48 protein-coding genes (1 of these 48 cut by a window edge) are annotated in these 49,780 nt (G+C 69.9%); 27 read left to right on the forward strand and 21 right to left on the reverse strand.

Going from position 1 to position 49,780, the window contains the following annotated elements:
* Positions 1–697, forward strand: the 3' end of a protein-coding gene (gene ligA, locus ACFWP7_RS24495) for an NAD-dependent DNA ligase LigA (protein WP_384384627.1). Its footprint begins 1,385 nt before the window's first position; only the last 697 of its 2,082 coding nucleotides appear in the window; its start codon lies off the left edge, out of view; the stop codon is at positions 695–697.
* A 103-nt stretch (positions 698–800) separates the two neighbouring features.
* Here ligA and ACFWP7_RS24500 read toward each other — a convergent pair whose 3' ends face one another.
* Complete coding sequence (locus ACFWP7_RS24500) at positions 801–1,223, reverse strand: hypothetical protein (protein WP_384384630.1); 423 nt, start codon at positions 1,221–1,223, stop codon at positions 801–803.
* Between the two features lie 30 nt (positions 1,224–1,253).
* On the reverse strand, positions 1,254–2,219 hold the full coding sequence (locus ACFWP7_RS24505) for an LLM class F420-dependent oxidoreductase (protein ID WP_384384633.1): 966 nt from the start codon (positions 2,217–2,219) through the stop codon (positions 1,254–1,256).
* Positions 2,220–2,376: 157 nt separating this feature from the next.
* Between ACFWP7_RS24505 and ACFWP7_RS24510 the strand changes: the two genes are divergently transcribed.
* Positions 2,377–3,396, forward strand: a complete 1,020-nt coding sequence (locus ACFWP7_RS24510) for an LLM class flavin-dependent oxidoreductase (protein WP_384384636.1) — start codon at positions 2,377–2,379, stop codon at positions 3,394–3,396.
* 5 nt (positions 3,397–3,401) lie between these two features.
* Here the strand turns inward: ACFWP7_RS24510 and ACFWP7_RS24515 are convergent, their stop codons facing one another.
* The 3 genes from ACFWP7_RS24515 to ACFWP7_RS24525 are packed head-to-tail and all read right to left on the reverse strand — an operon-like array spanning position 3,402 to position 5,933.
* On the reverse strand, positions 3,402–4,028 hold the full coding sequence (locus ACFWP7_RS24515; protein WP_384384639.1) for a TetR/AcrR family transcriptional regulator: 627 nt from the start codon (positions 4,026–4,028) through the stop codon (positions 3,402–3,404).
* Positions 4,018–4,962, reverse strand: a complete 945-nt coding sequence (locus ACFWP7_RS24520) for an NAD(P)-dependent oxidoreductase (protein WP_384384642.1) — start codon at positions 4,960–4,962, stop codon at positions 4,018–4,020. Before ACFWP7_RS24520 ends, ACFWP7_RS24515 begins: the two co-directional genes overlap by 11 nt.
* 5 nt (positions 4,963–4,967) lie before the next feature.
* On the reverse strand, positions 4,968–5,933 hold the full coding sequence (locus tag ACFWP7_RS24525) for an aldo/keto reductase (protein WP_384384645.1): 966 nt from the start codon (positions 5,931–5,933) through the stop codon (positions 4,968–4,970).
* Between the two features lie 243 nt (positions 5,934–6,176).
* Here ACFWP7_RS24525 and ACFWP7_RS24530 point away from each other — a divergent pair, with 243 nt between their 5' ends.
* Positions 6,177–7,190, forward strand: coding sequence for an endonuclease/exonuclease/phosphatase family protein (locus tag ACFWP7_RS24530; RefSeq protein ID WP_384384648.1), 1,014 nt, complete (start codon positions 6,177–6,179; stop codon positions 7,188–7,190).
* Positions 7,191–7,281: 91 nt separating this feature from the next.
* Positions 7,282–7,929: a GntR family transcriptional regulator gene (locus tag ACFWP7_RS24535; RefSeq protein ID WP_384384651.1), complete on the forward strand. Its 648-nt coding sequence runs from the start codon at positions 7,282–7,284 to the stop codon at positions 7,927–7,929.
* A 54-nt stretch (positions 7,930–7,983) separates the two neighbouring features.
* On the opposite strand, the gene ACFWP7_RS24540 is transcribed toward ACFWP7_RS24535, so the two are convergent.
* The 3 genes from ACFWP7_RS24540 to ACFWP7_RS24550 are packed head-to-tail and all read right to left on the reverse strand — an operon-like array spanning position 7,984 to position 10,527.
* Positions 7,984–8,322, reverse strand: coding sequence for a cupin domain-containing protein (locus tag ACFWP7_RS24540; protein ID WP_384384654.1), 339 nt, complete (start codon positions 8,320–8,322; stop codon positions 7,984–7,986).
* On the reverse strand, positions 8,319–9,122 hold the full coding sequence (locus ACFWP7_RS24545) for a carbon-nitrogen hydrolase family protein (RefSeq protein ID WP_384384657.1): 804 nt from the start codon (positions 9,120–9,122) through the stop codon (positions 8,319–8,321). Before ACFWP7_RS24545 ends, ACFWP7_RS24540 begins: the two co-directional genes overlap by 4 nt.
* Before the next feature lie 49 nt (positions 9,123–9,171).
* Complete coding sequence (locus ACFWP7_RS24550; protein WP_384384660.1) at positions 9,172–10,527, reverse strand: MFS transporter; 1,356 nt, start codon at positions 10,525–10,527, stop codon at positions 9,172–9,174.
* 121 nt (positions 10,528–10,648) lie between these two features.
* Here ACFWP7_RS24550 and ACFWP7_RS24555 point away from each other — a divergent pair, with 121 nt between their 5' ends.
* Entirely contained in the window at positions 10,649–11,335 is a 687-nt protein-coding gene (locus ACFWP7_RS24555; RefSeq protein ID WP_384384663.1) for a DUF2848 domain-containing protein, read from the forward strand.
* A 36-nt stretch (positions 11,336–11,371) separates the two neighbouring features.
* Here ACFWP7_RS24555 and ACFWP7_RS24560 read toward each other — a convergent pair whose 3' ends face one another.
* Complete coding sequence (locus tag ACFWP7_RS24560; RefSeq protein ID WP_384384666.1) at positions 11,372–11,827, reverse strand: RpiB/LacA/LacB family sugar-phosphate isomerase; 456 nt, start codon at positions 11,825–11,827, stop codon at positions 11,372–11,374.
* 152 nt (positions 11,828–11,979) lie between these two features.
* Here ACFWP7_RS24560 and ACFWP7_RS24565 point away from each other — a divergent pair, with 152 nt between their 5' ends.
* The 7 genes from ACFWP7_RS24565 to ACFWP7_RS24595 all read left to right on the forward strand — a co-directional run bounded on the left by ACFWP7_RS24565 (position 11,980) and on the right by ACFWP7_RS24595 (position 19,596).
* Positions 11,980–12,789: an SAM-dependent methyltransferase gene (locus ACFWP7_RS24565; RefSeq protein ID WP_384384669.1), complete on the forward strand. Its 810-nt coding sequence runs from the start codon at positions 11,980–11,982 to the stop codon at positions 12,787–12,789.
* Between the two features lie 570 nt (positions 12,790–13,359).
* Positions 13,360–15,756, forward strand: a complete 2,397-nt coding sequence (locus ACFWP7_RS24570) for a nitrate- and nitrite sensing domain-containing protein (protein ID WP_384384672.1) — start codon at positions 13,360–13,362, stop codon at positions 15,754–15,756.
* Positions 15,753–16,223: a roadblock/LC7 domain-containing protein gene (locus ACFWP7_RS24575; protein WP_384384675.1), complete on the forward strand. Its 471-nt coding sequence runs from the start codon at positions 15,753–15,755 to the stop codon at positions 16,221–16,223. Before ACFWP7_RS24570 ends, ACFWP7_RS24575 begins: the two co-directional genes overlap by 4 nt.
* The gene (locus ACFWP7_RS24580) at positions 16,220–16,612 is read left to right on the forward strand and encodes a DUF742 domain-containing protein (RefSeq protein ID WP_384384677.1); all 393 of its coding nucleotides are present in this window, start codon (positions 16,220–16,222) and stop codon (positions 16,610–16,612) included. Before ACFWP7_RS24575 ends, ACFWP7_RS24580 begins: the two co-directional genes overlap by 4 nt.
* Positions 16,613–16,670: 58 nt before the next feature.
* Complete coding sequence (locus tag ACFWP7_RS24585; protein ID WP_384384768.1) at positions 16,671–17,219, forward strand: ATP/GTP-binding protein; 549 nt, start codon at positions 16,671–16,673, stop codon at positions 17,217–17,219.
* 426 nt (positions 17,220–17,645) lie between these two features.
* Positions 17,646–19,163: a hypothetical protein gene (locus ACFWP7_RS24590; RefSeq protein ID WP_384384680.1), complete on the forward strand. Its 1,518-nt coding sequence runs from the start codon at positions 17,646–17,648 to the stop codon at positions 19,161–19,163.
* A gap of 94 nt (positions 19,164–19,257) precedes the next feature.
* Entirely contained in the window at positions 19,258–19,596 is a 339-nt protein-coding gene (locus ACFWP7_RS24595; protein ID WP_384384683.1) for a deoxyxylulose-5-phosphate synthase, read from the forward strand.
* A gap of 170 nt (positions 19,597–19,766) precedes the next feature.
* Here the strand turns inward: ACFWP7_RS24595 and ACFWP7_RS24600 are convergent, their stop codons facing one another.
* On the reverse strand, positions 19,767–23,153 hold the full coding sequence (locus ACFWP7_RS24600; RefSeq protein WP_384384686.1) for a S8 family peptidase: 3,387 nt from the start codon (positions 23,151–23,153) through the stop codon (positions 19,767–19,769).
* Positions 23,154–23,422: 269 nt separating this feature from the next.
* Here ACFWP7_RS24600 and ACFWP7_RS24605 point away from each other — a divergent pair, with 269 nt between their 5' ends.
* Positions 23,423–23,896, forward strand: coding sequence for a DUF5990 family protein (locus tag ACFWP7_RS24605; RefSeq protein ID WP_384384689.1), 474 nt, complete (start codon positions 23,423–23,425; stop codon positions 23,894–23,896).
* A gap of 185 nt (positions 23,897–24,081) precedes the next feature.
* Here the strand turns inward: ACFWP7_RS24605 and ACFWP7_RS24610 are convergent, their stop codons facing one another.
* From ACFWP7_RS24610 to sthA, 3 genes are all read right to left on the reverse strand, one after another.
* Positions 24,082–24,522, reverse strand: a complete 441-nt coding sequence (locus ACFWP7_RS24610) for a hypothetical protein (RefSeq protein ID WP_384384691.1) — start codon at positions 24,520–24,522, stop codon at positions 24,082–24,084.
* Positions 24,523–25,101: 579 nt separating this feature from the next.
* The gene (locus tag ACFWP7_RS24615) at positions 25,102–25,857 is read right to left on the reverse strand and encodes an SDR family NAD(P)-dependent oxidoreductase (protein ID WP_384384694.1); all 756 of its coding nucleotides are present in this window, start codon (positions 25,855–25,857) and stop codon (positions 25,102–25,104) included.
* Between the two features lie 49 nt (positions 25,858–25,906).
* Positions 25,907–27,310 carry a Si-specific NAD(P)(+) transhydrogenase gene (sthA, locus tag ACFWP7_RS24620; protein ID WP_384384697.1) on the reverse strand — a complete coding sequence of 468 codons (1,404 nt, stop codon included), beginning with the start codon at positions 27,308–27,310 and terminating at the stop codon, positions 25,907–25,909.
* A gap of 378 nt (positions 27,311–27,688) precedes the next feature.
* On the opposite strand from sthA, the gene ACFWP7_RS24625 reads away from it, so the two are divergent.
* Complete coding sequence (locus ACFWP7_RS24625; protein WP_384384699.1) at positions 27,689–29,590, forward strand: AMP-dependent synthetase/ligase; 1,902 nt, start codon at positions 27,689–27,691, stop codon at positions 29,588–29,590.
* 298 nt (positions 29,591–29,888) lie between these two features.
* The gene (locus ACFWP7_RS24630; RefSeq protein ID WP_384384702.1) at positions 29,889–30,389 is read left to right on the forward strand and encodes a DUF6174 domain-containing protein; all 501 of its coding nucleotides are present in this window, start codon (positions 29,889–29,891) and stop codon (positions 30,387–30,389) included.
* Between the two features lie 46 nt (positions 30,390–30,435).
* Here ACFWP7_RS24630 and ACFWP7_RS24635 read toward each other — a convergent pair whose 3' ends face one another.
* From ACFWP7_RS24635 to ACFWP7_RS24655, 5 genes are all read right to left on the reverse strand, one after another.
* Entirely contained in the window at positions 30,436–31,374 is a 939-nt protein-coding gene (locus ACFWP7_RS24635) for an NADP-dependent oxidoreductase (protein ID WP_384384705.1), read from the reverse strand.
* 41 nt (positions 31,375–31,415) lie between these two features.
* A complete protein-coding gene (locus ACFWP7_RS24640) occupies positions 31,416–32,087 on the reverse strand; it encodes a GntR family transcriptional regulator (RefSeq protein WP_384384708.1) in 672 nt (223 codons plus the stop codon).
* An 89-nt stretch (positions 32,088–32,176) separates the two neighbouring features.
* The gene (locus ACFWP7_RS24645; protein ID WP_384384711.1) at positions 32,177–32,869 is read right to left on the reverse strand and encodes a LysR family substrate-binding domain-containing protein; all 693 of its coding nucleotides are present in this window, start codon (positions 32,867–32,869) and stop codon (positions 32,177–32,179) included.
* Positions 32,851–33,066 carry a LysR family transcriptional regulator gene (locus ACFWP7_RS24650; protein ID WP_384384715.1) on the reverse strand — a complete coding sequence of 72 codons (216 nt, stop codon included), beginning with the start codon at positions 33,064–33,066 and terminating at the stop codon, positions 32,851–32,853. Before ACFWP7_RS24650 ends, ACFWP7_RS24645 begins: the two co-directional genes overlap by 19 nt.
* A 208-nt stretch (positions 33,067–33,274) precedes the next feature.
* Entirely contained in the window at positions 33,275–33,928 is a 654-nt protein-coding gene (locus ACFWP7_RS24655) for a DUF6629 family protein (protein WP_384384771.1), read from the reverse strand.
* A gap of 220 nt (positions 33,929–34,148) precedes the next feature.
* On the opposite strand from ACFWP7_RS24655, the gene ACFWP7_RS24660 reads away from it, so the two are divergent.
* The 9 genes from ACFWP7_RS24660 to ACFWP7_RS24700 all read left to right on the forward strand — a co-directional run bounded on the left by ACFWP7_RS24660 (position 34,149) and on the right by ACFWP7_RS24700 (position 42,692).
* Positions 34,149–34,364, forward strand: a complete 216-nt coding sequence (locus tag ACFWP7_RS24660; protein WP_384384718.1) for a DUF4177 domain-containing protein — start codon at positions 34,149–34,151, stop codon at positions 34,362–34,364.
* Positions 34,365–34,519: 155 nt separating this feature from the next.
* Positions 34,520–35,320: a VOC family protein gene (locus ACFWP7_RS24665; protein WP_384384721.1), complete on the forward strand. Its 801-nt coding sequence runs from the start codon at positions 34,520–34,522 to the stop codon at positions 35,318–35,320.
* A gap of 214 nt (positions 35,321–35,534) precedes the next feature.
* Positions 35,535–35,987 (forward strand): cyclic nucleotide-binding domain-containing protein, encoded by a 453-nt coding sequence (locus tag ACFWP7_RS24670; RefSeq protein WP_384384723.1) that lies wholly within the window; start codon positions 35,535–35,537, stop codon positions 35,985–35,987.
* Between the two features lie 45 nt (positions 35,988–36,032).
* Complete coding sequence (locus ACFWP7_RS24675; RefSeq protein WP_384384726.1) at positions 36,033–36,830, forward strand: N-formylglutamate amidohydrolase; 798 nt, start codon at positions 36,033–36,035, stop codon at positions 36,828–36,830.
* A gap of 83 nt (positions 36,831–36,913) precedes the next feature.
* Positions 36,914–37,723: an amidohydrolase family protein gene (locus ACFWP7_RS24680; protein ID WP_384384729.1), complete on the forward strand. Its 810-nt coding sequence runs from the start codon at positions 36,914–36,916 to the stop codon at positions 37,721–37,723.
* A gap of 55 nt (positions 37,724–37,778) precedes the next feature.
* A complete protein-coding gene (locus ACFWP7_RS24685) occupies positions 37,779–39,029 on the forward strand; it encodes a DUF4032 domain-containing protein (protein WP_384384732.1) in 1,251 nt (416 codons plus the stop codon).
* A 126-nt stretch (positions 39,030–39,155) separates the two neighbouring features.
* On the forward strand, positions 39,156–40,832 hold the full coding sequence (locus tag ACFWP7_RS24690; RefSeq protein ID WP_384384735.1) for an FAD-dependent oxidoreductase: 1,677 nt from the start codon (positions 39,156–39,158) through the stop codon (positions 40,830–40,832).
* A 19-nt stretch (positions 40,833–40,851) separates the two neighbouring features.
* Positions 40,852–42,345 (forward strand): ATP-binding protein, encoded by a 1,494-nt coding sequence (locus ACFWP7_RS24695; protein ID WP_384384738.1) that lies wholly within the window; start codon positions 40,852–40,854, stop codon positions 42,343–42,345.
* Positions 42,342–42,692: a UBP-type zinc finger domain-containing protein gene (locus ACFWP7_RS24700; RefSeq protein ID WP_384384740.1), complete on the forward strand. Its 351-nt coding sequence runs from the start codon at positions 42,342–42,344 to the stop codon at positions 42,690–42,692. The genes ACFWP7_RS24695 and ACFWP7_RS24700 overlap by 4 nt, the downstream gene beginning before the upstream one ends.
* Before the next feature lie 421 nt (positions 42,693–43,113).
* Here the strand turns inward: ACFWP7_RS24700 and ACFWP7_RS24705 are convergent, their stop codons facing one another.
* Entirely contained in the window at positions 43,114–43,908 is a 795-nt protein-coding gene (locus tag ACFWP7_RS24705) for an SDR family NAD(P)-dependent oxidoreductase (protein WP_384384743.1), read from the reverse strand.
* Positions 43,909–44,308: 400 nt separating this feature from the next.
* On the opposite strand from ACFWP7_RS24705, the gene ACFWP7_RS24710 reads away from it, so the two are divergent.
* Both ACFWP7_RS24710 and ACFWP7_RS24715 read left to right on the forward strand, forming a co-directional pair.
* Complete coding sequence (locus ACFWP7_RS24710) at positions 44,309–45,520, forward strand: 4-hydroxybenzoate 3-monooxygenase (protein WP_384384747.1); 1,212 nt, start codon at positions 44,309–44,311, stop codon at positions 45,518–45,520.
* A gap of 111 nt (positions 45,521–45,631) precedes the next feature.
* Entirely contained in the window at positions 45,632–47,248 is a 1,617-nt protein-coding gene (locus ACFWP7_RS24715) for a serine/threonine protein kinase (protein ID WP_384384749.1), read from the forward strand.
* A 25-nt stretch (positions 47,249–47,273) separates the two neighbouring features.
* Here the strand turns inward: ACFWP7_RS24715 and tgmB are convergent, their stop codons facing one another.
* Entirely contained in the window at positions 47,274–48,230 is a 957-nt protein-coding gene (gene tgmB, locus ACFWP7_RS24720; RefSeq protein WP_384384750.1) for an ATP-grasp ribosomal peptide maturase, read from the reverse strand.
* Between the two features lie 15 nt (positions 48,231–48,245).
* The gene (tgmA, locus tag ACFWP7_RS24725; RefSeq protein ID WP_266837178.1) at positions 48,246–48,437 is read right to left on the reverse strand and encodes a putative ATP-grasp-modified RiPP; all 192 of its coding nucleotides are present in this window, start codon (positions 48,435–48,437) and stop codon (positions 48,246–48,248) included.
* Between the two features lie 255 nt (positions 48,438–48,692).
* Between tgmA and ACFWP7_RS24730 the strand changes: the two genes are divergently transcribed.
* Positions 48,693–49,724 (forward strand): hypothetical protein, encoded by a 1,032-nt coding sequence (locus ACFWP7_RS24730; RefSeq protein ID WP_384384753.1) that lies wholly within the window; start codon positions 48,693–48,695, stop codon positions 49,722–49,724.
* Positions 49,725–49,780 lie beyond the last annotated feature (56 nt).

Genomic DNA, 49,780 nt, shown 5'->3' on the forward strand with positions numbered 1-49,780 from the left:
CCGCGTCGTCCAGCTCGTCGAAGCGGGCCTGGTCGCCGACCTGGCCGACCTGTTCACTCTCACCCGCGAGCAGTTGCTGACCCTGGAGCGGATGGGCGAGACCAGCACCGACAATCTCCTCACCGCGATCGGCACGGCGAGGACGCGGCCGCTGTCGCGGGTGCTGTGCGCGCTGGGTGTCCGTGGGACCGGCCGCTCCATGTCCCGTCGGATCGCCCGGTATTTCGCCACCATGGACAACGTCCGGGCCGCCGACGCCGACACGATGGAGCAGGTCGAGGGCATCGGCACCGAGAAGGCGCCGACCATCGTCGCCGAGCTCACCGAACTCGCCCCGCTCATCGAGAAGCTCGTCGCAGCCGGGGTGAACATGACCGAGCCCGGCGCCACGCCGCCCGTCCCTGTCGCCGCCGACGCGGAGAGCGCCTCCGCCGAGCCGTCGGGCGGACCGCTGGCCGGGATGACGGTCGTCGTCACCGGTGCGATGACCGGCGCGCTGGAGAAGCTCAGCCGCAACCAGATGAACGAGCTGATCGAGCGCGCCGGCGGCCGCTCCTCCTCCAGCGTCTCCAGGAAGACCAGCCTGGTCGTCGCCGGAGACAACGCGGGCTCCAAGCGGGCCAAGGCCGAGACCCTCGGCATCCGACTGGCCGACCCCGACGAATTCGCCGCCCTCGTCGCCGACTTCTTCGACTGATCCCGGGTTGCGAGGGCGCCTCACGCCTTGCGAGCGAGCGCTTCCCCGGGCTTGGGGTCCACCCCGGGCCTGTGGTCCACCGCGGGCTTGGAGTCTGTCCTCGTCACGCCGTGTTGCCGGCGCCCGTGAGCCGGAGCTGGAGATCCACCTCCTGGTCCCCGGAGGCCGATCCGGTCGCCTCGACGGCGAAGCCGGAGGCGAGAGTCTCGCGCAACCGGCCGACGGCCACGGGACCTCCCTGGAGGTCTACGGTGACGGCGCCCGCCAGGATCGTCCCGGACAGCGGAGCGGCTCCGTGCGGTACGAGGAAGGCGCTGGTCCATGTATCGGGGTGCGTGTCGGTGAGCTGCGCCGGTGTGTCGTCGCCGCGATCGGAGGCGAAGCGGGAGCCCAGCGCCCGGAACACGGTATCCGCGTCGGCAGCCGAACAGGCGCCCAGCACCACCTGCACCAGATCGGGTGACGAGGCCTCCGCGGCGGTCGGGTCGCCGGAGGATTTGACTGACGAGGTTTCGTTGTCGCTCATGGTGTCCGGTCTCTCCAGTGTCTTCGTCGGTCACAGTTCACGCAGTGCGGGCAGGAGCTCCTTCTCGGCCCAGGCGATGAAGGGGAGTTGCTGGTCGCCGCCCACTTGGACGAGGGCGATCTCGGTGAATCCGGCTTCCGCATAAGGGCGTACCGCTTCGACGAAGAGGTCGACATCGTCACCGCAGGGGATCGTCTGCGCCACGTCCTGCGGAGTGACGTACTCGGTCGCTCCGGCGAATCCCGAAGGACCTGGGAGCTCGGAGTTCACCGGCCAGCCCCCCACGGACCAGCGGAACTGGTCGTGCGCGCGAGCGACGGCCGCGTCCCGGTCGGTGTCGTAGCAGACGGGGAGCTGGCCCACACGAGGCTTGCCGCTTCCGCCGTGCCGGTTGAAGGAGTCGAGCAGGTCGGGCTTGGGCTCGGTGGCGATGACCAGGTCCCCGAGTCGGCCGGCGAGCGAGCAGGAGAGCTCCCCGGAGACGGCCACGCCGATGGGCGGCAGCTCGTCCGGCAGGTCCCAGAGCCTGGCGTTCGCCACGTCGAAGTGGGCGCCCTGGTGGTTGACGTTGCCCCCGGCGAAGAGTGCCCTGATGATTTCCACCGCCTCTTCGAGCATCTCGATGCGAATCCGCGGAGAGGGCCAGCCCGCACCCACCACATGTTCGTTGAGGTTCTCTCCGGACCCGAGCCCGAGCCGGAATCGCCCCTGGGAGAGCTGCTGCATGGTCGCGGCCTTCTGCGCGATCACGGCCGGGTGATAGCGGACGGTCGGACAGGTCACGTAGGTCATCAGCGGGATCCGCTCGGTGGCCTGCGCCGCCGCGCCGAGCACACTCCACGCGTAGGGAGCGTGGCCCTGGGACGCGAGCCAGGGGAAGTAGTGGTCGGAGATGACGGAGAAGTCGAAGCCTGCCCGTTCCGCGGCTACCAGGTCCTCGACGAGGGCCCGGGGGCCGGTCTGCTCGGTCATCATCGTGTAGCCGATTTGCACCATAGTGAGCGGGTTGCCGATTCCGCCCCTCCCGAAACATCACCGAGCCGGAGCGACTGCTCCTCGACCGGTGCCTGGCCGTCGGCGCACGGCTCCCGCCTGCCACAATGGAGGCAGCACTGTGTTCGGTGGAACTCGCCGCGGACGATGGAGGAGCCCTGTGCCACTGCCCTCAGACCCGTTGCGGAAACTGGGCTTCCTGACCATCGGACTGTTCGACGGAGACAACCCCGCCCAGGGCCACGAATCGACACTGGAAATCATCGAGCTGGGTGAGCGGCTCGGATTCGACAGCGCGTGGGTGCGACACCGCCATCTCCAGTACGGCATCTCCTCCCCGGTCGCCGTACTGGCGGCGGCCTCGCAGCGCACCAGCCACATCGAGCTGGGCACCGCGGTCATCCCCCTGGGATGGGAAAATCCGCTGCGGTTGGCCGAGGACCTGGCGACGGTCGACATCCTGTCCCGGGGCCGCCTCAATCCGGGCCTCAGTGTCGGCCCGCCGATGCACTACGACCAGGTCAAGAGCGCGCTCTACCCCGACACGGCCGACGCGGAGGACTTCAGCTACGACCGGATGGAACGGTTGCTGGACCTCGTGCGCGGGAAACCCGCCACGGACTTCAGCGGCGTCGAGGGATTCGAGGTGTTCTCCGACCGCGTCCAGCCGCACTCCCCCGGCCTGGGACGGCGTATGTGGTATGGCGGCGGAAGCCTGCGGTCGGCCCGGTGGGCCGGCGAACACGGCATGAACTTCCTGACCAGCAGTGTGGTGAAGGCGGAGGAGTCCGAGGACTTCGCCGAGATCCAGCTCTCGCACATCCGGGCCTTCCGTGCCCACCATCCCGACGGTGACCGCGCCCGTGTCTCGCAGGGCCTCGTCGTCATCCCCACCGACAGCGCCACTGCGGAGCAGCGCGCGAGGTACGAGGAGTACGCACGCAGGCGGACGCCACGCACCGCCACGCCACAGGGACCGGCGCGCATGATGTTCGCCCCGGACCTCGTCGGCAGCGGCGCGGAGATCGCCGAACGCCTCTACGCCCACGCGGCGTTCCGGGAGGTCGACGAGGTGGCGTTCGCGCTGCCCTTCACCTTCGACCACGACGATTACGTCCAGATCCTCACCGACATCGCCACCGAGCTCGGCCCGCGACTCGGCCGGCGGGCGGCCGGCTGAACGGATCACCCTGTGGGGGCCACCGGGGGCCGGGCCGGCGCGACACCGTCGAGGACGGTGTCGATGACGTCGCACACGAACCCGTCGCTGAGGGGCGCGTGACCGTGCAGGAGCCGGTGGTAGACCGGGCCGTAGAGCAGGTCGAGTACGACTTCGATCTTGGTGTCCGCGGAGATCTCGCCGCGTTCGATCGCGCGCCCGCAGATCACACGGGCCTGTTCCCGGCGGGGTTCGACGAAACGTGCGTGGTACTCCTCGGCGAACTGTGGATCTGTCTGTACCTGGGTGAGCAGGGCCGCGACCACACGTCCGTACGGACGCCGGTCGGCCAGCCCCACCCAGGGGCGCAGGAGGCTGCGCAGGTCGCCGCGGAGCGATCCGGTGTCACGGGCCGGTGGGACCTCGGCCCATTCGTGGTAGAGCGCGTCCGCCGCGAGGGTCTCCTTGGTGGGCCACCAGCGGTAGATCGTCGCCTTGCTGACGCCCGCCCGAGCGGCGACCGTGTCCATGCTCACGGCGGACAGGCCACGCTCCAGGAGGAGTTCCCCCGCCGCGTCGAGGATGGCTTCGCGGGCCTTCTCGCTGCGCGGTCTGCCGCGCTGTGGGGCCGCCTCCTGCTGGTCAGGCTTCACGCGCGACTCCCGCCGGTTCTCGTTCCGGCACGTCAAGGGGGTTCGGACCGGCATGCCGGTGGGGTCCCGCGGCCGTGTGGTCGAGGACCTCGTAGAGGGAGGCGATGTCGCGGTGTGCGTAGCCCAGTTGTTCGGCCTTGGTCAGCATGACGTCGGTGATGGAGGCCGAGGGAGCCGGGAGGCCCAGGTCGTCGGCGGCGTCCAGGGCGAGCCCGATGTCTTTGTGCATGAGCTCCACATCGAACCAGCCGCGTTCGGGCAGGTCCAGTATGAGCGGGACGCGTGCCTGCACGGTCGGCGATCCGATGGCGCTGTTGGACATCACCTGCGCTGCCAGTGTCCGGTCGATTCCACCGCGTTCGGCCAGCAGGACGCCCTCGCTGAAGGCGAGGATCTGCGCGGCGAGGCTGATGTTGATGGCGAGCTTGAGCAGCAGTGCCTGGCCGTTCGCGCCGACATGCGTGACCGTACGGCCGAGTTGGCGCAGCAGCGGCTCAACCGCGTGGAAGCCCTCGTCCGGCCCGCCGACCATGATGGCGAGGGTGCCGTCGGCGGCGGCGGTGACGCTGCCGGAGACCGGGGCGTCGAGCAGGGTGGCGCCCAGGGCCCGCACACGCTGCGCCAGCTCCCGGCTGGCCTGCGGGCTGACCGTGCTCATGTCGACGTAGACGTCGCCGGGGGCCAGTCCGGCGAGAATCCCGTCCGGGCCGGAGGTGACCGCCTCCAGGGCCGCGTCGTCGCTGACCATGCTGAAGACCACCTCGACCTCCGCGGCGACCTCGCGCGGGGTCGCGCGCCAGGCCATGCCCCGGTCCATCAGCTCAGTGGCCCTGGACTGGGTGCGGTTCGTGCCGTACACCTGGTTGCCGTCCAATAGGCGGCCTGCGATCCGGCTGCCCATGGCGCCCAGACCGACGAATCCGATCGTGGTCATGGTCGTCACCTTCCTTCGGTTTCTTCGATCTCGGTGATGTCCTGTTCGGTGAGTTCCAGGTCCGCCGCGGCGACGACCGGGTCCACCTGGGCGGGGCGACGGAATCCGGTGATTGCGCCGTCCACCGCGCTGTTGTGCAGCGTCCACGCGACCGCGACGGCCCCCGGGGTCACGCCGTGCCGGTCGGCGACCACCTGGAGCCGCGCGACCAGTGCCAGGTGCCGGGACAGCTGCGGCTCGGCGAACCGCGGGTCGCGGGCGCGCCAGTCGTCCGCCGGAAGCTGCTCGATGCGCTCGCGCGTCATCGCGCCGGTCAGCAGGCCGGAGCCCATCGGCGAGTAGACGATGACGCCGATCCCCTCGTGTTCGGTGAAGGGCAGGATCTTGGCCTCGACCTCTCGGTCGACCAGCGAGTACTGCGGCTGGAGGGTCTCCACGGGCGCGATCGCCTGGATGCGGCGCAGCTGCCCGACGTCGAAGTTGGACACGCCGATGTGGCGGACGAGCCCCTGCTCCTTCAGTTCGGCCAGGGCCGACCAGCCCTCCTCGATGTCCTTCTCGGGGATCGGCCAGTGGATCTGATACAGGTCGATCGCGTCGACGCCGAGCCGTGTCAGGCTCGCCTCGGCCTCCCGCAGGACGGAGTCCCGCTTGAGACTGTGGCGGACGCGGCCGGTGCCGTCGTCGAGCAGTGACGCCTTGGTGAACACGTACGGCCGCGCGGTCAGGCCCGCTATCGCCCGGCCGACCACCTCCTCGGAGCGGCCGAAGCCGTAGGCGGCCGCGGTGTCGATCCAGTTCACCCCGAGCTCCAGCGCCCGGTGGATCGCGGCCACCGACTCGTCGTCCTCCTGCGGACCCCAGCCGAACTCCCAGCCGCCTCCGCCGATCGCCCACGCCCCGACACCCACCCGGGTGATCTCCATGCCGGTGGCGCCCAGCTTGCTCGTCCTGAGCTTCGTGGAATACATCGCTCCTCCAGTACGTCGGGGAGACCGGACCCCGCGGGTCCGGAGCACTCTCCCCACATAACAAAACTAAACTGCCAGTTTTGAAACGACAAGAGAGAGTCGGACATTTCGTGCGAAAACCCAAAGAGGGTCGTTGGCGGCATCCGTCGGCGGCCGGAACCGTACGCGCCGTTCCGTCGTCCCCGTCCCGGGAGGCCGGTGATCGTCGCCGTCCCGCCGGGCGCGAATCGAGGGTGGAGGCGGATGACAGGCACGGTGGCGGGCACCCTGCGCGCCGACGATCCGCGGCGGACACACGGGAGGCGCGGGCGGACGTGGGGGCTGCTGGGCTGCGGGCTCGTGCTCAGCGCTCCCGCCGGGCTGCTTCTCGTACGGCTGACGGGACTTGATGCGGGAACGCCGCTCGCGGTGCCCATGGTGCTCTTCCCGTACTCGGCCGTGCTCAGCGTGCTGGTGCTGGGCGTCATGGTCGCCGTTCCCGCTCTGCGCTCACGGTGCGCGGTGGCGGTCGTCGCGGCTCTGGTGACCGTCCAGGCGGGGTTGCTGGTGCCGCGGTTCGTCCCCGAGAGCCGCCATGTTCCGGCGGGCGCGGCGGTGTTGCGGGTCGCCACCCTCAACACCGATGTCGGCGGCGCCGATCCGCGCGCGGTGGTGGAGCTGGTCCGCACCGAGCGGATCGACGTGCTGGCCCTGGAGCAGTTGCCGCCCGCCGGGGTGGCCGCGCTGGACAGAGCGGGTCTGGGCGCGCTGATGCCGCACCGCGAACTCCACCCCGAGTACGACTCCTCGATCTACTCACGGCGCTCGCTGTCCCACGGTGGTACGACGGACTCCGACACCGCCTGGCCCCAGACCACCGCCGAGATCACCGTCGCCGGACGCACCGTGAAGTTCGTGGCCGTGCACACGTACTACCCGCTGGGCGACGCGGACCGCTGGACGCGGGACATGACCGCCCTCGCCTCCCTGGCCCGGCGCAGCGGCCCCGACACCGTGTTCCTCGGCGACTTCAACGCCTCCCTGGACCACGCCCCGATGCGGGGGCTGCTGGCGTCCGGGCTCACCGACACCCATGCCGAACTCGGCCACGGATGGCCCCGCACCTGGCCGGTGGGCCTTCCGGTCGTGCCGCCACTGGTCCAGCTGGACCACGTCCTGCACGGCTCCGGTCTGGTGGGGGTCTCCGTGGGCGAGCGCACGCTGCCGGGTACGGACCATCGGGCCGTCGTGGCGGTACTTGCACTGCTTCCCGCCTAGATCCCCCAACGGACGGCGGGGCTTCGGGCCGGGTGTGTGCGAGGCCGCCACACCGCCGCGGGCCCCGTGGTAGCTTCCGTATACAAGGTGTATGCGATCTCTGGGGGTAGTGGTGGCGTCCGGTCGGGAGAAGGCGTACGCGTACCTCAAGGACACGGTGCTGACGGATCCGGCGATGCAGGGAGAGTTTCTCTCGGAGCAGGAGATCGCCGACCGGATCGGGGTGTCACGCACCCCCATCCGGGAGGCTCTGCTGCTGCTCGCTGCCGAGGATCTCGTACAGCTGGTGCCCAAGCGGGGTGCGCGTGTGGCGCCGCTGTCGGGCCGGGAGATCTCCGAGCTGATGGAGCTGCGCGGGATCGTCGAACGGTATGCGGCACAGCAGGTCATCGGCGCGGAGCGGGCTCCGCTGCAGGAGCTGGGCGAACTCCTCCAGCGGCAGCGGGAGTTGAACGGTCCCGACCAGGCCAAGGAGTTCATCGCCGTCGACCATCTCTTCCACTCCACCCTCGTGGCCGCCGTGGGCAACGCACTGCTCGAACGGCACTACGACGGGCTGCGCAGCCGTCAGGTCAGGGCCGGGGTGGTGGCGCTCTACAACCAGCACGGCCGCCAGGAGGCGGTGCTCCATGAGCACCAGGACATCCTCACCGCGCTCGCGGCCGGTGACGCGACGGCCGCGTGCGCCGCGATCGACAGCCATCTGCAGTCGACACTGAAGGTGCTGCTCGCCGGTTAGACAGCGGCGAGCGAGTCACTCCTGCGGTTAGGTGAGACGAGCACGGTGACACGCCTACGGGTAGGTGAAGACGAGCATCGTGACGCCCTCGGCCGTCGTCCAGGGGCCGTGGGGCATTCCCGGTGGGCGGCAGGCGTACGACCCCTGCGGGAACGTCTCGTCAAGGGTGAGGTCGTGCAGATCACCCTGGAGGATCCAGACCTCTTCCCAGAAGTCGTGCCGGGTCACGCCATCGGCGGACGTGTCGGTGCCCGGCGCCCACCGGACGAGCGCGGTGCGGTGCGCACCGGTCGGATCCTCGGCGAGGACGCGCTCCTCGATCCCCTCGGCGGCACCGGCCGGCACTGTCCAGGGCCCCGCGGGCAGGTGGAACTCAAGCTCCGGTTTGTTCATGAGGCCGGCCCCAGACGACGGTTGGCCAGCACTGACGTCTTCTTGCGGACCGACGTGACCTCGTCGACATCCAGGTCGGTGATCAGCAGGCCCGGCTCCGCCTCCAGGCCGGCGCGTACGGTCCCGTCGGGGCCGACCACCATGCTGTGCCCGATGCCTGTGGGCGCCGAGGGCTGCGGGCCCACTCCCCCGGCTGCCGGGCCGGCCTGGTCCACGGCCGCGACCCAGAGGGTGGCGTCCAGCGCGCGGGCACGGACCAGCAGCTCCCACTGCTCGCGCTTGCCCGGCCCGGCACCCCAGGACGCGGCCAGCAGCGTCGCTACGGCGCCCGCGTCGGCGTGCGCCCGGAACAGTTCGGGGAAGCGCACGTCGTAGCACGTGGCCAGCCCCATGCGTACGCCGTCGATGTCGATCGTGACGATCCGCGAGCCCGCGGCGACCGTGTCCGACTCGGTGTAGCCGAAGGCGTCGTACAGATGGATCTTGTCGTACGCCGCCTCGACGCCCGGGCCGGTGGCCAGCAGGGTGTTGGCCACCCGGCCGTGCGGAGCCGGGGTGAACATGCCCGCCACCACCACGGTGCCGGCCGCCGCGGCGATGGCGCGGACCGCGTCCGCCCAGGGGCCGTCGAGCGGTTGTGCGATCGGCGCCAGGGGCGTACCGAAGCAGGCCATCGACGCTTCAGGGAACACGACGACGCGCGCTCCGGCGGCCGCGGCACGATGGGTGTCGTCCTCGATGAGTGCGAGGTTCTTGTCGGGTTCGGGTCCGCTGGTGAACTGGCTCAGGGCGATACGCACGGGCGGCCTTTCTGCGTCGGGACGGATGCGGGCGGGGATCGGCGCGGGATCAGGAAACCTCGGCGGCGGGCTCGGGGGCGGGTGCGGCGCGTGCCAACTCCTCGTCCGTGGCGTCGTCCGCGTCCCGGCCGAGGGACAGGCCGGCGATGGTGACGGCCGCGGCGACGGCGATGTACAGCGCCAGCGGAACCCAGCTGTCGTACGAGCTCAGCAGGGCGGTGAACAGCAGTGGTGCGACCGCGCCGCCGATGAGGCCGGCGAGCGTGTAGGCCAGTGAGGAGCCCGTGTAGCGCAGCCGCGGTGAGAACTGCTCGGCGATGAAGGCCGCCTGCGGTCCGTACATGACGGAGTGGATGGCCAGACCCACGACGACGCCGATCGCGAGCAGGGGCCAGCTGCCGCCGTCGGCCATCAGGAAGAACACGAACGGCCACACACCCGCTGCCACGGCTGCGCAGCCGTACAGCAGTCGCCGGTTGACCCGGTCGGACAGCGCTCCGGCGAGCGGGATGAGGAAGAGCTGGAGCGAGGAGCCGATGAGTACGGCGGCCAGTGCGGAGCCGCGCGACATGCCCAGTTCGCCGGTGGCGTAGGTGAGGACGAAGACGGTGAACATCGCGTAGAGCACGTCGGGGCCCACCCGGCACAGGATGGCCGCGCACAAGGCGCGGGGCTGGGTGGTGAACACCTCGCGGACCGGCGCCTCGGGCCGACTCTGTTCGGCCTGCATCGCCTTGAACACCGGGGTCTCCTCCAGCTTGGCCCGGATCCACAGGCCGAAACCGACCAGGACACCGGACAGCAGGAACGCCACGCGCCAGCCCCAGGACAGGAACTGATCCTCCGTCAGCAGTGCGCCGAGGGCGGCCAGGACGCCGTTCGCCAGGAGGTTGCCCGCGGGCGGTCCGATCTGTGCGGCGGAGGCGTAGAAGCCGCGGCGGCGGGGGTCGCCGAACTCGCTGGACAGCAGGACCGCGCCACCCCACTCGCCGCCCACGCCGACACCCTGGGCGAAGCGCAGCACGACCAGGGCGATGGGTGCGGCGATACCGACGGTGCCGTAGGCGGGCAACAGGCCGATGAGGAAGGTGGCCGCGCCGATGAGGATCAGCGTGGCGATGAGTACCTTCTTGCGGCCGATGACATCGCCGAGCCGGCCGAAGACGAAACCGCCGAGGGGACGGGAGAGATAGCCGACGGCGTAGGTGGAGAACGCCAGGAGGGTGCCGGTGAGGGGGTCCTCGGAGGGGAAGAAGAGGTCGCCGAAGACCAGGGCCGCGGCGGCCGAGTAGACCGCGAAGTCGTACCACTCCAGGGAGGTGCCGGTGAGGCTGGCGAAGAAGGCTCGGCGGATGCCGGAGCGGGCCGGCGGCGGCGCTTCCATGGCCTGCTGGGTGTGCTGCATGCTGCCTGTTCCTTGCGTCGGGGGACGTCGACCTTTCGGCATACTTCTTGTATACAGGTCGTATGCGCAACCCCTGCGCCGGAAGTTAACCGCTTCGAAACCGACATTTTCAGGAGTTCCCGTGGCCGTGCTGACCTTCGAACTGCCCGACGGTTCCACCCGTGACGTCGATGTCCGGCAGGTGCTCAACGCCGGATACGCCGGGCGCCGCCAGCAGGACGTCGCCGCACACGTCGCCGAGCTGGCCGAGCTCGGCGTGCCCGCGCCGTCCGTGACCCCGGCGCTCTATCCCGTCTCCCCGTACCTCGCCCAGCAGACCGACACGGTCGCCGCCCAGCACGCCCGGACCTCCGGCGAGGCCGAGTGGGCCCTGATCGTCGCCGCGGACGGAGAACTGCTGCTCAGTGCCGCCTGCGACCACACCGACCGGGATCTCGAAGTGCACGGGGTCGCCTGGAGCAAGAACGCGGGCCCGGACGTGCTCGCCCGCCGCGCCTGGAAGCTGGCCGACGTCGAGGCGCGCCTCGACGAGCTCACCCTGCGGGCCTGGGTCACCCACGACGGCAAGGAGTCCGAGATCCAGAACGGCACGCTCGCCGAGCTGCTCACTCCGGGCTACTGGGCCGAAGTGCTGCGCTCCCGGGGCGACTTGATCCCCGGCACCGTCCTCATCTCCGGGACCATCCCGATGACCGAGGACGTGGACCAGTTCGCCGAGACCTGGCGCGTGGAACTGGGCGACCCGGCGACCGGGGACACGATCGAGCTGGCCTACGACGTGATTCCGATGCCCGAACCGATTGGCTGAGGACGCCGGAGCCCCGTAGCGGCGGCCAGGGCTCCGCTACGGGCCGGACCTGCCGAGGTCGAGGCGTCCGATGTGGGCCACGTTCTCCAGGTCGTCGGCGTCGCCGCCGGCCCGGGCGGCGAACCAGGCGTCGAGGATCTCTTTGAGCAGCGGCTCGGAGGTCAGCCGCAGGCTCAGCGCCAGCACATTGGCGTCGTTCCAGCGGCGTGCGCCGTCCGCCGTGTACGCATCCGTGCACAGGGCCGCGCGTACCCCCGGCACCTTGTTCGCGGCGATCGAGGCGCCGGTGCCGGTCCAGCAGCAGACGATCGCCTGGTCCGCGGTCCCGACGGCGACCTCACGGGCAGCCGCCTCCGAGCAGAACGCCCACTGGGCGCTGTCACCGGGCTTGAGCGCCCCGTGCGTCAGCACCTCGTGGCCGCGACCGCGCAACTCCGTGACGAGGTGCCGGGCCACTGGTTCGTCCATGTCCGAGGAAACGGAGATCCGCATGCCTCGAAGACTACGCAGCCGATGAGGCGGATGTCTTCGGACCTCTGCCGCAGACGCTCCTCGGCGTGATCAACTGGCAGCACGGCGACGACGGCCCACTGCCGCCGCAGGTTCGCCCAGCACACCTCGCGGGTGTACGGAGAGGAGAAGACGTGAGTGAGAACCGGCGCCCGGACGGATCGTCAAGGCTCAACACCTCGGTGGCGCACAACGCCCGGGTCTGGAACTACTGGATCGGTGGCAAGGACAACTACGAGGTCGACCAGCAGGTGGGCGACCAGGTCGCCGCCATGTTCCCAATCATCCGGGACGTCGCCCGCGCCGACCGCGAGTTCCTCGGGCGTTCGGTCACGTACCTGGCCGCCGACCACGGAGTACGGCAGTTCCTGGACATCGGCACGGGACTGCCGACGATGGACAACACCCATCAGATCGCCCAGCGCATCGCGCCCGAGTCGCGGATCGTGTACGTCGACAACGACCCCATCGTGCTCGTCCACGCCCGTTCCCTGCTCACCGGCACCCCGGAGGGCATCACCGACTACGTCGACGCCGACGTCCACCGACCGGACGCCATCGTCCAGGGCGCCGCAGCGTCCCTCGACCTCGACCGGCCCGTCGCGGTCATGATGCTCGGCATCCTGAACTTCGTCCTCGACACCGGCCAGGCCCAGGACATCGTGCGCCGCGTCATGGCCGCGGTCCCCTCCGGCAGCTACCTCGCCCTGACCCACCCCACCACCGACGCCGACCTCGGCGGCGAGGGCAACGTCGAGGCCATGGACTTCTGGAACAAGAACGCCACCCCGCCGATCACCGCCCGCAGCCGCGCGGAGGTCACCGCCTTCTTCGACGGCCTGGACCTGATCACGCCGGGAATCGTCTCCTGCTCGCAATGGCACGCCAAGGCCGAATCGCCCCCCGCGCTCCCGCAGTTCGGTGCCGTTGCCCGGAAACCCTGACCGCGCAGAGCCGAGCTGCCCTCCTCGGCTGCGGCACTCACTGAGCGCTGCTCAGGGTCCTGGTCTTCGGGGCCGGGTTCGGCACGTCGGTCTCGCCGGACGGCAAACAGGAGGTTGTCGCCAACTCCGGCTTGGCTTCGGGCGACTTGATGGAGACGTGGCAGGCCTCGCAGCAGAACGCCCGCCAGAGCCCGGACTACCGGAAGATTCGCCTGACAGAGGCCACTTTCCGCGGCTGGCCTGCGGCCGTCCGGGAGCACACCTTCACAAGTACGGGGCTGCACTGGACGTCCAGCTCGGCGGGGAGTACCCGGTGGGCTGCGTCCGGCCGCTGTGAGAGAGACGCGCCGCAGGAATATCCCTTCGGGGGAAATTGTCAATGAACCAATCAGCCGAACCGTATTGAGATCGTTTATCCTTCTGTAGGCTCCCCCCTGCCATGACTCGGACCACCGCTTCCAGGCACGGTCCGTCATCACTCACACGCCGGGGACCCCAGTGGCACTCCACGCACGAACCTCACCACCCGAGAGCCGTCCGCCAGGTCAAGAGACGGCTCCCAAGCGCCGGATGTCGCTGCGGGCGATCCTGTTCGCACTCGCCTTGGTGCCCTGCCTCGTCCTGGTCGCCCTGGCAGCGACGGATTCGGCCCAGCAGTACGGGGAGTGGCGTGAGGTCCACGACCGGCAGGGGTCGACAGAGCGCTTCACTGAGCCGCTTCTCGGCGTCATCTCTGCTGCGCAGACGGAGCGGCGGCTGACCTCGATGGCCTTGTCGGACCCCCCGGCGGACCGGTCCGAACTGACGCGTCAGCGTGGGCTCACCGACACAGCCGTCCGACGCCTCGACGCGCTGTCCGGTTCCGTACCGGAGGATCTCGACGAAACGTTCCGGAAGCTCGACCAGGCCATGCGGCGACTGCCCGACCAGCGCGACGCCCTGGACCAGGGATCCGCCGACCCGGATCAGACCTTCGACGACTACACCGAGATCATCACCTGGGACCTGGAGATGTTCGAGGGCTTCAGCAACGTGGGCTTCGGCGAACAGGCCGAGCTCAGCCGGCCGACGTTCAACGCCGCGTGGGGCCTGGAGATGATCGCACGCGAGGACGCGATCATCGCCTCCGGGGTGGCGAGCGGCCGGCTCACCGGTGAGCAGCGCCTCCAGCTCGCCGGCGCGATCGGCGCCCAGCAGCACATCTACGACGACAAGATCGTGGCGCAGCTGCCCGCGCCGTTGGCCAAGTCCTTTGAGAGCGTGCTCTCCAGTGCAGACTGGAAGGAGAAGGCCCGGATCGAGGCGGGCCTCCTCAGCACCAAGAAGGAGGACGAGGCCGGCCGGACCCCCGTGGCCGACTCGATCGGCGAGCAGTGGCAGCAGGTCCGCACCGACATCACGCCCGAGCTGGAGAAGGCCGGCGACGCGGTCGCCTCCGACCTCGACGCCGTCACCAACGGCGAACTCGGCGGCCTGGTGCAAACCTTGATCATCACAGCCGCCGCGAGCGCGGCGGCCGTGCTGCTGTTGCTCCTGTTCACCTTGCGGCTGACCGGAATCCTGCGCCTGCGGATCTTCGCGCTCCGCTCGGAGGCCCTGGAACTGCAGACCCGGCTGCCCGACATGGTGGAGCGGCTGCGCCGGGGCGAGAAGGTCGACACCGACGCCGAACTGCCCGAGATCCGCCACGCCGACGACGAACTCGGCCAGCTCGGCCAAGCCCTCAACCAGGCCCGCAGTTCGTCCCTGGAGACCGCCGTACGAGAGGTCGAGCTGTACCGCGGCTTCGAGCGCCTGCTGCAACGTATCGCCAGGCGGACCCAGTTGCTCATCGGCATGCAGCTCAGGCGGCTCGGTGAAATGCAGCGCCAGCACGAGGACCCCGCGGTCCTCGAAGGTCTCTTCGACCTCGACCACCTGGCGGCCCGGCTGCGCCGCTACGAGGAGAACCTGGTCATCCTCGGCAACGGACAGCCGCAGCGCCGCTGGCGCAGGCCCGTACTGCTGCTGGACGTCCTGCGTTCCGCGCAGAGCGAGGTGCAGGACTACCGCCGCATCCGGATCGACATCGACGTCGAGGCCTGGCTGTCCGAGCGCGCCGTCGGTCCCGTGGCACACCTGCTGGCGGAGCTGATGGAGAACGCGGTGTCCTTCTCCAAGCCGCCGACGCCGGTCGAGGTGACCGTGTCCCAGGTGAGCCGCGGCGTCGCGATCGAGATCGAGGACCGCGGCGTGGGCATGGAGTCCGAGCAGTACGACGCGGCCAACGCACTGATGGCCGAGCCGCCCCGGATGGACGTCATGTCCCGCGCCGACGACGCCCGGCTGGGCCTGTACGTCGTGGCCCGGCTCTCCGCCAACCTGGGTCTCAAGGTGGAGCTGCGGCCCTCGTCGTTCGGGGGCACGCGGGTGGTCGTCCTGGTGCCCGGGGAGCTGATCACCGACGGGGGACCGCTGTCGGAGGAAATCTCGACCGACGCCTTCCATACCTACCCCGACCAGCTCGCGCTGCACAGCACGCCCGCCCAGGCGGACACCCACCCCGATCTACGGCCGCGGCTCCGGCCCGGCGACCGGGAGGAGTTCACCCGTCCGCTCGTCGGTCCCTGGATCGAGCCGCAGGTCCGACCCGCTCCCGCTCCCGCTTCCTCTCCCGCTCCGGCTCCGGCTCCGGCTCCGGCTCCGGCTCCGGCTCCGAGGCAGGCCAACGACCCACTGCCCCGGCGGGTACGGCAGGCCAGCCTCGCCAGCGAACTCCGGCAGCCTCCCCCCGCGCACCCCGAGGCGCCGTACACGGACACGGCCGAAGCCCAGCCTCTGCCCCGTCGGAACGGGGCACGCCCCGGCGCCACTGTCGGCGCCTTCCAACGCCAGTCCCGGGCCGCCCGGCTCAGACACACCCCCGAACACCAACGCGACGATCCCGCACCGGGACCCGAACGGACCCGGAAGGAAGACGGACGATGACTCTGCGAAGCACTGCCACCAACTCTGACCTCGACTGGCTGCTCGATCGTCTGGTCGACCAGGTCCCGGGCACCCGGAACGCCGTGGTGCTGTCCGACGACGGTCTGGTCGTCAGTCAGTCCAGCAGCATCGCCCGAGTCGACGCCGAACGCCTGGCCGCCATCGCCACCGGGCAGCAGAGCCTGGCGCGCGGAGTCGGCGAGGTGTTCGGCGGTGGTGCGGTCCGCCAGCTGATCATCGAACTCAACGAACTGTGGCTGTTCATCAGCTCCGCCGGCCGGGGCACCCACCTGGCGGTCGTCGCGGACCAGGAGGTGGACGCGGAGCTGATGGCCGTAGCCATGGACACCCTCGTACAGCAAGTGGGACAGCATCTGGGCACCGAAGTACGGGTCGTCCAGGGGCTTGCGCAGGACTGGGGATCCTCCCGCTCCGGCGTGGCAGGAACGGGGGGAGGACATGAGTGAAACACTGGGCCGACGCGGCGGCGGACGACGATGACTCCGAGGAAAGCCTGGTCAGGGCATACACGATCACCCAGGGGCGTACCGTCTCGGTGCGGGGCGACCTCACCCTCATCACGGTGATCGCCACTGTCTCCGGCCTCGGCGACCAGCAGGGCGACCGCAGCCTGCAACCCGAACACCGGTTGATTCTGAAGCAGTGCCGCACGCCCGTGGCGCTCGCCGAGGTCTCCGCCATGCTCCGGCAGCCCATTGCGGTCACGAAGATCCTCGTCGACGACCTGCTCGGCATCGGACGAGTGGCGATCCGGCCACCGCTCACGGTGGTGGCCGGCGAGGAACCGGACTTGATTCTTCTTCAGGCGGTGAAGGATGCCCTACTCAGACTCTGACGAACAGCAGACCGGGGTACCGGTGTCCGAGGCGGGGACGGCCACGGCACCCGCCGCGATGAAGATCCTCATCGCCGGCGGGTTCGGCGTCGGCAAGACCACCATGGTCGGCTCCGTGAGCGAGATCCCGCCCCTGAACACGGAGGAGCAGCTGACCGTCGCGGGCCTCGGAGTGGACGACCTCGACGGAGTGGAGGACAAGACCACCACAACCGTAGCGCTGGACTTCGGCCGGATCACGGTGAGTTCCGAGCTCGTCCTGTACCTCTTCGGCACCCCCGGTCAGGAACGCTTCTGGTTCATGTGGAACGACCTGGTGCACGGTGCCCTCGGTGCCGTCGTCCTCGCGGACACCCGGCGACTCGAGAGCAGTTTCGCGTCGATCGACTTCTTCGAGAGCCGCCGCGTGCCCTTCGTGGTCGGCGTCAACTGCTTCCACGGACTGCAGGACCGCACCGTGTCCGAGGTCAAGGACGCACTCGACCTCGACCCGGCCGTCCCCGTGGTCATGGGCGACCTGCGCGAACGAGGGGCGAGCCGGGATCTGCTGCTCGCCCTGGTCAACCGGCTGATGGGCGGTCGCGTGCCGCTCCCGATCCGCCATTGACACAGCGGTGCGGTCCGGGACAGCAGCCCTGGACCGCACGGTTGCCGCACTGACGTGGCCTCACGGGCGTCGAGCTTCACGTCGTGGCGGGCCGGCGGCTCCGCCTTCGACGTGTCCTGCTGGACGGTGGCCGGGGCGACGCGCGACCACTTCAGGATCTTCGCCGTACACCGCGCCCTTGACCCGGACGCAGCGGCGGCCCGCGTGGACGGTGACCGGGCCGGCCCGGCGGACGTACCTCACGACCGGCAGGCCGTGCCCTCTGGTGCCCGCTTGGGCGTACCCCGCCCAGACATGAGGAAGCGGTTTTCGCCCTCTCCCTGGCACAGCCCCGAGCCTGTCGCTCCTTCGACGAAATCGAAGCGCCTCGGCCTGAGGCACCGAAATCCACGGGCGTTTCGATCAGCATCCGGGCAGGATGCCCCTGTGCACCCAGTCCTGTGCGGGCTCGCCGCCAACCCCGCTCTGCCCGCTGAGCTGATCGACCGGTTGATCGCCGTCGCGGACGCCGAAGTCGACTGGGAGCTGGCCTTTCGCCCGGACCTCAGCCACGCGCAAGTGGTCGCGCTGGCCTCGCGGGCCGATGACACCGCTGTACAACTGGCGTACGAGGGGCGGTTGACCACCTCTGACGTCGATCCGGTGACACAGCCGCGGGCCGCGCTCGCGCTGCTCGACGAGGATGCTGGTCGGCCGGAGTGGGCGCGGCTCTTCGCGGTGGATCCCGATGTCGAGCACCGGGAGAAGCTGGCCGCGTGCCCCGGCCTTCCGCCCGATGTGGTGGAGACGCTCGCCGCCGATCCGGATGTCCGGGTGGTCGCCGAACTCGCGCTGTGGACAACCCCGGACATGGCCGCTCGTCTCGCGAACCATTCGCATGCCGAGGTCCGCAGGGCCCTGGCCGCGAATGAAACGACGCCACCGGCGGTGCTGGCGATGCTGGTCACCGGCGAGGGGCTGTCTCCGGCGGAGCGGTGTCTGGTCTGCGACCGTGAACCTACGCCCTTCGTGCACGATCAGGGATGCCCGCGGCCCGACTGCGATCTGCTGCCCGGTGCCTCCTGTGACGGCTCCCACGAGTCCACTGTGCACGACATGCAGTTGGCGGCACTGCGGAACCCGGCCACGCCTGCCCGAGCTGTCGTCGGCTTCGCCGACCATCCCTCGATGCTGCTGCGCGAGCAACTCGCAGCCCGGTCCGACCTGCCGCCAGAGGTAGGGGAACGGCTCGTCGATGACCCCGACGCGGGTGTCCGGGGGGAACTCGCCGAAAACCCCTCGATCGGCGACGCCCAGATCCGCGCGCTGGCCACCGACCACGGCTACGACGTACGGCGCAGACTCGCGCACCATCCACGTGAACCGCTCGATGTACTGGACCAGTTGGCCGCCGAGATCAGAATCGGCTCACATCCGCTGCCGAGGATCGCCGCCGCCTCTCCGGCCGAGGTGGAGGAAATGGCCAGGTCGAAGAACCCGGCGCTGCGGATGCTCCTCGCCGAACGGCGCGACCTGCCGAACACGATCCGCGATGCGCTGGCCCTCGACCCCGACGCCAAGGTGGTCAAGTCCATCGCACGGCATCCGGGTCTCTCCGAGGCCCAACTGCGGGCCATGGTCGACCGGCACCGAATCCGGGTCATCGCCAAGGTGGCCGCCAATCCCGACGCGTCGGCAGCGCTGCTGGAGGACCTGGCCGGGCACGAACCGCCGGGGCACAAGGTCTTCCGCGAGATCGCCCGGCACCCCAACGCGACGGCCCCGGCGCTGCTCGCCTGCCTGGCGAGCCGGGATGCCCGGTCCCTGGCAGCCGGCCATCCCGCCCTGCCTCCGCACGTCATAGTCGAACTGCTCTCGCACGACGATCGGCAGGTGGCGAAAGCCGCAGCAGCCAATCCGTCGCTGCCACCGGTCGTCATGGGGGCATGGGTGCTCGCTCGATGAGCGACAGAGGTCCGGCAGAGCCGGCCGCCCCAACCACCCGGACGGTCACGAAACTCTGTGGAACCCGTCGTGGGGGCGTGCGTACCCTCGCAGCATGGCCCATGCGAAGACCTCGTACGTCTGCCTGCCCTGCCGGGCCTCGTACAAGCAGCCCTACGACACGGAGCGGCAGCGGATCTGTCCACGCTGCGCGCAGCCGTTGATTCATGTGGGGTCGGCCTTCGCCCCGCCTCGGCGACGGAACGCTGCGGCGTGGCGGACGCTCACCGTTCTGCTGAACGCGGGCGTGCGCTTCCACAAGAGTTGCTGCGGCGGTCCCGGCTTCCGGCCCCGCACGCTGCGCGCGGTGCGCGAGCGGATGACCTACGCGCAGCGTTCCGGAGAGCCCGCAGCCAGGGCGCTCGTGCGGCCGGACGTGCCCAGCGGGATATGACGGCCCGGCACGGTCGACAGCGGCGCCGGCGCAACCTGCGGATACCTGTGGGAAGTGGATCACCGCCGAGAGCCGGCTGGGTGTCCGGCTGCCCCGGTACGCGAAACCGCCCCCACGCAGGCCGGAGCGCTGCACGGGGGCGGTTGGCATCGGAGTCCCGGCTACCAGGGCTACCGGGCCGTGTACGCGCGGAGGATCGTCTGGTCCACCGCGTTGCCTCGCTTGTCGGACGCCTTGGCGCGCAGGGACACGGTGCCGCCCGCCGCCGGGGTCTTGACCGTGACCTTGCCCCCGATGACCGGCCGCAGGCTCCAGTGCGCGCCCTCGTCGTACGAGACGTAGACGAGCAGCGCGCCGAGCTGCTTGCCGGCCGCCGCGCCCTGCACGGTCACCGGGATCTTCAGGGACGAGCCCGCGGTGGCCGTGCTGTCCGCCGCGAGCGGCGGCGCGAAGCGCACCACCGACACCGGAAGCGCGGTCTTCTCGGCGACGTTCTCCGAGCGGAACGTCCAGCTGGCGGTGACCTTGCTGGAGACCGGGGTGCCCGCGGCACGGGTGGCCGTGGTGGTCAGCCGGTACGCCGCGGAGCGGGCCGGGACCGTGAAGGACGCGGCGCCGGTCAGCGGATCGGCGCTGGTGCCGATCTCGGTACCGTTCCTGGTGAGCGAGGTCTCCGCCGAGGCGTACGTCAACGGAACGGAGTTGCCGTCACTGTCGGCGAACAGCGGGACCGAGCCGGTGATCTTGTCACCGGTGCGGAACAGCCCCTGTCCCGTACCGAGGTTCGGTCCGAACACGCCGATGCTGAAGGTGCGTTGGTAGCTCTTGCCCGCTTCGTACGCCGTGAACGGGGACAGGTACTGTGCTTCGAAGAGGTTGGTCGCGATGTCGTACCGCCGGAAGTCCAGCTGCCACTTGGTGCCGTTGTCGTTGTTCACGTAGACCGCGGCCTCGTACGGAAGGTTGCGGCTGACGATGTACTCGGCCCCGGTCGGTCCATTGCCGGTGTCGGCCCCCACCAACAGGTAGGCGCGCTTGTTCGGGATGGGCGAGCCGAGCCGCGTCGAGATCTTCGCCAGTTCGGCGGCCTTCGGGCTGCGGACGAAGCCGTCGGCGTACCGGGTCCCCGCCGCCTGGTACGCGAAGTGGTACTCGGACGCGTCCGCGTCGTTCAGGAAGACGGCCTGGATCCGCTGCTGAAGCTCGCCGGGGGCGGCTTCGGCTCCGAGGTGCGCGGTGCCGAAGGTGAAGGTCTTGAAGTTGGGGACCAGCCACGCGGCACTGGTCCAGTACTCGGGCGTCTTGATCTCCGCGCCGACGTACCCCGAGAGGGCTGTCGCCTTCGGATCGGGCGGGGTGATGTCGACGGGTTTGGCGGTGCGTTCGTCGACGGTCACCTTTGTGTCGTGGTCGAGCTGCAGGTTGGCCTGGTTGATCACGTCGGCGCCAGTCCAGGTGGAGCCGGTGAAGACGTAGAAGGAGGTGCTGACGAAGTAGCGCCCCTTGGGCAGCCGGATGGCGTCGGTACCGGTCACGTTGCCGAGATCGCCCCAGAGGCTCTTGCCGAGTCCGCCGACGCCCACGTAGTGGGTCTTGTAGCTCGTGGCGGGCGCGCCATCCTTGCCTATGTGCTCGAAGGTCAGGTCGTAGGACTCGACCTCGCGCTCGACGACCGCCGCCGTGCGTACGTTCTGACCGCCTCCGCTCGCCGTGACGTACGCGCTGTAGGCGCCGTCCAGTGTGCCGACGCGGGTGTCCGCGCTGACGGTGGTGGTTGCCTCGCCGCCGGCGGGCACGGTCAACTGCGTGTCCTCCAAGGTGAACACGCCTTCGGGCGCGGGCTTGCCGTCGGGGCCGGTGGCTGCCACGGACAGGTCGAGGGTGACGGGCTCGGTGCCCTCGTTGCGGTAGGTGAGGTCCTTGGTGAGAAGCTCGTCGTCGGTGTGCGGCCACGTCTGCCGGCTGAAGGAGAGCGAGTTCTGCTCGGCGGTGACGGTCTGGTCGATGGCCTGGGCCAGGTCGATGCGGCCGGAGCCCTGCTGGAACGGGGTGTAGCCACCGGAGACCGTCGAAGCGGTCAGCGTCGACTTGATCTGCTCGCCGGTCCAGCCCGGGTGTTCCTGGGCCAGGATGGCGGCGGCGCCCGCGACATGCGGCGTGGCCATGGATGTCCCGGAGATGGCCACATAGCCGTCCGCGACGGGCGTACCCGTCTTCGCGACGGTGCTGTCGGCCGCCGCGGCCGCGCCGATGCTCGAGCCGGGCGCGGTCACGTCGGGCTTGATCGCGCCGTCGCCTGTGCGCGGGCCACGGCTGGAGTAGGAGGCGAGAACGTTGCTCTTGTCGACGGCACCGACGGTCAGGGCGGCGTCCGCGCTGCCGGGCGAGCCGATCGTCCCGGTGCCGGCTCCGACACCGGAGTTACCGGCGGCGACGACGAACAGCGTGTCGGACTCGGCCGAGAGCCGGTTGACGGCCTCCTCCAGCGGGTCGATGCCCGGAGAGTCGAGGCTGCCCAGGCTCAGGTTGACAACGTTGGCACCCTGCGCGACGGCCCACTCCATACCGGCGATGATCCCGGAAGTGGCGCCCGAGCCGTAGTCGTTGAGCACCTTGCCGTCGAGGATCTTCGCGCCCGGCGCGACGCCCGTGTACTTACCCCCGGACTTGGCCCCCGTACCGGCGGCGATGGACGCGACGTGGGTGCCGTGGCCGTAGCGGTCCGTGGAGTCGGGTGAGGACGAGAAGTTCTTCTCGGCGATCTCCTGGCCTGCGAGGTCGGGGTGGGTCTGGTCCACGCCGGTGTCCAGGATGGCGATCGTCGTGCCGGTGCCGTCGTAACCGGCCTGCCAGGCCGTCGGGGCGCCGATCTGCGGCACGCTCTTGTCCAGGTCGACCTGGCGGATGTCGTCCAGCCAGACGGCGTCGATCCCGGACGCGGCCGTACGGTACGGGGCGGCGCCGGCGGGCTCACTGGTGAGCGCGTCCCAGGTGGCCGTGGCGTCGTCGGTCGGCGTGGTCACGGCGTCGGCGTCGAGCGAACTGAAGGTACGCCGCAGCGCGTTGTCGCCCGCCGTGCGTACGTCCTGCCGCGCGGCGGGCCGGGCGCCCTGATAGGTGACGATGAGCTGGAGGCCGTCGCGCTGCTGGGCCAGATATGCGGGCTCGCTGAGCGTGGTGAGGTCGAAGAGCCGCCTGTCGACCCGGCCCTGCTGGACCAGGCGCTCGGCGTCGGCGGGCACCGCGTAGGTGTGGCCTTCGACGCTCTCGATCTGGATGGGGATGTCCTCGCGGCCCGCCGGGCGCTCCACGGACAGCGGATCGCCCTCGCCGTCGACGGCGATCCGGTCGCCGGTGACGAGGGTGATCCAGTTCTGCGCGGTGCTCGCGTCCGATTCCGTCAGCGTCTCGGATGTGGCAGTCTGCGCGGCCGATGCCGCACTTCCCCACGCGACCGCCGGGGTCACGACCAGTCCGGCGACGAGTGCCGTGGCCGACGCCGCGGCGACCGAAATGGCGCGTATTCGGCGCGGTCTACTGCTCGGCTGTCTATTCAATTCCGTGCCCCTGACGAAGTCAACGTGAAAGGAAACCCCATCGGGCTCCCGATCACACAGTATGAGCATGACAGGGGCTTTCACTCAACAGGCTTCTGATCACGGACAGTTGAGATAAAACGGCCACTTCCCCATCGAATTCAGTAAACCCATCGGCATGTTTCCATTTTGTGAAAAGAAATTGAGGCGGGCCGCATTACCGGTAAGGGATAGCCGCGTTCTTCGCGAAGAAGTAGAAAAGGGTCGGACGAAGGAGGGACAATGGGCGGATGCGCATCCGTATCGACGCCGACGATCTGCCCGGCCTCACCTGCTCCCCCGCGGCCCCGGCCGACAGCAACACCGTGACCCGCACCAACGTCCACGTCGCGGTACAGCGGCGCGACCGCCCGGCGGAACTCCTCGACCCGCAGCCCGGCGACGCCGATTCGGCGACCTGGACACTGGAGTGCTCCACGGCCGCCTCGCCGACCGGCACCGAAGTGACGGGCCCCTACGTGCAGGACCGTCTGGGCCGACGTTTCATCTACTTGTCATGGGGCACGGTCGACGAGTCGGGCGTCTTCTCGATGTTCCGCCGCGCCAAGCTGATGATCGACGCCATCCCCGCCGAGGTGCTCGCCGCCGCCGCGCATGACGGTCTGCTGGTCGGACGCCTCGGCCTCTCCGACGCGCACGGCGGACCGCTGTGCGCACGCGTCGAGCCCCCGCACATCACGTGGACCGCCGGGTCGGCCGCCTAGGACTCCAGTTGCAGCCCGCGGACCAACTGCCTTGCCCGGCGGCAGGGTTCGACCCGGAGGAAGTGGCCGACCGGCTCATCAGATCCTCGAAGGCGTCCTGCCGGCCGGCACGCCTGCCTCGCGTCCGAGGTGGCCGCTGCATGATCACTCGTTGTCCACAGCGCACCTGATGATCGACGGGGGCCTCACCTGCTCGGGCGCCACCGGAACCAGAGGTCGCCCCCGTCAGGCCGGTAGCGGTCTCCGTCGTCCAGCCGCACCTCGCCCACAAGCCGCCGGGCACCGTCCGGCGCCTGACGGTGGGGCACGAGGAGCAACTCCAGTTCGTCATAGCGGGCATCGATCCCTCCGTTCCCCGGATGCTCCTCCCTCCCGGCGTCAGAAACCTCGTACCTGACGAAGATCGCCCACGACTCGCGCTCCATCGCCACTGCCGCCTCGCTCGCGGGCCACACGAAGTACTCGTCGGCCGCGTTGGCGGGGTCGTAGTCCCAACCCTCGAAGTAGTGCGGGACACCATGGACGACGGTGAGCCCTTTACGCGGCCCGTCGTACCAATCCAAGACGGCGTACGCAGGCTCGAAGCCGTCCGCGATCAACTGCTCTTGACGCCAGGGTCCACCCATTTCGGCAGACTACCGACCGGCGGCCCCCGCATCCACGATCACGATCTGCGGCTGGAGTGCCAGGACCTGTCCGGTCCGTCAGGGCCACCTCGGGAGTTGACCTTGCCGCACACGATCGACAGCGGCCGGAGCGGGCCGGATGCCGTGACCGAGGAGGGCTGCGCCGAGGTGGGGCCCTCGTACCGAGTTGTGTGAACTGCTGGGCGGACCCTGACCGGTGGTGACCGAGAAGGACCAACGACCACGTCGGCCTGCTGTATCCGATCCCCGGCAGCAGAGAGGTCGGGCTGATCAACGTCGGGGCCCTGTACGCACCGGCGACCCGTTCTCGGACGCCGTGACACCGGACGGCCGTCGGCCCGCGCTTGCCCTGGCCCTGGAGATCGACGAGATCCACCTGCACTGCCCGCAGTTGCTGCGCCGCTCGGAGATGGGAAACCCAAAGTCCTGGCAGACCGGCCGAGTCCGACCACCAACCCTTGCCGTGACTCGAACGGGGTATCGGCGGGAGCGCCTCCGACACCGTCCGGACGGCCCGGCATCGGTCCATCACCGTGACGCGACGCCCGTACGAACCCGTCAGTGGCGGCTACCCGCCCCGGCGGACAGTCGGGCGCCGAGCCGGCGGGGCAGCAGCCGGCCGAGCCCGGCGATGGCCTTGTAGCGCACGTCCGGGATGCTCACGGGGACGCCGCGGCGGAAGTCACGGATCGCGGCGGCGACCAGTTCGTCCGCGTCCAGCCACAGGGAGTCGGGGATTCCCGAGGTGTCCATCCGGGAACGCTCGTGGAACTCGGTGCGCACCCAGCCCGGGCACAGGGCCATCACATGGGCGCCGCTGCCGCTCACCTCCTGGCGGAGGCCCTCGCTGAAGGTGACGACCCACGCCTTGGAGGCGCTGTACGTGCCGCGGGGGAAGAACGCCGCCACCGACGCGACGTTCACGACGCCCCCGCGCCCGTACTCCACCATGCCGGGCAACGCGGCACGTGTGAGGCGCAGTACGGCTTCGCAGTGCACCCGGAGCATGGCGAGTTCCTCGGACAGGTCGGTGTCGAGGAAGTCGCCGCGCTGGCCGAAGCCGGCGTTGTTCACCAGCAGGTCGATGCCCTGAGCGGCCCGTTGCTCCGCCGCGAGCAGTCCTTCCTCGGCCGCGAGGTCAGCGGAGAGGATCTCCACGTCGACCCCGTGGGCGGCGCGGTACCCCTCCGCGGCCCGTTCGAGGCGTTCGGCGTCCCGGGCGAGCAGGACAAGTCCGAAACCGTCCGCGGCCAGCCGTCGGGCGAAGGCCGCGCCGATTCCCGCTGTCGCTCCGGTCACCATGGCTGTGGGCATGGCCGAGAGCATAGCCAGCCCCTGTACGCCCCTCCCCGGGCCTCTCGGTTCAGTCCCTGAGCCGGTCGATCTGCCGGATCTTGTTGGTCGCGTCCAGGGCGGCCACCTTGTAGGACTCGGCGAGCGTCGGATAGTTGAACACCGCGTCGACCAGGTAGTCGACCGTGCCACCACAGCCCATCACGGACTGGCCGATGTGGATGAGTTCGGTGGCGCCGGTGCCGAAGCAGTGCACCCCCAGCAGCTTGCGGTCGTCCGGGGAGACCAGGAGCTTGAGCATGCCGTGCGAGTCGCCGATGATCTGGCCCCGGGCCAGTTCCCGATAGCGGGAGATGCCGACCTCGAACGGCACGCGCTCCTCGGTGAGTTGGTCCTCGGTCCGGCCGATGAAGCTGATCTCCGGAATGGTGTAGATGCCGATCGGCTGGAGGTCGTGCATCCGGTTCACCGGCTCGCCACAGGCGTGGTACGCCGCCGTACGGCCCTGCTCCATCGAGGTCGCGGCCAGCGCCGGGAAGCCGATGACATCACCGACGGCGTAGATGTGCGGCACCTCGGTGCGGTAGTGCTCGTCGACCGTGATCCGGCCGCGCCGGTCGGCGGACAGGCCCGCCTTGTCCAGGTCGAGTTCATCGGTGAGACCCTGCCGGCCCGCCGAGTACATCACCGCGTCCGCCGGGATCCTCTTGCCGCTCTCCAGGATCGTGAGCGTGCCGCGGGGGTGCCGCTCGACCGCGGCGACGGTCTCCCCGAAGCGGAACGTCACCGCGAGGTCCCGCAGGTGGTACTTGAGTGACTCGATCACCTCGACGTCGCAGAAGTCGAGCATCCCGGGCCGCTGTTCAACCACCGTGATCTTGCTGCCGAGGGCGGCGAACATGGAGGCGTACTCCATGCCGATCACACCGGCGCCGACGATGACCATGGAGCGCGGCACCCGCTCCAGGTTCAGGACGTTGTCGGAGTCCAGGATCGTCTGCTCGTCGAACTCGACGGTCGCCGGCCGGGCCGGACGCGTTCCCGTGGCGATGACGATGTGCTCGGCGGTCAACTCCCTTTCGTGGCCGTTCACTTCCTTGAGGCCGATGGTGTGGTCGTCCAAGAATCGGCCGGTGCCCGCGAAGAGCGAGACATGGTTGCGGGAGAGCTGGCTGCGGATGACGTCGACCTCGCGGCCGACCACGTGCTGGGTACGCGCGGTCAGGTCGGCGACGGTGATGTCTTCCTTGAGTCGGTAACTCTGGCCGTACAGATCGCGCTGGGTCAGCCCCGTGAGATACAGGACCGCCTCGCGCAGCGTCTTGGAGGGGATGGTTCCGGTATGGATGGAGACTCCGCCGACCATGTCCGGACGGTCGATGACGGCGACCCTGCGGCCGAGTTTGGCGGCGGCGATGGCGGCCTTCTGGCCGCCCGGACCGGAACCGATGACAAGCATGTCGAAGTCAGGCACCCTCCGGAGTCTGTCAGCCCGAAGCCCTCTCCCGAAAGGGTGAACGGGTGACGGTTCCTCCGGCGTGCGGGCAACTCCGGCGTCCGGCCCTGCTCAGGCCCCTTCTCCGCGCCGGTTCCTAGAGCGATCGTCAGCTCCCTCGGGCCGGCCGGCGCACGCACTTGGCGGACATCGTCGACGGGCTCGAGTGAGCACCGGGCGGCTGGTTGAGCTGGGCAACGGTCACCGGTCGGCGTCCTCCCGGCCACGCGGAATCCATCGGCCGGCGGCCTGCTCGGTGAATCCCGCACGGGCGTCGTCGGTGTGGGCTAGATTCAGGGATCCTCGGCTCCAGCGTCTCTCGGTGAGGCCGCGTCGAGGAGAACTCCGGAGCAGCGAATGCACCAGTCCGAACTTCCCCCACCCGTTACGGCGGTGATGCAGGGGGGACTCGCCGACAGCCTCTTCGAATCCGCTCGCCACAATCCGGAGCTCGCACAGATCGCGCGCCGCTCCGACCCCTCGTCCTCGACGTGGAACCCGGTGACGGCCGCCGAGCTGTGGGACGAAGTGGTCGATCTGGCAAGGGGATTCGTCACGTCGGGGATACGCCCGGGCGACCGGGTCGCGATCATGGCGCGCACACGCTACGAGTGGACCGTGCTCGGCTATGCGCTGTGGTCGGTGGGAGCCGAAGTGGTTCCGATCTACCCGACCTCCTCGCACGAGCAGGTCGAGTGGATCCTCAAGGACGCCCACTGCGTAGGTGTGGTGGTCGAGGACGAGCAGGGCGTGATGACGGTCGGCTCCGCGTGTGCCACGCTCCCGTTCCTGCGCCATGTCTGGCAGTTGGACACCGGAGCCCTGGAACAGCTGGCCGAACGGGGCCGTGCGATACCGGCGACAACGGTCGACTCGCTGCGCCGGATCGTGCTGCCCGACTCAACGGCGGTCGTCGCCTACACCTCCGGCACGACGGGACAGCCCAAGGGCTGCGCCCTGACCCATCGCAACCTGGCCAGCCCCGTCGACACGCTGATCGACGGCTGGAGACACACGGCGGCTCCTCCCGGAAAGCAGCCCTCCATGCTCGCCTTCCTCCCGTTCTCCCACGTGTACGGCCTCGAGATCCAGAGCCTCTGTATGCGTGGCGGCATGCTGATGGCACACGAACCGGATGTGCGTGCGGAGGCGCTCTCGGCAGCCCTTCTCTCCTTCCGACCCACCTATCTGTGCGCGGTGCCGTTCGTCTTCGAGAAGATCTACAAGAACTTCCTGCGTTCGGCCCAACGGGCCGGGCGTGGACCACTGTTCGAGCGTGCCGTCCGCACCGCGCAGGACTTCGCCGCGGCCGCCGAACGCCAGCGGTTGGGTGCGGGGCCCGGTCCTGGTTACGACCTGAAGCTGCAGCACGCCCTGTACGACAAGGCGGTCTACCGAAAGCTGCGCGGCGCACTGGGCGGACGGGTGTGCGGCGGGGTGTCCGGCGGCTCGCCCCTCAACCGTGAACTGGCCCTCTTCTACGCAGGAATCGGGATCTCCATCCACGACGGATACGGGCTCACCGAGACCAGTGGTGGCATCACCATGCATCCGGTGGGACGGGAGAAGTTCGGAACCGTGGGCCGCCCTCTCCCGGGCACGGACATCCATGTGGCCGAGGACGGGGAGATTCTGGTGTGGGGCCCCTCGGTGTTCCAGGGGTACATCAACGACGCCCCGGCCACCGAGGCTTCGTTCCCGGACGGTTGGCTGGCCACCGGTGACATCGGCAGTGTCGACGACGAGGGCTATCTGACCATCACCGGCCGCAAGAAGGACATCATCATCACGAGCGGCGGCAAGAGTGTGGCCCCCGCGGCCCTTGAGGAGCGTCTGCGCGCGCATCCCCTGATCCACCAGGCGGTGGTCGTGGGTGACAACCGGCCTTGCGTGGGGGCTCTGATCACGCTGGATCCCGAGTTCGTCGCGCACTGGCAGTCGTCCCGGGCCAAGGGTGACACCCCGGTCCGGGACGCCCGCGAGGAGAACGAACTGCGCGAGGAGGTCAGACGGGCTGTCGCCGCCGCCAACTCCACCGTGTCCCGTACGGAGTCGATCCGGGTGTTCCGCGTCCTCCCGGAGGCCTTCGACATGACCAACGGACTGATGACCCCCTCGATGAAACTGCGCCGGGACGCGATCGCGAAGCGGTTCGCCGCCGAGATCGAGGCGATGTATCAGACGTCCTCGCGTGTTCCACGGGAGTATGTGCAGAGCGAGCCGTCGATCTGGGACGACTCCGACAACGTGTTCCGGTGAACAGGACGCGCTCCGTCACGGCGTGGGACGTACGTGCTTCCCAGAAGTGACCTCAGCGGGGTCACGCGGCTCCTGACTTCCGGCTGCTTCGTGGTGTTCATGGAAACACTCTGCGCCGAGGGAGCCCGGGCAACCAGCTCCCTCCGGTGAGCAGGACCACCGGTCCTGGTACCGGTGCCACCACCGTCGGCGGGAATCCCCATGGCCGGCGCCGCCGACTCGTGCGGCCGTACGGCACCCGAACGTTCCCCGGCCGACCGACGTCGTAGCGGTAGCCGTCTTCGAAGGGACTGCCGCCATGAGCGCCCGACGTGTCATCTCACGGTACCTGCCCGCCGCCGCGCTCATCGGGGGACTGCTGTACACGATCGCCGCTTGCGGATCCGAGGCCTCGACGTCCTCCGGGTCCGGCGGGAGGGCCGCGACGAGTCCCTCCACGGAACGGAGCACAACCCGTTGGCAGGAGCCCGCCTCGTACGTCTACACCATGACGTCGAGTGAAGGGGAACGGAGTCTGATCGGGACGTTCCGGGTGACGGTCCGGGACGGCAAGGTGACAGAGGCCGTGGGACTCGACGAGAGTGGCCGGTGGGTGGTGGAGCAGTCGCTCGGTGAAGTACCCACCATCGGCGGGCTGTTGGAGGAGCTGGAGCGCGCCCGGCGTGACAACGCGGACAAGGCGGAAGCGCAGTACGCACCCGACGGGCACCCGGTCCGGATCTTTCTCGACCACGAGAGCAACGCGATCGACGACGAAGCCCTGTACGTCATCACCGCCTACGAGCCGACCGACGGCTGACCCGCGTCCCGGGCACCGTCCGTCAGGAACTGGACAGGCGCCCTGTTCACGGCACGAGGACGATCTTGCCGGTGGTGCGCCTCTCCTCGATCGCGCGGTGCGCGGCGGCGGCTTCGGCCAGTGGGTAGGTGCGCTGGACCGTGACCCGCAGCCGACCCGCCTCGATGCGTTCGGTGACCCGCTCCAGTACCTCCCCGGAGGGCTCGGCCGTGACCCAGACATAGCGCAGACCACGTGCCTCGGCCTGCGCCTCGTCCGTTCCCGGGTCGATCGACGCGCCGATGAGCAGACCGCCCGGCCGCAGGACATCCAGGGAGAGCGGCCCGTAGGACCCACCGACCAGGTCCAGAACCGTGTCCACCGGGGCCACGGCGGTCCGGAAGTCGGTGGCGGTGTAGTCGATCAGTTCGTCGGCGCCCATACCGCGCAGGAACTCGTGGTTGGCCGCGCGGGCGGTGCCGATGACGTGCGCGCCGAGTTCCTTGGCGAGCTGCACCGCGACATGGCCGACGCCGCCTGCCGCCGCATGGATCAGTACCCGGTCGCCGGGCCGGACCCGGGCCAGCACGGCCAGCGCCTGCCAGGCGGTGAACGCGACCAGGGGCACGGCGCCGGCGTGCGCCAGATCGAGATTCTTCGGCCTGGGAGCCAGCACGGCGGCCGGTACGGCGGTGTACTCGGCGTACGAGCCGCGCCGCGAGACCGGCAGCAGGCCGTACACCTCGTCGCCCGGCACGAAACGTGTCACGCCCTCGCCCACCCGCTCGACGACGCCGGACACGTCGTTGCCCGGCGTCCACGGCAGGGTGACAAGCCCCGGCACACGTCCGGACCGGAGAACCGTGTCACCGGGGTTGACTCCGGCACCGGCGACCCGCAACAGCACCTCCCCCGGGCCGGGTTCCGGCACATCGGTCTCCTTGTGGACGAGCGTCTCGGGACCGCCGAACGCGGACTGAACGATGGCATGCATACGGTCGGACATCAGAACTCCTCGTCAGCAGGGCACAACACGCACACCATCAGCTACGTCAACTGCCCGGTCCTTGGGGGGAAGCGCGTCCTGGCGTCCACGGTGTGGGCGCGCATGACCTGCTGGGCACGTACCTCGTCGCGGGCGGCGATGGCCGCGATCAGCTCGCGATGCTCCGCCCAGGCCTCATGGACGATCGGTGTGTAGTACCGGCGGACCCTTTGCTCGACATGGGCAGCCAGCTCCGCGAGCACCGCGTTCCCCGCCAGTTCCACGACACAGGCGTGGAAGGTGGCGTTGGCGATCACCACCGTCTCCACGTCGTTGGCGTTGACCGCGGCCTCGCCCGTCGCGCAGAGCTCGTCCAGCCGCTCAAGTCCCCCGCCCGAGGAGCCGACCGCGGCCAGTCGCGCCGACTCTGTCTCCAGCACGACGCGGACGGCGAAGAGCTGATCGGTCTCGTCCCCGGTCGGCTCGTGGACGAAGGCACCCTGGGCCGGGCGAAGGTCCACCCACCCTTCGGAGTTCAGCCGGTGCAGCGCCTCTCGTACAGGTTGCCGGGAGACCCCGAGATGGCCCGCGAGCTCGCTCTCCACCAGGTGCTGGCCAGGGCGCAGCGACTGTGAACCGATCAGCTCCCGCAGCGCCTCGTACACCTGCTCGCGCACCGGTACCGGGCGCTCCACCTTGGGTACTGATTCGTGCGGCAGCCCGTTGAACAGCATCCCGGCCTCCGTTGACGTCCTCTCGTCTCCTCAATCTAGTGGGCCACAACCGCAGTTACGACTCCCCCGACAGTGAGTGAGCTCGACTGTCACGTCGGCGGATCCCTCACTCCCCGGGCGCCCTGCCGCGTGGATCTGCCGTGTCGTCGGCCGGTGTTGAGGCCGCCCGGCCGGCGACGGCACGCAGGGCCGGCTCGATCCTGATTTCCTCGCTTTCCAGGACCGAATGAAGCCGGCGCAGGACGAAGTCGTCGATGGCAGCGCTGGTTGCGCAGGCGGATCAGGGCGTTGCGTTCGACGCCGATGAGGGCGCTGCGCAGTTCGGGCCCGGTCCGCACGCCGGGCCCGGTGTCGGCCGGTCCCGTCTCCTCGGCCGCGTACTGGTGGAGTTCCTCAGGATGGCGTCGGTGGTCTCCGGCGGCGCGGCCAGGCGGTCGGCGTAATCGGGAAGGACGTCCAGCGCGGCCTTGACGGTCACGCCACTCGGGGACGGCGTCGGGGTCCTGCAACAGCCGCTCGGCGGCCAGGTCCGCGATGACGATGGACTCCTCGCCCGCCAGCCGGTGGTCCGCAGGCAATACGGCGACGCGGGGCTCCCGGAAGAGCGGGCGCAGTTCCAGGCCGCGATGGTCGACGGGCAGCCGTACGAAGCTCACGTCGAGAACACCCTCCTGCACCCCCTGGACCTGGCCGCCCCAGGAAGTGCGCACCACCTGCACGCTCAGCTCGGGATGCCTGGCGGAGAAGGCGCGCACCGCGCCGGTCACGGTGATCCCGGGCACGAACCGACCGTGAACGCCGAAGAGCCGTGGGCGGCCTGCTGGACCCGGCGGCACAGCGCCTGCGCGGGGGCCGGCAGGGGGCGCGCGTCCTCCAGTAGTTGACGGCCGGCGGGCGCCAACTCGGTGGTCTGCTCGTTCCTGGTGAACAGCTGCGCCCGCAACTCCTGCTCCAGTGCGCGGATCTGCCGGGACAGCACCGGTTACGTGATGTGCAGACGCCCGGCGGCCCGCCCGAAGTGCAACTCCTCGGCCAGAGCCACGAAGTAGCGCATCCTGCGCAGATCGACATCCCCGACATCTCCCCCCGTGCCTAAGCCACGTACCAGCGTGGTTCCTCCGGATCGTGGCGCCTTTGCACCGCTTGGACGTGACCGGGTCGGGTCGGGACGAGCGCGCCGCCGGCCCCTAGGCCCTGTCGCGTGCCATGCCATAGGCCCGCCGGTCCCTTTGGGGAGGACGCCCGCGCACCCACCCGAACAGAACCACCGACCACACCGCCGCGAACGCGCACCAGGTCGAGACGAACTCCATCCGCCACACCGCCCAGCAGATCAGCGCGCCCACGGCGACCATGACACCGAAAAGGGTCAGTCCGCGGTCGCCGGAGAGCAGCAGGGATCCGACGGTGGCGAGGAGGTACCCGGCGATGAGCAGTTCCGCGTGGGACAGATCGACGAAGTAGCCGACGGTGTGGCCGCGGATCTCGGCCCTGACCGGACGCACGGCGAGCGCGTACGCGAGCATGGCGGCGGTCACCAGGCCCACGGCGAGCGGGATCAACAGACGGCGCTTGGCGTGTCCAGGCGCGGCGCACAGCACACCCACCGGTACCCATACCGCCAGCAGCGGAAGGGCGATGAAGGCCCAGGCGACGGTGGCGGGGCCCGTTCCCCCGCCCGCGTGCCACACCTTGGACTCGACGATCTGATGCGCCCCCAGGAGCAGCGGCAGTGCGGCCAGTGGGAGATCGGCGGGCCTGCGCACGCGTGCCACACAGGCCACGCCGACCGCGGCGATACAGGTGCCGGCTACCAGATCGGCCGTCGCACTCCAACACAATTGCGTCACCGTTGGTCCGCCGTCATAGGAATCCGCCCTTACAGCGCACAAGCTACGGCGCCGTGGACCGATGGGTGTCGCTGACACGACAGCCCCCCGGGGGTTTCGTTCCTCGCGCCCGGCATTCCGTGCGGGAAGGCTCGCCCCTGTGTTCCGGCCGCGAACAGTGATTGGCTGGGCCCCGGCCACACCAATCGAAGCGCAGGAGAGCACCGTAGTCATGAGCACCCCCTATACGTACGAGTACAAGGTCGTCACCTTCCGGGAATCGCTGATCGGCGACGCCTTGGACAGCGGCAAGCTGGAGAAGGTTCTGAACAAGCACGCCGAGGACGGATGGGCGCTCAAGGCGATCACGTCCGCCGACGTCAAGGGCCGGATAGGTCCCGGCGCCGTGGAGGGCCTGCTCCTGACGCTGGAGCGCCCTCGCCAGTAGCCGGCGCGGGGTGCGCCGTACGCCGAGCCGGGGGATGCTGGTGCTGATGGGACAGCGGATCCGCAGGCGCTACTGATGCCGTCGTAGGCCTTCCGGCGCGGGAGGCCTACGACCGCTGGGCGGATACCGGCCGGTGACGTCAGGACGGTACGGCGATGAAGAGCGACAGCACACTGCCCGGAGAGGTCGTCTCCAGTCACTCGGTGTTCGGCGCGCCGTGCTGGGTCAGTCTGACCACGCGCGGCCTGCCGGTCGCGGAGAGCTTCTACCACGCCGTACTGGGCTGGAAGTGGCAGCCGAGCAGCCTGGACGACCAGTACAGGATCGCCGTGCTCGACGGGGTGCCGGTCGCCGGGATCGCCGGGGTGACCTCGCTCTGGCGGACGGCCGTGGCATGGATCCCGTACTTCGCGGTGTCCAGCGCGGACGAGACGGTGGCCCGGAGCCATGAGCGCGGCGGTACCACCGCGGTGGGGCCGATCTCGTTCCCGCCGGGGCGGGCGGCGCTACTGGCCGACCGGGACGGTGCGGTCTTCGGCATCTGGGAGGGTGAGCTCGTGGCCGGCTGGAAGACCTGGCGCCGCGCGGCACCCGCCTTCGTACGGCTGCACACGCGCGACGCCTTCGACGCGGCCATCTTCTACGGAGAGGTCCTGGGCTGGGATTCCTCGACCTCCGGAGGCTGCGAGGTCCACTACGAGGAGAACGAGGTCGTGCTGCGCAGCCAGGGCGACGTCATCGCCCGTATCTACTCGGGCGCGCTGGGATCGGCGCCCGACCCCACGCTCAGGCCGCACTGGCAGATCCACTTCGCCGTCTCCGACGTGGAGGCCTGTGCCCGGGCCGCGCGAGCGCATGGCGGTACCGCCCATCAGCAAGGGGTCGGCTCGATGGAGGCGGTCCTCGCCGATCCCGACGGAGCGCGCTTCACGGTGACGTCGAAGGCCGTCCTGTAGCCGGGGGATGTCCGTGCCGGGAGTGCGTGGGACGTCCCGGGCAAGCGGGGTGCCCCCACCCCTCAGGGGGCGTGACGCGTCCGCACAAAGTCTCCTCGCCCACGACGCGACGGAACCCCAGGATCAGGCTCCAATAGAGGGTGACGGGATTCAACCGTACGACAGGCGCCGCCGGACCCCCGCAGCCCCCTCGGCGGCGCGATGGAGGTCCGCGATGCCCACTGCTCTCCGGCTCCTGCCCGCCCTCTCTCCCGACCATCGCGAGCGGCTGATGAGCCTGGCGCGCGAGGTCTCCTTCCCGGCGGACGGAAGGATCTTCGAGGCAGGCGGCACTGCCGACCGGTTCTGGGTGGTGCGCTCGGGGACGGTCTCCCTGTACCAGCGGGTCGTCGCGGACAGGCGCATCTCCGTCGCGACGCTGGGGCCCGGCGATCTGCTCGGCTGGTCATGGCTGTTCCCGCCGCACCGGTGGGACTTCGGCGCCGAGGCCTTCAGTCCCGTACGCGGCTATGAGTTCGATGCCGGACAGGTACGCGCCCTCTGCGACGCAGACGCGACGCTGGAGCTGTCCCTGACACGAACGATCGCCGCCATCCTCGCCCACCGGCTCGAAACGACCCGGGTTGCGCTGATCGAGCACTACGCGCGCCACGGCGGTGGCAGGTGAGGTGACACGCCACCGTGCGGGATGGACACCGTGTAGGAATCTCATATGAACGAGACCCCGGACTCCTTCGACCTCATGCCCGGCGCCGCCGACTCTCCGGTGATCCTTCATGTGCCGCACTCCGCACGGGAGATCCCGGCGCCGGTACGCGACGGCATCGTGCTCGACGATGCGGCGCTGGAGCGCGAGTTGGACCACATCACCGACGCGCACACCGCGGAACTGGCCGCGGCGGTCGCGGCGGCCGCCGATGTCGCGCCGTGGCGGTTCGTCAACCGGTTGTCCCGGCTGGTGATCGACCCCGAGCGTTTCCCCGACGAACGGGAGGAGATGCTGGCCGTCGGCATGGGCGCGGTCTACACGCGCACCGCGCACCGGGCGCCGCTGCGGCCCGCCGACGCCGACCCGCACACGCTGATCGACCGCTACTTCCACCCGTACGCACGGGCGATGACGGGCGCGGTGGCCGAGCGGCTGGCCGCCACCGGGCAAGCCGTGATCATCGACGTCCACTCGTATCCGACGGCCCGGCTGCCCTACGAGCTGCACGGCGACGGTCCCCGGCCGCCGGTCTGTCTGGGCACCGACGAGTTCCACACGCCGCCCGAACTGCTCGCGCTCGCCGAGAAGGCGTTCGCGGGCGTCGGAGGTGTGGGGATCGACAGCCCGTTCTCCGGTACGTACGTACCGCTGCGGTTCTACGAGCGCGAGCCGAAGGTCACGGCTCTGATGGTGGAGATCCGGCGGGACACGTACATGAGTGAGCCCGGAGGTCCCGTGGGTCCGGGGCTCACCCGCGTGATGTCGGCGCTGACCACGCTCGTCGACGCCGTATCGAGGTGACCGTCCGGCGCACCAGGGGCGGTGTAGACAATCGCTTAGTCGCCGGCTCAGGGAGGGCACGGGATCATGCCGGTCGTCGACGCGTGGATGCGGCACCCCACACTCCGTCGCTCCCACCACGAGACGTTCGCGTCACTGCGCCGCTGGACGGGCCAGGGCTCCTGGAGGAAGAGCTGCCGGTCAAGGCGACCGTGGCCGCGCTGGCCGCCGCCGACGTGGAAACCGGTCTTTCCGCGGCCTCGTACGGGCCGCAGGGGCCGCTCATCAGTAACGACGAGGTCGCACGATTCGTCCACCGGCCCGAGGGACGGCTGCGCGGAGTCGCGGGCGCGGACCTGAGCAAGCCGGTGGCGGCCCTCCGGGAACAGCTGCGGCGGGCCGTCGAGGAGCTGGGCTTCGTGGCGCTCACGAACGTGCCGTGGCTGTGGCAGCTGCCGCCCACCGACCGGCTCTACTACCCGTTGTACGCCGCCTGCGTCGACCTCGGCATCCCGTTCTGCACGCAGGTCGGGCACACCGGCCCGCTGCGCCCCGCCGAGACCGGCCGGCCCATCCCGTACATCGACCAGGTCGCGCTCGACTTCCCCGAACTGACCATCGTCTGTGGGCACTTCGGCTACCCGTGGACCACGGAGATGATCGCGGTGGCCGACAAACACGCGGGCGTCCCCATCGACACCAGCGCCTACACGGCCCGCCGCTGCCCGCCCGAGCTGGTGGAGTACCTGCGGGGCCAGGGACGGCGCAAGGTCCTCTTCGGCAGCAACTACCCGATGATCACCCCCGGTCAGGCACTGGAGCACCTGCCTGAGCTGCACCTCGACGAGGAGGTGACCGAGCTGTTCCTTTCGGCCAACGCCCGCTCCGTCTTCCGCCTCGACGATCATTCGTAGATGCTGGAGCCGGACGCGTTCAACCCTGAGGTCCCTGAGGTGAGGCAGCCCGTCGATGGCTTTGCAGATCAGCGCCACCAATCCGGAGCACCCCGCGCTCCTGCTCGAACTGCCCTGGCAGCTGCCCCTGGAGGAGTGGCCCGAGCACTATCTGGTCCCACTGCCGCGCGGCATCTCACGGCACGTGGTGCGCTACGCGCGCGCCGGGACCGAGGTCGTGGCCGTCAAGGAACTCGCCGAGCGGCCCGCGGTGCGCGAGTACGAGCTGCTGCGCAGTCTGGACCGGCTCGGCATCCCGGCGGTGGACCCGCTCGCCGTGGTCACCGGGCGCACGGACGCCGAGGCCGCGCCCCTGGAACCCGTGCTGATCACCCGGCATCTGGGCGGCTCGATGCCGTACCGGTCGATGTTCGAGACGACGATGCGGCCCGCCACCATGCACCGGCTGATGGACGCCCTGGCGGTGCTTCTGGTGCGACTGCATCTGGCGGGGTTCGCCTGGGGCGACTGCTCGCTGTCCAACACCCTGTTCCGCCGGGACGCCGGGGAGTACGCGGCCTATCTGGTGGACGCCGAGACCGGCGATCTGCACCCCCAGCTCAGCAACGGACAGCGGGAGTACGACCTCGACCTCGCCCGGGTCAACATCAGCGGCGAGCTGCTGGACCTGGAGGCGGCCGGAGCCCTGCACCCCTCGGTGGACCCGATCGAGTTCGGCACCGAGATCTGCGCGCGCTACCAGAGGCTGTGGGAGGAACTGACCCGCACGTCGGTGTACCCGGCGGGCAAGCACCACTACATCGACCGCCGCATACGCCGCCTGAACGACCTCGGTTTCGACGTCGCCGAGATGCAGATAGCGCACTCCTCGAACGGTGACACCGTCACCTTCGTCCCCAAGGTCGTCGACGCGGGCCACCACCAGCGCCAGCTGCTGCGCCTGACGGGCCTCGACACCGAGGAGAACCAGGCGCGCCGGCTGCTGAACGACCTGGAGAGCTGGATGGCCACCCAGGACGACTACGCACCGGGCGACCCGCTCGCCGCCCGCCCGGAGGTCCTCGCCCACCGCTGGGTCCGGGACGTGTTCCGTCCGACGGTCCGGGCCGTGCCGCTGGATCTGCGCGGTTCGATGGACCCGGCCGAGCTGTACCACGAGCTCCTCGAACACCGCTGGTACCTGTCCGAGCACGCTCAGCACGACATCGATCTCGACACGGTCGTGGACGACTACGTCACGAACATCCTCCCCAAGGTCCGGGAGACCCTGCCGCCGCGGGCGGACACCCCTGTGCCGCCCGCCTGAGAACCCGGTTGCAGAGCAAAGGGGACCGATCGTACATACGATTGGGGGTGTACCGGCCGAGCGGCGTGCGGTGGCGTGCGCAGGGCCCGGCCGGGACGACACTGACCTGCTCGGGGTGGGAGACGTATGGCACAGGCCGCCAGTCCAGCGCGGACCGTCATTCTGACTGTCGATGACGATCCCGGTGTGTCGCGCGCCGTGGCCCGCGACCTGCGGCGCCGCTACGGCGAGGCGTACCGCATCGTGCGCGCCGAGTCCGGGGAGGCAGCTCTGGAGGCGCTGCGCGAGCTGAAACTCCGCGGCGACCAGGTGGCGGTGATCCTGGCCGACTACCGGATGCCGCAGATGAACGGCATCGAGTTCCTTGAGCAGGCGATCGACGTCTATCCGGGCGCGCGGCGCGTGCTGCTGACCGCCTACGCGGACACGAGCGCGGCGATCGACGCCATCAATGTGATCGATCTCGATCACTATCTGCTCAAGCCGTGGGATCCGCCGGAGGAGAAGCTGTACCCGGTCGTGGACGATCTTCTGGACGCGTGGCGGGCGAGCGACTACCGGCCCGTGGGGGTCTGCAAGGTGGTCGGGCACCGGTGGTCGGCGCGCTCGTCGGGCGTCCGGGAGTTCCTGGCCCGCAATCAGGTGCCCTACCGCTGGTACTCGTCCGACACACCGGAGGGTGTGCGGCTGCTGGCCGCCGCCGGGCAGGACGGGGAGCGGCTGCCGCTGGTGATCACGCCGGACGGCACATCACTGGTGGAGCCCGAGGATCCCGATCTGGCGGCCCTGGTGGGGCTGGCCACGACGCCGACCGAGGACTTCTACGACCTCGTCGTCATCGGCGGCGGACCCGCCGGGCTCGGAGCGGCCGTGTACGGCGCGTCCGAGGGCTTGCGGACCGTACTGGTGGAACGGTCGGCGACCGGGGGCCAGGCGGGGCAGAGCTCGCGGATCGAGAACTACCTCGGCTTCCCCGACGGGGTGTCCGGGGCACAGCTCACCGACCGCGCACGGCGGCAGGCGACGAGGTTCGGCGCCGAGATCCTGACCGCGCGCGAGGTGATCGGTCTTGACGTCACCGGGGCATCGCGCACGATCCGTTTCTCGGACGGTTCGGCGATCGCCGCGCACTCCGTGATCCTGGCGACGGGAGTGTCGTACCGGCAGTTGGAGGCGCCCGGGCTGGCGGATCTGACCGGCTGCGGGGTCTTCTACGGGTCCGCGCTCACCGAGGCGGCCGCCTGCCAGGGCCATGACGTGTACATCGTGGGCGGGGCCAACTCGGCCGGGCAGGCCGCCATGTTCCTGGCGCGCGGCGCCAAGTCCGTCACCATCCTCATCCGCGGCTCGTCCCTGTCCGCCTCGATGTCGGCCTATCTCATCCAGCAGATCGCGGACGCGCCCAACATCAGCGTGCGCCCCGGCACGGTCGTGGAGGCCGCGCACGGCTCGGACCACCTGGAACAGCTGACGCTGCGGGATGTGGAGAGCGGGCACACCGAACTCGTCGACGCGCAGTGGATCTTCGTCTTCATCGGGGCGGCCCCGCTCACCGACTGGCTCGAGGGAACCGTGCTCAGGGACGCGCGCGGATTCATCATGGCCGGGCCCGACATGACACTCGACGGGCAGCCGCCCGCCGACTGGGAGCTGGACCGGCCGCCGTACCACCTGGAGACCAATGTGCCCGGCGTGTTCGTGGCCGGAGACGCGCGTGCCGAGTCCGCGAAGCGGGTCGCGTCCGCCGTCGGCGAGGGAGCCATGGCCGTGATGCTCGTACACCGTTATCTGGAGCAGTCATGAGCGGATACCTGGAGCAGCCGTGAGCGGACAGCCGATGCCGTGCAGTATCGAGGAGCTCTCGAAGCTGTTCCTGTTCGAGAAGCTCGACGCCGGCCAGCTCGACCGGCTGTGCCGTGAGGGCCGCGTGGAGTTGTTCGAGCCCGGCTATGTGTACCGCGAGGGCGAGCCGGCCACCTGCTTCTTCGTGCTCCTCGAAGGCAACCTCGTGATGTCGCGCCGGGTCGGCGGCGACGACGTGGAGATCAACCGCAGCTCGCAGGTCGGGGTGTACGCGGGGGCCATGCAGGCCTATCTGGGCGGGGGTCCGGACGAGAAGAGCTACAAGGGTTCCCTGCGGGTCACCGAGCCCTCGCGGTTCTTCATCCTGCCCGCCGAGGTGTTCGCCGCGGTCCTGCGGGACTGGTTCCCGATGGCCGTCCATCTGCTGGAGGGCCTGTTCTTCGGCAGCCAGAACACCCAGCGGACCATCAGTCAGCGCGAGCGGCTGCTGGCGCTCGGCTCGCTGTCCGCCGGGCTGACGCACGAGCTCAACAACCCGGCCGCGGCGGCGGTCCGGGCCACTTCCGCCCTACGGGACCGGGTCGCCGGAATGCGGCACAAGCTCGGCGTGATCGCGGCGGGACCCTACCAGCGCGACACGCTCGAAACGCTCGTCGAGCTCCAGGAGCGCACCGCCGACCAAGTCGCCAAGGCCACCCCGCTCAGCCCGCTGGAGGCCTCGGACCGGGAGGACGCTCTCGGCGACTGGCTCGACGACCACGACATCGCCGGCGGCTGGCAGCTCGCGCCGACCTTCGTGCAGGCGGGTCTGGACACCGACTGGCTCGACCAGGTCGCCGCGGCCGTGGACGAGCACACCCTCGAGGGGGCGATCCGGTGGCTCAACTACACCGTGGAGACCGAGCTCCTCATGAACGAGATCCAGGACTCCACGACCCGGATCACCCACCTCGTGGACGCGGCGAAGCAGTACTCGCAGATCGACCGGGCCCCCTACCAGGTCGCCGATGTGCACGAACTGCTGGACAGCACCCTGATGATGCTCTCCGGGAAGATCGGCTCCGGCATCAGGGTCGTCAAGGAGTACGACCGGACGCTGCCCAACATCCCCGCCTATCCCAGCGAGTTGAACCAGGTGTGGACGAACCTCATCGACAACGCCGTCTCGGCGATGGCCGGCGAGGGCGAACTCACCGTACGTACCGCGCTCGACGGCGACCAACTGCTCGTCGAGTTCCGCGACACCGGGCCCGGGGTGCCCGCGGAGATCCGCGACCGCATCTTCGACCCGTTCTTCACGACCAAGCCGGTGGGCGAGGGCACAGGCCTCGGCCTGGACATCTCCTGGCGGATCGTCGTCAACAAGCACCACGGGAGCCTCCATGTGGACTCCGTCCCCGGTGACACACGTTTCCAGGTACGTCTTCCGCTGAACGCCGTTGACCCGGACCCCGACACGGAGGCGGGCCTCGAGACGTCAGCGGACGCCAACCCACCCAAGGAGCCGTCATGACCGTGCCCGCCGGAATCGACCCGAGCGTCCCGCCGAACGGTACGGGTTGCGGCGACTGCGATGCCGTCGACGGATGGTGGGTCCATCTGCGGCGCTGCGCCCAGTGCGGGCACATCGGCTGTTGCGACAGCTCGCCCGCCAAACACGCCACCGAGCACGCGAAGACCACCGGCCATCCCGTGGTCCGCAGCTTCGAGCCCGGCGAGGAGTGGTTCTGGAACTACGAATCCTCCGAGATGTACGAGTCGGGTCCCGACCTCGCTCCCCCGCAGAGCCATCCCGCGGACCAGCCCGCCCCGGGGCCCGCGGGGCGTGTTCCGGCGAACTGGATGAACGTACTGGGCTGACGGGCGGATGGGACCCGACCGCGGCGTCGCGGTCCGCGGCGGGGACGGGCCCGAGGAGATGGCCGCCGCCGTCGACGAACGCCGCGCAGGTCGAGCAACTCGCGTCGTCCGACTGGATCGGCTCCTCCCCCGGGTCCTCAGCGGCTCGGTCATCGGCCTCACCCTCGCAGGCGCGGCCAGGCCCTTCGCCGGAGTCGTCCACCACCCCTTGACCGATCCGAGCCCCTACGCCGACCATCGCATCGTCCGGCGGCGCGACACCGCCGACCCCGCCGTCGCCGCACTCGTCGACATCGTGCGGGAACCGCGTGACACCGGGGCCTTCTTCCCGCCCGAGGTCCCGCACGAACCCGGCGAGCGACCCCACGGCACCGACGGCATGGGCCCGGACCGACCAAACCCGGTCGCCCGGGGAAGGGCCTCAGGGAAGGATCGAGTCGACGTAGCCGCCGTCCACCCGCAGAGCTCCCCCGGTCGTCGCCGAGGCCTGGTCCGAGCTCAGATAGACGACCATGTTCGCGATCTCCTCGGGCTCGATCAGCCGCTGCAGGAGGGACTGCGGGCGGTACTTCCGCATGAAGGCACGCTGCGCCTCGTCCCAGGGCAGGGAACGATCCACAAGCTCGTAGACGAAGTCCTCCACACCACCGGTGTGCGTGGGTCCCGCGATGACGGAGTTGACCGTGACGCCCGTCCCGGCGGCCTCCTTCGCGAATCCGCGGCTCACGGCCAGCAGCGCGGTCTTGGACATGCCGTAGTGGATCATCTCGGCGGGGACCACCACCGCGGAGTCGCTGGCGATGTACTGGACGCGTCCCCGGCCCCGGTCCATCATCGCGGGCAGGTAGGCGCGGGTGAGGCGGACGGCCGCGAGGACGTTCACCTCGAAGTAGCGGCGCCACTCGTCATCGGTGATCTCCAGCGCGGGTTGGGCGCCGAAGATCCCCAGGTTGTTGACCAGGATGTCCACGTCCGGCAGCACCTCCAGGGCCCTGTCCGCTCCGTCCGCGGTGCCGAGGTCGGCGGCCACGGGGACGAAGCGCGCCTGCGGGGCCTCCTTCGCGAACCGCGCGACAGCCTCGCCCACCCGGCTTTCGTCCCGGCCGCTGACACCTACCCGGGCACCCGCCCGCGCCAGGCCCACAGCGATCGCCGCCCCGATGCCCTGCGTCGAGCCGGTGACCAGCGCGGTCCGTCCTTCGAGGTTCAGCTGCATCAGCACACTCCACTGCCGTGTCGGCGGGCCGGGGCAAGTCCTCCCCGTACGATCATCGGCGAACACCCGTGGATGAGCATGCGATGCGCCCGCCGCCGGACGGACACGGCAGACGCCACCGCACGGTTCATCCCGTCGCGTGGTCCCTCGTCGACGGGACGAGCCGGATCTCGGTACAGGTGCCGGTCAGGGCTCCGGCCGAGGTGCCTGCATCGGCGGCGGCCGGTTCGGTCGTGACGCTGCGGGCGGGGCCGTGTCCGTGCGATCGGACCAGGGATTCCTCGTGTACGAAGTGCCGCACGCGGGCTGGGAGTTCGTGGCGCGGGCCGACGGGTGGAGCGTGCTCGGACGGTCCTGGGGGGAGTGTCCGGCGCTGACGGAGCATCGCCATAATGTTCGGGTGATCTCCCCCACCCCCACCCCCGTGCAGCGCGTCCCCGTCGTCATAGTCGGTGCGGGACCGGCCGGTCTCACCCTCGGTAACATCCTGCGGGCCGCGTCCGTCGACTGCGTGGTCCTGGAGACCGAGAGCCGCCAGTTCATCGAACAGCGGCCCAGAGCGGGGTTCATCGAGGAGTGGGCGGTACGCGCGCTGCGGGAGCGGGGGCTGGCCGACCGGCTCGTGGAGCAGGCGCAGCCGCACAGTGAGTGCGAGTTCCGGACCGGCGGCGAGCGTCACCGGTTCCGGTACGCCGAGCTGACCGGGGACCACCATTTCGTCTATCCGCAGCCGCTGTTGGTGACCGACCTGGTGCGCGAGTACGCCGACGTCCGGGGCGGCGACATCCGTTTCGGCGTACGCGATGTGGCGTTGCACGGCATAGACGGAGACCTGCCCTCGGTGCTGTACACGGACCCTGTGACGGGCGAACGGCGGCGTATCGACTGCGAGATCATCGCGGGCTGCGACGGCGCACGCGGTGTGACCCGCACCTATGTGACGCCCGACCGAGGTACCGTCGCGCGGTACGACTACGGGGTCTCGTGGCTGGCACTCCTGGCCGAGGCGCCGCCGTCCTCCGACTGTGTCGTCTTCGGTGTCCACCCGCGCGGATTCGGCGCCCATATGGCCCGCAGCCCCCAGGTCACCCGCTACTACCTGGAGGTCGTGCCCGGCGAGGACCCGGAGAACTGGTCCTACGACCGCGTGTGGTCGGAGCTCCACGCGCGGCTGGCGGTCACCGGCGCCCCGCCGCTCGCCGAGGGCCCGCTGATCGAGAAGCGGGTGCTCGACATGCACAGCTACGTCGTGGAGCCGATGGCGTACGGGCGGCTGTTCCTGGCGGGTGACTCCGCCCACCTCGTGGCGCCGATCGCCGCCAAGGGCATGAACCTCGCACTCCACGACGCGCTGCTCCTGGCCGACGGGCTCATCGCGTACTTCGGGACGGGCGACGGCGCTGGACTGCGCGGCTACTCGGCGGCCTGTCTGACACGTGTCTGGGAGTACCAGGAGTTCTCGCGGTGGTTCGCGGAGTTGCTGCACGGGCCGTCGTCCGGCGATCCCTTCCGGGCCGGATCCGCGGGTGCCCGGCTGCGGCGGATCCTCGGATCGCCCGCCGCCGCGGCCACCTTCGCCAACTCCTACATCGGCAAGTGCAGCGTGGGGTGAGCCCGTCCCGAAAAATACGTATGTACGGAGCCGTCTCCCGTTGAACACTCAACGTCACCCCCTCCGTACTTCCGGGAAAGGTGAGAGCCCGGTGCGCAGCGAGGGATGAGCATGGTCAAGGTGCAAGGCCCCACGGACGAGTTGGTCGCCGGACGATACCGTCTCCTGGCGGTCGTCCACCGGGAGGAGGGCCGCGTCGGCTGGCACGGCGAGGACGTCGAGTTCGGGCGTCCGGTGGCCCTGACGCGGTCGCGGCTACCGGACCATCTGCGCGGTCGGGCTGGGCACCGTACCGCCGCCCGTGTCCTGCGCGAGTCCGAGCGCATGGGGCTGGTCTGCCCCGGCAAGGTGCCCAGCGTCGTCGACGTGATCGAGGACAACGGTTTCCTGTGGACGGTCACCGAGCGGGCGGCGGGCGCACCGCTGAGCGGGATCCTCGTGAACGGTCCCTTGAACTACGTCCGCACGGCCCGCATCGGCCTCGGGCTTCTCGACATCATTTCCGCGGCCCATCGGCACGGGCAGACTCACGGCGACCTCAGCCCCGGGCAGGTCTGCGTGGACGAACAGAGCGGCGTCACGGTGAGCGGCTTCGGCCTGATGGGGGACACCTCCTCACCGCGCGTCACCGCCCCGTCGTACGCGTCCCCGGAACAGGCACGCGGCGAGGCCAGCAGCCCCGCGGCGGATCTCTGGGCGCTGGGCGCGATCATGTACGCGATGGTCGAGGGGCGGCCGGCCATCCGGGAACGGGGCGGGCTCGTCGCTACGCTCCGTGCCGTGGAGCGGCTGTCCATCCGGCAGCCGCTGAACGCGGGACCGCTCGGCCCCGCCATCCAGGGACTCCTGCGCAGGGATCACCTGGAACGGGTGCCCGAGCCCGTGGTGCGCGAGGCGCTGACGCGCATCCTCAAGAAGGACCTCGATGACTCGTCGCCCACAGAGGGCCTGCCGCTCTTCCGGGACACCGGCGCCGGTGTCCGGCGGGTGGGGCGGACCTTGCGCGGGCGACCGGTCGGACGGCCGGTTCTGGTGGGCGGGGCGCTGGCCGTCACCGTCATCTGCTTCGTGGTCCTCACCGCGGCGGGCGGGCTGCCCGACGGCGACACCTCGGCGTCCGGATCCGCACCTTCGCCGACCGCCCCCGCGCCTTCGCGGCCGGCTTCCGGCAGCCCGTCCGCGACGCCCACCGGTTCTGCCACCGCGCCCCAGAAGCCATCGCCGACCCCGGCCTCTCCCTCTCCCTCTCCCACCGCCGAGGAGACGGCCGGCTTCTCCACCTACAACTCGCCCGAGGGCTTCTCCATCGACCTCCCCACGGGCTGGCACCCCTTGGGGACCAACAGGACCGACGACCGCGCCTACCGCGTCACCTTCGGCGCGAGCGGGGATCCGCGCACGCTGGCCGTCACCTACAGCACGCAGCTGGGTCCCGACCCCGTCAAGGTCTGGGCCGACCTGGAGCCGTCACTGCGGAGCGACTCCGTCGGCTACGAGCGCCTGGGTGACATCCGCGCCGTGGACTACCGCGGCCACGAGGGTGCCGACATGGAGTGGATCTCCGTGTCCGACGGGGTCCGTGAGCGCACACTCGGCCGGGGATTCCTCATCGGCGACAGCCTGGGCTACTCACTGCGCTGGACGACGCCGGCCGACGACTGGGACGACGGCGCCAATCAGGCGGCGCTGGAAGCCTTCTTCAAGTCCTTCAAGGAAGCCTCGGAGTAACGCGGAGGCCCGACGCCGACATGGCTCATCTTCGTGCCGCGGGGCTGAGGCCATCAGGTCTTCGCTGCGACAGCCACAGCGCGACCGCTTCGGCGATGGGCTGGCCGGTCTCCAGCTCCACGAAGCCGAACTGGCCGCCCTGGTTGCCCTCCAGGAACCACCAGAGGCCCTCCTTGTCCTCCGCGAAGTCGAAGGCGGCGTACGCGAGTCCGGTGAAGGTCAGGTACTCGTGGACGGCGCGCGCGATACGGCCGGGCACCGCGACCGGCTCCCAGAGGTGTCCGGTCTCACCGAAACGCCCGTCGACCTGTTCGGGCTCGGCGGTCTTGCGGGCGGCGAACAGGCGGGAGCCGATCGCGGTGAGCCTGATGTCGGCGCGCTTGGGGATGTACTGCTGGAGCAGCGCGGGTCCGGCCGCGACGCCGGAGAAGTCCGCGTCGGGGCCGATCAGTGTGGTCGGCAGGGCCACCGGAGGATCGCCGGGCGGCGGCCCCGATGCCGACTTCACCACCACCTCGCGGTACTCCTGGACGAACTGCTGGGCGACCCGTGGAGCGGTCGTGATGACGGTGGGCGGCACCGCGAAGCCGCTGCTGTGCGCGATCCGCAACTGCCAGGGTTTGTGCCGGGCCTGCTCGGCGCTGCGCGGGTGGTTCATCCAACGGGCGGCGGCGGAGTAGAGCATGCCGAACAGGGCCTGCCGGGTCTCGGCGGTGAGCCACGGCGAGGGATCGGCTGCATGGGCCGCCGGCTCGCCCGGCCTGCGCACCCATACGGAGCGCAGGCCTCCCATGCTGAGCACATGGCCGTTGACCGACAGATACCCGTCGAAGTCGCCGTGGGCGTAGTCGGCGGACAGCACCGCCTTGCCCGGCACGTCGGCGGGGTCCAGGCGCACCATGGGCACGCCCTGTTCGTGCAGTTTGGCCACCACCATGTCGGCGGTGACGTCCTGGTCGGCTGTGAGAATGAGTACCGTCATGCGCGCGGGCTGCCGTCAGTCGTCGAAGTGGGTCTGGGATCCGGCGGTGGACGTCGTGGTTCCCGAGGCCAGGAGGAGCGCACGATCGCTGACAGCCGGGCGGCCGTCGGGCAGCACGTTCAGTTGGAGTGATACGTCGAAGTGGTACGCGGCTGTCACGGCCGACTGCCCTGTGGGCAGGGCGTAGTTGAGTGTGAACGGTCGCACGAAAGATCCTCCCGCGGTCTCACGATGCTCTACGCCCACCCGTACGTCTCACGACCGTAAGGAATTCATCACTTTCCGCCACATCGGGGTGAAGGTCATCACATCGCGTCGATTCCGGCTTGCTCGTTTCGGTTTTACTTGTGTGTCCGCTTGTTTCCGATTTATTCGTGTGGCTCTTGTCCCTATCCGCCGAAGCTTCGGCCAAAGCTTCATCCTCAGTGATCTAAACGCCGACCTTACCCAGGAGAGTTCCCGGTGACCGTAGCCATTGCCCCGTCCGACGAATCCGCCGTGCACCGCGCCGCACTGGACCCCGAAGTCTCGCGTGACGCACGCGACTTCGGGGCCTACGCGCGGACCGGCGGCTGGGGCTTCGCCCTGAAGGTGGCGCGCAGTGTGCGCCCCGGCGGGCAGTCCGCGGACGAGACGCCCAAGGTCTCCGCGAAGGAGTTCGCCGAGCTGGCCGGATGCTCGCCCGAGCGCGTGATGCGCTACTACAAGGCGTGGGACAAGGCGGCCGACGACGGTCTCGTCCCGCACTTCGAAGGACTGGCTCCGGGCCAGGACGTCGAACTCCCGGACGCCGACGTGTGGCACACGTACTACGTCTCCCGCTCCAGCGCCACGTCCGAGCGTGGCACCGCCATCTCGGCGGCCGCCGAGGCCGAGGGCATCCGGCCCACCAAGGCCCTTGAGGTCGCCGAGAACCCCACCGCGCTGCGGGCCGCGATTCTCGCCGACCCCTCCACCGCCCAGGCCGCGCGGCACGCGCTCCTCGACCGGCTGAAGGAGGACCCGGCGCTCCAGGCCGAGTTGGCCCGGGACATCGCCCGCACCGACGAGCTGAAGAAGGCGGTCGCCACCGAGAGCAGGGCGGCCGACCGGATCGGCTATGTGCGTCAGATCGCGGAGAAAGGCCAGATCAGGACCCCGGCCGGGCAGACCCTCGACGCCCCGGCCGAACTGCGCTCCGAAGCCGAACGGCACCTGTCCCTCCTCGATGAGCTGGAGGAGGGCGAGGACACCGGCGAGTGGGCGACCGACGCGTACGACACCATGAAGAACATGGTGGTCGAGACCGTGCAGGCCGATCCCGAACTGCGCGTCCAGGAGCGCCGGACAAAGTTCTACAGCAGCCTGCAGAAGGCCACGAAGGTGTTCGAGGAGCTCACCTTCGATGACGCCGACGACATCTACGAGGACGACATGGTGCAGCGTCTGGAAGAGCTCCAGCAGGCGATCGGCTCGTGCATCCAGGCACTTCGAAGCGCGGCTCCCCAGCGGTGAGTCGGGCCCGTGGCCCCGCGAGAAGGGACCTCTCTCGCGGGGCCACGGGATCACTG

Origin of the sequence: Streptomyces sp. NPDC058470 (assembly GCF_042721055.1) — a bacterium.
Classification (GTDB): domain Bacteria; phylum Actinomycetota; class Actinomycetes; order Streptomycetales; family Streptomycetaceae; genus Streptomyces.

Bases quoted from the DNA above. Each gene is read 5' to 3' on its own strand.
- ACFWP7_RS24615 (WP_384384694.1), bottom strand. From the start codon at position 25,857: ATGCCCACAGCCATGGTGACCGGAGCGACAGCGGGAATCGGCGCGGCC.
- ACFWP7_RS24715 (WP_384384749.1), top strand. From the start codon at position 45,632: ATGGTCAAGGTGCAAGGCCCCACGGACGAGTTGGTCGCCGGACGATAC.
- ACFWP7_RS24625 (WP_384384699.1), top strand. From the start codon at position 27,689: ATGCACCAGTCCGAACTTCCCCCACCCGTTACGGCGGTGATGCAGGGG.
- ACFWP7_RS24530 (WP_384384648.1), top strand. From the start codon at position 6,177: ATGACAGGCACGGTGGCGGGCACCCTGCGCGCCGACGATCCGCGGCGG.
- ACFWP7_RS24605 (WP_384384689.1), top strand. From the start codon at position 23,423: ATGCGCATCCGTATCGACGCCGACGATCTGCCCGGCCTCACCTGCTCC.
- tgmB (WP_384384750.1), bottom strand. From the start codon at position 48,230: ATGACGGTACTCATTCTCACAGCCGACCAGGACGTCACCGCCGACATG.
- ACFWP7_RS24630 (WP_384384702.1), top strand. From the start codon at position 29,889: ATGAGCGCCCGACGTGTCATCTCACGGTACCTGCCCGCCGCCGCGCTC.
- ACFWP7_RS24575 (WP_384384675.1), top strand. From the start codon at position 15,753: ATGACTCTGCGAAGCACTGCCACCAACTCTGACCTCGACTGGCTGCTC.
- ACFWP7_RS24670 (WP_384384723.1), top strand. From the start codon at position 35,535: ATGCCCACTGCTCTCCGGCTCCTGCCCGCCCTCTCTCCCGACCATCGC.
- ACFWP7_RS24550 (WP_384384660.1), bottom strand. From the start codon at position 10,527: ATGCAGCACACCCAGCAGGCCATGGAAGCGCCGCCGCCGGCCCGCTCC.
- ACFWP7_RS24685 (WP_384384732.1), top strand. From the start codon at position 37,779: ATGGCTTTGCAGATCAGCGCCACCAATCCGGAGCACCCCGCGCTCCTG.
- ACFWP7_RS24660 (WP_384384718.1), top strand. From the start codon at position 34,149: ATGAGCACCCCCTATACGTACGAGTACAAGGTCGTCACCTTCCGGGAA.
- ACFWP7_RS24520 (WP_384384642.1), bottom strand. From the start codon at position 4,962: ATGACCACGATCGGATTCGTCGGTCTGGGCGCCATGGGCAGCCGGATC.
- ACFWP7_RS24570 (WP_384384672.1), top strand. From the start codon at position 13,360: ATGTCGCTGCGGGCGATCCTGTTCGCACTCGCCTTGGTGCCCTGCCTC.
- ACFWP7_RS24595 (WP_384384683.1), top strand. From the start codon at position 19,258: ATGGCCCATGCGAAGACCTCGTACGTCTGCCTGCCCTGCCGGGCCTCG.
- ACFWP7_RS24560 (WP_384384666.1), bottom strand. From the start codon at position 11,827: ATGCGGATCTCCGTTTCCTCGGACATGGACGAACCAGTGGCCCGGCAC.
- ACFWP7_RS24535 (WP_384384651.1), top strand. From the start codon at position 7,282: ATGCGATCTCTGGGGGTAGTGGTGGCGTCCGGTCGGGAGAAGGCGTAC.
- ACFWP7_RS24635 (WP_384384705.1), bottom strand. From the start codon at position 31,374: ATGTCCGACCGTATGCATGCCATCGTTCAGTCCGCGTTCGGCGGTCCC.
- ACFWP7_RS24525 (WP_384384645.1), bottom strand. From the start codon at position 5,933: ATGTATTCCACGAAGCTCAGGACGAGCAAGCTGGGCGCCACCGGCATG.
- ACFWP7_RS24690 (WP_384384735.1), top strand. From the start codon at position 39,156: ATGGCACAGGCCGCCAGTCCAGCGCGGACCGTCATTCTGACTGTCGAT.
- ACFWP7_RS24610 (WP_384384691.1), bottom strand. From the start codon at position 24,522: ATGGGTGGACCCTGGCGTCAAGAGCAGTTGATCGCGGACGGCTTCGAG.
- ACFWP7_RS24640 (WP_384384708.1), bottom strand. From the start codon at position 32,087: ATGCTGTTCAACGGGCTGCCGCACGAATCAGTACCCAAGGTGGAGCGC.
- ACFWP7_RS24585 (WP_384384768.1), top strand. From the start codon at position 16,671: ATGAAGATCCTCATCGCCGGCGGGTTCGGCGTCGGCAAGACCACCATG.
- ACFWP7_RS24665 (WP_384384721.1), top strand. From the start codon at position 34,520: ATGAAGAGCGACAGCACACTGCCCGGAGAGGTCGTCTCCAGTCACTCG.
- ACFWP7_RS24500 (WP_384384630.1), bottom strand. From the start codon at position 1,223: ATGAGCGACAACGAAACCTCGTCAGTCAAATCCTCCGGCGACCCGACC.
- ACFWP7_RS24705 (WP_384384743.1), bottom strand. From the start codon at position 43,908: ATGCAGCTGAACCTCGAAGGACGGACCGCGCTGGTCACCGGCTCGACG.
- ACFWP7_RS24505 (WP_384384633.1), bottom strand. From the start codon at position 2,219: ATGGTGCAAATCGGCTACACGATGATGACCGAGCAGACCGGCCCCCGG.
- ACFWP7_RS24675 (WP_384384726.1), top strand. From the start codon at position 36,033: ATGAACGAGACCCCGGACTCCTTCGACCTCATGCCCGGCGCCGCCGAC.
- ACFWP7_RS24540 (WP_384384654.1), bottom strand. From the start codon at position 8,322: ATGAACAAACCGGAGCTTGAGTTCCACCTGCCCGCGGGGCCCTGGACA.
- ACFWP7_RS24700 (WP_384384740.1), top strand. From the start codon at position 42,342: ATGACCGTGCCCGCCGGAATCGACCCGAGCGTCCCGCCGAACGGTACG.